Source organism: Allobosea sp. P2_A10, from assembly GCF_056405115.1.
The window spans coordinates 109,677-162,813 of sequence record NZ_JBFUCS010000012.1 but is presented as its reverse complement, the minus strand read 5'-3'; the positions used below and the strand labels follow the sequence as shown (position 1 = coordinate 162,813).

The following is a 53,137-nucleotide window of genomic DNA, read 5'->3' as shown; positions in this document are numbered from 1 at the left end:
TGATCTACGTCACGATGGTCTACGGGCCGATCGCAGCGCTGCTGGTCGAACTCTTCCCGACCCGCATCCGCTACTCCGGCATGTCGTTGCCGTACCACATCGGCAATGGCTGGTTCGGCGGCTTCCTGCCCCCGACCGCCTTCGCCATCGTGGCGGCCAGCGGCAACATCTTCTCGGGCCTCTGGTATCCGATCATCGTGGCGATGATGACCTTCATCGTCGGCCTCCTGCTGCTGCCGGAGACCAAGGATCGCGACATCTTCAAGTCGTAACCTTCCGCGACCGCAGCGCCTGCACAGGCGCCAAGACGAAGCCCCGCCTTTCGAGGCGGGGCTTTTTTCATGCCCGCCGTCCAATCGGTCCGGCTTGCCCTGCGCCCGGCAGGCTGGTAACCGCAACGCGGGTCAGTCCGGGCCGGCGTAGCACAGCGGTAGTGCAGCGGTTTTGTAAACCGAAGGTCGGGAGTTCAATCCTCTCCGCCGGCACCACTGACCCTCTCGTTTTTGGCCGATGCGTGGGATCAGGCCGAGGACCATGACGATCGCGCGCGTTTTATGGCTGGGCCTTGCGGCGGCGCTGGCGCTTGCCACAGCCCTGCTCATGGTGTCGGGCTTCGCCGATATTCCCTGCCAGGACGGAAACTGGAACGCGGGGCTCAAGACCTGCGTGCCGGATGGGAGATGAACCCATGCGCAAGCCGATGCCGCTTGTCGTCGCGATTGGCCTGGGCCTGTCGACGCTGACCAGTTCGGCCCTCGCCGCTGAAAAATGCAGGCTGACGGTCGACGAGCGCGTCCATCTCGATGGACCATGCAACATCGAGCGCTTTCGCGGCGGCGGCTTCTCGATTCACACCCGCCGCGGCGTGCCTTACATCGTCGTTGTCTATGTCGCGCCAAGCGGTGCGGCACGCGGCTACTGGAACGAGGGGCGCAGCGGCTCGCGCAAGGATACCGATCTGGGCGATCTGGAGCGCGATGGCGCCTGCTGGGTCAACGCACGGGCCTCGGTTTGCGCCTGGGCGCGCTGAACGACCGGTCACGGAGCCGGGAGAGCAGTTGCAATGACCAGCCCGGATTGCCGATGACTGGAGCCTATGGCATCACGTTTGCGTAGCGCCGGAGCGGCAAGCGGACGACGATGGACCAGAAACCCGAAGATCTCCTGGCCCTGGCCGAGCGCTGCGAGGCGGCACGGAAGCCCGACCGCGCGCTCGATGCCGACATCTACGAGGCGCTAGGCTTCACCGTCAGGCGCAAGCCGACCAATCTCGTCAGCCGTCGCGCCCCGGTCGGCGGCATCTACCAGCAGGGTTCGCTCTGGAAGGCGCTCGGCACCGTCAGCGGCGATATCGAGGTCGCGGTCGGCCTGCTGCGCCAGCGCGCACCGGACTGGGGCTGGAGCCTGCAATGCATGATCGGTGAGGACAACGCCGCCTTCCAGGCGCTGGTGGCCGAATGCTCGGGCAATGGCGTCGTCGGTTCGCTGGCGCTCTGCGCTGCGATGCTGCGCGCCTTTGCGCGGCATGACGGCGCGATGAAGCGGGCGCGTCCCGTCGCGCGGCGCTGATCACGCAAACTTGACCATACGCAATCACGGCGCGGTTGAACCTGTGGCAGCGCGCCTTAGGTTCGCCGACAGGCTGAAAACAGCCAAGGGGAAAACACAATGACGAACCTCGACATGTCGCGCCGCACCGTTCTCGCCGGCGCTGGCGTTTTTGCCGCCGCCTCCGCACTCGACCTGCCTGCCGGCTTCAGCCCGGCCCATGCCCAAGGAGCTCCCGTGAACCAGGCACCCGGATTCTACCGCTACAAGGTCGGCGACATCACCGTCACCGCGATCAATGACGGCTTCGCCAAGCGCCCGCTCGAAGGCTTCGTCAGGAACGCCGACATCGCCGACGTCAAGAAGGCGATGGCGCAGGCCTTCCTGCCGCCCGACGCCCTCAACATCACCTTCACCACGCTCGCGATCGAAAGCGGCGGCAAACTGACGCTGATCGACACCGGCAATGGTGAACTCGGTGCGCCGACCTCGGGCACCTGGATGGCCAATTTCAAGGCCGCCGGCTTCGACCCCAAGAACGTCTCGACCGTGGTGTTCAGCCATTTCCATGGTGACCACATCAACGGCTTCCGCGCCAAGGACGGCACGGCGTTCTTCCCGAACGCGGAAGTCATGGTACCGGCCGCCGAATGGGCCTTCTGGATGGACGACGCCAAGATGGCGGCGGCTCCTGAAGCCATGAAGGGCGCTTTCGCAGGCGTGCGGCGCGCCTTCGCGCCCGTCGCCAAGGACGTGAAGCAGTTCGAGAGCGGCAAGGAAATCGTACCCGGCCTGACCACGGTCGCGGCGCCCGGCCATACGCCGGGGCACACTGCCTTCGCGCTGGCATCGGGCTCTGGCAAGCTGATGATCATGTCCGACACCACCAACCACCCGGCGCTGTTCGTGCGAAATCCGGAATGGTCGGCCGTGTTCGACATGGACGGCCCGCAGGCGGTGACGACGCGGCGCAAGCTGCTCGACATGGTTTCGGCCGACAAGATGCAGGTCGCGTTCTATCACGCCCCCTTCCCGGCCACCGGCTACATCGCCAAGTCCGGCAATGGCTACGAGATGGTGCCGGTGCAGTGGAGCACGGCGATCTGATCGCTTTTCACACCAAGACGATCGCAAAGGCCGGGGGCGACCCCGGCCTTTTTTATGGATGCTCCGTCTCGCGGCTTTCATGCCGCCCGTGCTAAGCACGGCCTCCCAGTCCGGCCAAGGCCTTCAGGATCCGCGATGACCGAGCGTTTCGGCGCCATCTCCTTCGTCGCCAGCGAGACGCCCGAAGCGCAGGCCGCCCTTGCCAAGCTCGCCGAGCGCTATGGCAATGCCGACCCGGCGGAGGCCGGCGTCATCGTGGCGCTCGGCGGCGACGGGCTGATGCTGCAGACGCTGCACCGCTTCCTGGGGACGGGAACGCCGATCTACGGCATGAATCGCGGCTCGGTAGGTTTCCTGATGAACGAGTTTCGCGAACGCGGGCTGACCAGGAAGCTCGAAGCCGCGCAGCGCAGCGTCGTCCATCCGCTCTCGATGCGCGCCATCGACCAGTCGGGCAGCGAAGTCAGCGCCCGGGCGATCAACGAGGTCTCGCTGCTGCGCCGCTCCTATCAGGCGGCCAAGCTGCGCATCTCGATCGACGGACAGGTCCGCCTGACCGAGCTCGTCGCCGACGGCGTGCTGCTGGCGACGCCGGCGGGCTCGACCGCCTACAACCTGTCCGCCAACGGCCCGATCCTGCCGCTCGACGCGCCGCTGCTGGCGCTGACGCCGATCTCGGCCTTCCGGCCCCGGCGCTGGCGCGGCGCGCTGCTGCCCGACCACGCCAAAGTCACGATCGAAGTGCTGGAGAACGAGAAGCGCCCCGTCAGCGCGGTGGCGGACCACACCCAGATCGAGAACGTCGTCTCGGTCGAGATCGAGATCGACCGCGAGGTCGACCTCGTCATGCTGCACGACCCCGGACATAGCCTGGACGAGCGGATTTTAAGGGAGCAGTTCGGATATTGAGGCCGGCAGGACCACAGCGCAGACCTCACGCCGCCTGCCTGATATCCCCGATTTCGAGCTCGACCAGCAGCGCCGGATCGGCCTCGACCAGCAGCGCCAGCGCCGCGTCATCGGCCAGGCCATCGGCCATGATCCGGGCCTCCTCGCGGGCCGCTTCCGAATCCATCCGGCGCAGCAGCCCCATCAGCGCGTCGGCCTCGGCGCCGTCGAGACTTTCGCAGGCGATCAGCACCTCGCGCAGGATCGCGCGGTCGACGCCGCGGCCTGAACCGCTGCGGTCGAAGCCACGCAGATTCAGCGCCACGATGGCAGCCGTGAAGGCCGGCTGGAGCGAGAGCGGCAACCCGGCCTTGCGATAGAGCGCCTTCAGCCCCGAGCCGCGCCGGTCGCGCAGCAACGCGGCGACCCGCTGCGCAGGAAGGTCCGACAGCGCCACGAAGGCGGCCTCGGCAAGCGCCGGCTCGCCCGAGAGCAGCGAGCGCAGCATCAGCCCCGGCGTCAGGCGGGCATTGGCGCGCAGCACCTCGACGATTGCGGGCGCATCGCTGTCCTGTCCGCCGGCCGCAAGCGCAACCGCGACGCGTTCGGTCGATTCGCGCGCGAGTCTCGCGCTGCGTTCGGGGGTGAGCCAGCCGCAGCCGATGACGAAACTCGAAAGGGCGTCGGAGACCATGGCGGCGATGGTTTGCCGCAGGCCGGCTGGCAGATCGCGCCGTGCGAGCAGCGCCTCGCGCAATGGACCGGAATCGCCGGCGCGCTCGACCATGCGTTCGAGCGAGAAATCGGGGATGTCGGCCGTCGGATTACCGGCCAGCGTGACCAGAGCCTCCTCGCCGCCGACCTCGGCCAGCGCAGCCGCAACGCCAGCTGGCAGATGCGGACGCAAGGCGATCGCGCGCTGCGCCAGAGCGTCTCCGACAGCCGCCGCATCGACCAGATCGGCTTCGCTCAGCACCGGCGAATGGGCGAGCATGAGGGCTGCGACATCGCTCTGCTCGGCGACCATGCACAGGACCAGCGTGCGCGGCGTACGCGGCGAGGACGCCATTTCCTCGGCGATGGCGCGGCGCACCAGCGGCGAGGGATCGTCGATCAGCGAGATCAGGGCGGTTTCGGCCTCGTGCCGGTCCTCGTCCGACATGCCCGAGCGCAGATAGGCGCCAGCAAGCGCGGCAGCGCCGGCCGCACGCGCCTCGGCATTGGCCGTCCGGGCCCAGAGCAGGAAGCGGCGGACGATCACGAGCGCCCCCGCGTCACCATGAAGGAAGAAAGATCGAGCGGAGCGCGGCGCACCTTGGCGGCGGCAGGTTTGCCCGATGCGGCATTGGCCTGCGCGGACGGCTGCGTCAGCTCCAGCGGCCGCGACGGCGGCAGGGGCGCATTGACGGCCTTGGCGGCCGTCGCGGAATTTGCGGCGACAGCCGACGCCGCCAGCGGCTCGGGCGATGCGTCGTTTTGCGTCAGGCGCGGGAAATAGCGCTCGGAGGGATCGAGCGAGGCCAGCCGCGTCGCGCCGCCCGGGCGCGGCGTCGTCCAGAGATTGGCGACGGCCTTCGAGACCGGCTCGCGCGAGCCTTCGGTGGAGAACAGGCCGATCAGCCCCCTGGCGCGGCCCGGCTGCAGCGCGGCGGCGATCTCGGCCGGCTTGTCGATACCCTGACCGGTCGCCTTGGCGGCATCAGCGCCGGCCGTCGTCGCCGCCGCGAGCTGCGTATTGGCATGGCTCGCCGCAAGCACGCCATAGACCTCCTGCGCGGAGCGGGCGCGCCCGCCCTTGTCGTAGAAGATGCCGCGATTGGCGGCCGCTGCGTCGGGAAAATCCCTGGCCGCGCTGCGCCCCGGATCGTTCTGGGCTGCCTGTATCAGGTCGGAAGCGCCGCGCGCGCCGAGCACATGAGCCATGTAGAGCTCACCGGCATGCGGCTGGCGGCCAAGTGCGGAGGCGAGCTGGTCGCGATTCTTCTGGGTAAAGGCGCCGGCCATGACGGCCGAGACCTGCGGATCGGTGCGCAATTGCAGGATCTTTTCGCGCGCCGCCGGGTCGGCGACCGTGAGACGGCCGTCGCTGCCCGAGCTGATCGCGCCGGCGAGATCGGAGAGCCCCTGCTTGGGCCCCTCCTGCTTCACCATCGAAAGCCAGGTCTGCTCGATGAACTGGAACAACCCGGTCGCGCTCGAGGTCTTGGCCTTGGCATCGGGTTCAAGGGACGATTCCCGCTGCGCCGTCTTCAGCAGATAGTCGAAGCCCGCACCTGTCTTCTCCGCACCCTCGCGAATAGCCGAAACCACCGGGTTGGCGGCGGGGGCTGCGCTGGTCTGCGGCGTCGTGAACAGGAACATCGGTGATCTCGGGCGCGAATGGGCCGCCAGACGTCTGCCGCCAGGACGGGACGACGCCTGTGGAGACTGGACCGATTATGGTAAGCGAACCGTTAAGGCGGGGAATCGCCAAGCCGGCTCGCAGGCCGGACAAAGGACTATGGAGAAGCGTCGATGACCGAGATCAGGCGGCACAAGCGCGGCGGCATCTATTTCGAGGATTTCCATGTCGGGACGGTGATCGAGCATGGCCTGACGCGCACGGTCACGCAGATGGACAACATGCTGTTCTCAAACATGACGCTGAACCCGCAACCGCTTCATATCGATGCGCATTTCTGCGCGACGGAGACCGAATGGGGCAAGCCGCTGATGAACTCGCTGTTCACGCTCGGCCTGATGATCGGCATCTCCGTCAACGACACCACGGTCGGGACCACGATCGGCAATCTCGGCATGACCGACGTGACCTTCCCCGCCCCGCTGTTCGAGGGCGACACGATCAACTGCACCACCGAGATCGTCGCCAAGCGCGAATCGCGCTCGCGCCCCGACGCCGGCATCGTCGAGTTCCAGCACAAGGCCTTCAAGCAGGACGGCACGCTGGTGGCGCAGTGCCGCCGCCAGGCCTTCATGCGCCGTCGCACGCCCGGCGGCACGGTGGCCGTCTGATGCGCTCGCTCCTGTTCGTGCCGGGCGATAGCCCCAGAAAACAGCAGAAGGGCCTGGAGAGCGGCGCCGACGCGCTGATCCTCGATCTGGAGGATTCCGTCGCGCTCGACGCCAAGCAGGAGGCCCGCCGCCTCACGCTCGATTTCCTGATGTCGGTGCGACAGCTCGCAAAGCGTCCGCGCCTGATCGTGCGCGTCAACGCGCTCTCGACCGGCCTGACGCCGGCCGATCTCGATGCGGTGATGCAGGGTGCACCCGACGCCCTGATGCTGCCCAAGGCCGAGGGCGGCGTCGATGTCAGCCACCTCGCCGCGCAGATCGCGGTCCGCGAGGCCGAGAACGACCTGCCCGACGGCGCGACGAAGATCATCCCGATCGCCACCGAGACCGGCAAGGGCATCTTCGGCTTAGGCAGCTATGCCGGGGCGAGCCATCGCCTCTCCGCGCTCACCTGGGGCGCCGAGGACCTGTCCGCCGATCTCGGGGCCGAGACCAACCGGCTGACCGACGGCAGCTACGCCGACCCCTACCGCCTCGCCCGATCGTTGACGCTGTTTGCAGCTTCCTCCGCGCAGGTCGACGCGATCGACACTGTCTTCACCAATTTCCGGGACGAGGCCGGCTTCCACGCCGAATGCATCGCGGCGCGACGCGACGGCTTCACCGGCAAGATGGCGATCCACCCGGCGCAGGTCGCCGCCGCCAATGCGGTGTTTTCGCCTGCGCCTGCCGAACTCGCCAAGGCAGAGGCGATCATTGCGCTGTTTGCCGCCAATCCCGGCGTCGGCGTCATCGGGCTTGACGGCGAGATGCTCGACCGGCCCCATCTCGTCAGGGCGCAGCGGCTAAAGGCACGGGCCGAGAAAGCGGGCGGCTGAGGTATTTGACGGTAAGGCATTTCAGCCTTACATTGCCGGCGTCAGCTCGAGATCGCCCCATGGCTACCCTCACCGTCACCTCTAAAGGTCAGGTCACCCTTCGCAAGGACCTGCTGCAACATCTGGGTGTCCAGCCCGGTGACAGATTGACAATCGACAAACTTCCTGACGGCCGGGTCGAGGTGAAGGCCGCGCGACCGGCCGGACCGATCTCGGACATCTTCGACCTGTTCAAGCAAGAGGGTCGCCCGCCCCTGTCGATCGAGGAGATGAACGAGATCGCAGCCCGCGGCTGGACCGGCAGGCGATGAAGATCACAGCCGACACCAATATTCTCGTCAGGGCGATCACAGGCGACGACGAACGACAGAGCGCAATTGCGCAGGCTGAATTACGCCAGGCCAATCTGGTCGCTTTGACTCTTCCAGCCCTTTGCGAGCTGGTTTGGGTATTGTCCCATGGCTACGGGATTGCATCGAAGGAGATCGCGCAAGCACTCGGGCGTCTCATCGACAGCGACAATGTCGTGGTCAATCGTCCCGCGGCGGAAGCCGGATTGAACCAGTTGATCGCCGGCGGCGATTTCGCGGATGGCGTCATCGCCTATGAAGGGCGCTGGCTCGGAGCGGAGGCATTCGTCTCGTTCGACAGGAAGGCTGTAAGGTTGATAGCGGCGCAAGGCGAGAGGGTGCGCCTGCTTGCCTGACCTCGCGCGGCATCAAGCTCTGTCCGCCATGTTCAAGCGGATAGTGTCACAACGGCCCGCTGCACAGGCGCGTAATCTGGTTAAGAGAAACACCGCAGCTGATTCCGATGAATCAGCTTTTCGCCACGCCGTGTCTGTGCCGCGATGCTTGGATCGAATGTCTCAGAGCGTCTGAATACGCCGGCAGGCGCGCATCCCCGAGGACAGGCAGTCCTGCGCCTTGCGCGCCCGGTCGAGCTCGAAGACCAGCCAGACGCCTGCCCCGAGTATCAGCAGGGCGACGATGACCGCCAGCAGGTTGAGGGTCATCTTCCAGTCTTCGTCGGGCTCTTCGGGCTGCCGCAACAGACCTCCTCAGCCCGCGCCGGGCGGGCGGATGATCGAGAACAGATGGTCGACCTCAGCATAGTCGGCATAGCCGCAACGCGCGATCGGATTCGCAGCCGCCGTGTCGAAGCGGCCGTCGCGGACGAATGCGTCGTCCATGAAGATGCCGACGACCTGGCCAAGCACCATCCAGCGCGGCACAAGCTTGCCGTCGAGGTCCCTAAGCTGCTGGACCGAGAGAAGCTTGCATTCGAGCGCCGCGGGGCTACCGGCGACGCGGGGCGGCTTGACGAATTTGGACGCCGCCATCTCCAGCCCGGCGTGGCTGTATTCGCTCTGTCCCGCCGGCAGCGGGGCAGAGGTCAGGTTCATCTGCTGCGCCAGCGCCTTGGTGGCGAGCGAACAGGTGAACTCGCCGGTCTCCTCGACGAAGGAGACGGCGTCCTTCTTCTCCTCCGAGCCGAACATAACGATATGCGGCCGCGACGAAACCGCGTTGAAGAAGCTGTAGGGCGAGAGGTTGATCTCGCCCTTGGCGTTCAGCGCGGTGATCCAACCGATCGGGCGCGGCGTCACGATCGCCTTGAACGGATCATGCGGCAGGCCGTGATCCTGCAATGCCGTCGAATAGATCATGCTCTCAGGCTCCGAAATGGCTGACGATGTCGGCAAGGACCGGACGCTCGCGATCGGCTGGAACGCTTGTCGGCGTGCCCAGATGGATGAAGCCGGCGATCCGCTCCTCCGCCGCCAGACCGAAAGCCGCCAGCACGTCGCGATCGAAGGAGAACCAGTTCGTCAGCCAGCAGCCGCCATAGCCCATCGCCTGGGCCGCGATCAGGATGCTCATGCAGACCGCGCCGGCCGAGAGCTCCTGCTCCCATTCCGGGATTTTCGCATGCGGCTTCGCCGTCGAGACCACTGCGATGATGACGGGCGCCTGCATCAGCCGGTTGCGCTCGAAGGCGATCTTCTCGGCATCGGCAGTCGGATTGCGCGCCTTGAAGCCGTCGGCGACGATATCGCCGGCCTTGGCGCGGGCCGCGCCCGTGATCACGATGAAGCGCCAGGGCGCGAGCTTGCCATGGTCGGGCACCCGCGAGGCGATCGAAAGCAGATCCGAAAGCTGCTGCCCTTCGGGTCCGGGCGCGGTAAGGAATTGCGGCGGCACCGAACGGCGCAGCTTGAGCAGGGCGAGCGTATCGGTCATGAAACATCCGGTAACGAGATGAAGGCCGCAGGAACGGGCGCTCCAGTCGGCATGGCTGCACCTGAACTAGTGGTTCGCCATGATCAGGACAAGCAAGCCTGCTCAGACAGGGACGCAAGGGCGCCGAGGGCTGCAAGCATGTTTCAATTGGATGAATTCCAGCGCGGGGCCGGCCGGGCGGCGCTGGTCGTGGCAGCGGGCCTCGCCTTGTCGCCCGCATCAGGCCTCGCGCAATCGTTCCAGCGCGCACCCGCGCCATCCGAAACGACAGCCCCGACGCTCTCGACCACCCCTGCCCCGCTGACACTGGCGGCGCAGTTCTCGGGTGATCGCAAGCCGATCCGCTCTGGCCTGGTCTGGCGCGTGCTCAGCGAGACCGCCGACGGCTCACCGCCGCGCATCGTGGCACGCTCCAACGATGCCGAGCCGGTGTTCTCGCTGCAGCCCGGCACCTATCTGCTGCATGCGGCCTATGGCTTCGCCAGCGGCACCAAGCGCGTCAATCTCGGGCCTCAGGGCCTGCGCGACCAGATCAGCATCAGCGCCGGCGGCCTGTCGCTGGCGGGCTCGATCGGCGACAGCCCGATCGCCGCCTCGCAAGTCAATTTCTCGGTCTTCGTGCCGTTGCAGGGCAACTCCGAAGGCCGGCTCGTCGTCTCCAACGCCAGGTCCGGCGAGCTGATCCGGCTGCCGGAGGGCACCTATCACGTCGTCTCGACCTATGGCGACTCGAACGCGATCCAGCGCGCCGACGTCAAGGTCGAGTCGGGCAAGGTCACCGACGCGACGCTGCACCACCGCGCCGCGCGCGTGACGCTGAAGCTCGTCGCGTCTCCGGGCGGAGAGGCCTTCGCCGGCACCGCCTTCAGCGTGCTGACGCCCGGCGGCGACGTCATCCGCGAGGCGATCGGCGCGTTCCCGCAGGTCATTCTGGCCGAGGGCGATTATGTGCTGATCGCGCGGCAGGAAGGCCGGGTCTTCTCCCACGACTTCAAGGTCGAGACCGGGCTCGACCGCGACATCGAGGTGCTGGCGCGCTGAGCGCGTCCGACCCCTTCGCGCCGCCTCAGTTGGTCGGCTTGAAGTTTTCGGTCAGCTCCGGCTTTTCGCCGGTCAGCGCGCTGGCGATACCGTCCGCGATCCGGATCGCAAGGCAGCGATAGCTGGCTTCGACCATGTGCAGCCCGTCCATGCCGACGAGCTCCTCCGACGTGAACTGCTTGGAGCGGGCCCAGCTTTTCATCATCGCGTAGCGTGGAAAGACCGACACGCCATGTTCGTCGGCGGTCTTGGCCAGTACGGCCCTATAGCCGTCATAGCGCGGATAGCGATCTTCGCGTGCCAGCCATTGCAGATCCATCATGATCATGTCGATGCCGGCGTTCTGGACCTTGCGGATGCCCTTGCGCAGGATCTTGGCGAGCTTCTCCTCGCCGACATCGCGGATCGCATCGTTGACCACGGTCTGCCAGATCACGATCGAGGGCTTCTCCTCGATGACATCGGCTTCCATGCGCAGCAGCATGTCATAGGCCGACTGCCCGCCGACCCCCTTGTTGACGACATTGATCTCGGTGCCCGGCAAGCGACGCCGGAGCTCGTTGGCCAGCACGGCCGGATAGCTCCTGTCGTCGGTACTTGCGCCGGAACCCGCGGTGGTCGAGGAGCCGAGCGCCACGATCGTGAGTGTTCCGCTCTCCTGGACCGCCTTTTTGGCGGCCGGCAGGATCGGCGCGAAAGGCTGCTGCGCAGCGCCGAAACGGCAGCGGACGTCGTTCTTGCCGGCAAGCGTCATCGATCCGGCGAAAGCAGGCGCGGCCAGCAAAAGCAGCGATGTCAGGATTGCAGCGCCGAATCGCCCTGCACCGGAGACAGCTCTCTCGGCGCGCGACGAGGCGTGAGCGACTGATACCACGACAGGAAAATCCCCAGAGCAGTCAGGATAGTAACGCCGCCGAGGCAAACGAGCAACTGCACGCCCGGCGCAAAGGATGTCTCAGTCAGGATGATCTGCCCGGCGACCGACAGCACGACGCCGACGGCGAAAATATCGAGAGAATGACGGCCCATCCCAGCGAGAAGCCGCGCGCCCGGCAGCGACAGCATCGCTGCCCCCGCAGGCAGGAAGCGGATCGCCAGCCAGCCCAGCGAAACCACATGGACGACGCGGATCCAGGCGAGGTTGGTCTTGTCCGTGCCGAGCTGGATGGTGTCGATCCAGTCGTTCAACATGGCGATCCCGAACGGGTTGCCAGACGAGGTCTTCACCAGAACCGCAAACAGGAGAAAGAGGATCGCCGCCGCATCGAGCCAGCGCAGGCGTGGCGCGGCGATGCCAAGCTGCGCGCAGCGGCCGATGACAATGCCGATGGCAAACAGCAACTGCCAGGCGAAAGGATTGAAAAACCAGCCGGAAGAGCCGGTGTTCGGCAGATTCAGGCCGGCCAACACCGCGCCCTGCCAGAGCGCGACCGACGCGGCCAGCGTTAGCAGCGGGCTGATCCGGACTGCCCAGTAGAGCAGCGGGAAACAGCCGAGCAAGGCGATGTAGAGCGGCAGGATGTCGAGATAATTGGGCTGATAGCGCAGCGTCAGCGCGTCGAACAATGCGTTCCGCGTGTCGCTCAACAGCGGCTGAATGTTGATCGCCTCGATATAGAGCGCGTTCTGCGTCTGCGTCACCGCCACCGCCACGAGTCCGCAGACGATGACGAAGACCGCGATATGCGCGACGTAGATCTTCCAGAGCCGCCGCGCGAGACGGCCGATGCCGGCGACGAAACCGTGCTTCTCGATCGCGACGCCATAAGCAAGGGTCGCGGAAATGCCGGCCAGCAATACGAAGACATCCGCAGCGTCGGAAAAGCCGAAATTATGCGGCATGAAGCCGGCCACGACATTGCCGGGCATGTGGTTGATGAAGATGACGAGCAGCGCCAGCCCACGCACGATGTCGATGCGCGCGTCGCGGGCGGCCCGGCCATGGACCGTCGGGCTGACAGACTGTCCGAAAGCCAGAAAACGTCCGAGGGACAGCGCCTGAGACAAAAGGAACACTTTCACGGGCCAAACGGAACGGCGAGCGGGACGTCGATTTCGGTTCCTGCCGCAGCGGGCAATCCGAACATGAACGGTTCCTATCGCGTTCGTTCATCTGGCGTTCATATAGCAGCGAAAGTAAGGCAAGGCATCCCGGGCCGCGATCACAACCGCGTGGTCAATAGAGCCGAAGGGTGTGACGAAACGGCGGCGTTCGCGCGACGAGCGCGAGATCAGTAGGGTGGCTCGGCGTGAACGAGCTTCCCGTCGATCAGAAGGCGCTTGATCGCGGCCTCGCCCGAAGCGGAGACCGCCGCCACGATTTCGATGCGCTTGCGCTCGGTGCGCTCGATCGCCAGACCCGTGCCTTGCGGCACATAATAGCTCTCCAGCCCGTAGCGGACACCGAGCCGGGTCCGCCCTTTCTCGCAATCGGTCTCGCCGGCTGCGTTCAGCGCACAGGCGCCCGTCGTCGTGACGCGCCCGGCAATGACGATGTCGGAGCTACTCGTCGCTGGCCTGTTCCTGTGCACCGCCTTGACCCTGGCGAAGCCCTCGCCATCGGGAACGAGGCTGACATGGATGGCGTCGCCTTTGGCGAACATCCGGTCGCCCTCCACGGCGCTGCCGTCGATCGTGCCGATCTCGTAGCCGAGCACGACATAGTCGCCGCGGAACAGGTCGCGCGGATCGACCGGCGCGGTCTTCAGCCTGATCTCGGCGCCGGAGCGCAGGATGCTGGCCCGGCTCTCGACCAGCGCCAATAGCGCGCCGCACAGGATCAGCATGGCCGCAAGAGCACGCCACAGCACCGGTACGCGCAAGATGAATCGGTCGAGCGAAAGCGCACCCATCATCCCGCCTCCGCCGGTTTGGCAAAGCGCGCCACCAGCCGCCGCGCGCCGCCAGCCAACGCCAGCAGGGCCGCTCCCGCCACCAGGAAAAACAGCGACTGGTCGAGCAGCGTGCCGATCGTCTGCCAGAGCAGGATCAGGATCGCGATGCCAAACAGCCCCGAGCCAGCCAGCGTCAGCCGACGGATGCCGCCGGCCGCGCCGGCAACGACGAGCGCGATCGCGATCAGCAGGATCAGACCGGCCACGACGACCTTGCCCGGCAGCCTGACCACGCCGCCGCTCCAGAACACCACCGGTATGAACAGCGACATCAGCAGCGCGGCCGCCAGCGGCCAGGCGAAGCGCCGGTCCCGCGCCAGCGCCGCAAATACGCCCACGGCCGGCAGCGCGGCGGCATAGGCGAGATAGACCGGCCAACTCGCCGTGCCGGCGCGCGATTCGCCGGCGTCGAGAATGCGGATCAGCTCGACATCGAGCCCGATCATCAGACCGATCAGCCCCCAGGGCAGGAAGGCCGTCAGCAGCATCGGCAAACCCCGGTCCAGCGCGATCGCTCCCAGCGTCACGAACACGACGGAAAGGCCTATGCCATAGGCGAGAAGTCCGTAGTCGAAGCGGCCGTTCAGCCAGTCGCCCGGTATGCAGCCGAGCCAGCAGGCCAGCGCCAGCACCGCGACATGATGGACGAAGCGACTCCGTCGCCCGAGCGCAAGCCAGAAGGCCGGTGCGTAGAGGACGAAGAAGAACAGATGCGGCGCGCCCTGCTGCTCCATCCAGCGCCCGACGCTCCAGCTCGTCAGCGCAGCAAAAGCAATGATCAGCGCTCCGTCCGAGCGCAGCAGGATGGCGACGGCAAGGGCGCCGAGCGCGATCAGCATCGCTCCACCCGGCCAGTCCGTCGGCAGATGGTACATCTGCCCGATGAGCGCGATTCCGGCCGCGAAGATCAGCGTGCCGCAGGTCGCTGCCGCATCGGAGCCAAGCTCGGAGGCACGCGCCTGCAGCCGCGCCGAAATCGCCAGCGCCGCAACGAGGCTGACGAGAATCATGCCGAGCTTCATCAGCCGCGGCATCTCCTCCCAGTTTGCAGCGACGAAGGCAGCAACGCTGGAGGCGATCAGCAGCCCGCCGAACATGCCCAGCAACGCCGGCAGCCGGAAGCCGCCGTCCTTGCCGAGCGAACGGCGGATAGCAGCCGCGCTGTCGGGCGTCACCAGCCCTTCGCTGGTCCACCGGACGAGATCGACTTCCAGCCGCTTGCGATAGGATCCGGTCAGCATGGGCGGCAATCTGGCATGTCGTCGTCGGGCTTGGCTAGTCGATCACCGCGCCGTCATTCCCGACAAGCCGCGAAGCGGCGCTGATCCGGAATCCATCATAAAGCATTGTGCCCTGCTATGGATTCCGGGTCTCCGCTTCGCTGCGCCCGGAATGACGCGTTGTGATGTCAGCCGGCTCGCGCCGCCTTAAGCCGCTTCAGGTCCGGCGGTGTCGCCTCGTCGACCAGCGCCGCCAGCATCTCCGCCAGCGACATCACCGTCTGCGCCTGGCTGCCGAGACGGCGCACCGTCACGGTCTTCTCCTCGGCCTCGCGTTTGCCGACCGCCAGGATAACCGGGACCTTGGCCAGCGAATGCTCGCGCACCTTGTAGCTGATCTTCTCGTTGCGAAGATCGGCGCGCGCCCGCAGGCCCGCATTCATGCAGGCGATCGTGACCTGTTCGGCATAGGCGTCGGCCTCCGAGGTGATCGGGCAGACCAGGATCTGCTCGGGCGCGAGCCAGAGCGGGAAATGGCCGGCGAAGTTCTCGATCAGGATGCCGGTGAAGCGCTCGAGCGAGCCGCAGATCGCCCGGTGGACCATGCTCGGCGTTTTCTTCTCGCCGTCCGAGCCGATATAAAAGGCGCCGAAACGTTCCGGCAGGTTGAAGTCGACCTGCGTCGTGCCACATTGCCAGTCGCGGCCGATCGCGTCGCGCAGGACATATTCGAACTTCGGCCCGTAGAACGCGCCCTCGCCCGGATTGATCGCGGTCTTGATCCTGCCGCCGGATTCGGTTGCGATCTGGTCGAGGACCTTCGTCATGACATCTTCGGCGTGGTCCCACATCGCGTCCGTCCCAACCCGCTTCTCCGGCCGGGTCGAGAGCTTGATGACGAGATCGTCGGTAAAGCCGAAATCGGCATACACCGAAAGGATCAGCTCGTTGATCTTCAGGCACTCGGCCGCCAGATCCTGCTCGCCGCAGAAAATATGCGCGTCGTCCTGCGTGAAGCCGCGCACGCGCATCAGCCCGTGCAGCGCGCCCGACGGCTCGTAGCGATGCACCGCGCCGAATTCGGCAAGCCGGATCGGCAGATCGCGATAGCTCTTCAGCCCATGCTTGAAGATCTGGACATGGCCGGGGCAGTTCATCGGTTTCAGCGCGAAGACCTTCTGGTCGCGCATCGGGTCGTTGGGGTTCTCGAAGGCCGAGGCCGACTTCACCGCGAACATGTTGTCCTGGTACCAGCCCCAATGGCCCGAGGTCTCCCAGAGCGACTTGTCGAGGATCTGCGGCGCGTTGACCTCCTCGTAATCGGCTGCCAGCCGGCGTCGCATATAGGCGATGATCTCCTGGAACAGCCGCCAGCCCTTGGAGTGCCAGAACACGACGCCGGGCCCCTCCTCCTGGAAGTGGAACAGGTTCATCTCGCGGCCGATCTTGCGATGGTCGCGCTTCTCGGCCTCCTCGATCTGCGTCAGATGCGCGTCGAGTTCTTCCTGTTTGGCGAAGGCGGTGCCGTAGATGCGCGTCAGCATGGCGTTGTCGCTGTTGCCGCGCCAATAGGCGCCCGCGACCTTCATCAGCTTGAAGGCGTTGCCGACCTTGCCGACCGAGGTCATGTGCGGCCCGCGGCACAGATCGATCCAGTCTCCCTGCGCATACATCTTCAGCGTCTGGTCTTCGGGGATCGCGTCGACCAGCTCGACCTTGTAGGCCTCGCCCTTGTCGCGGAAGAAAGCCTTCGCCTTGTCGCGGCTCCACTCGTCCTTGGTGAACGGCGCGTCGCGCGCGATGATCTCGCGCATCTTCTTTTCGATGACCGGCAGGTCTTCGGGCGTGAACGGTTCGTTGCGGGCGAAATCGTAGAAGAAGCCGCCCTCGATCACCGGCCCGATCGTCACCTGCGTACCCGGCCAGAGTGCCTGCACGGCCTCGGCGAGGACGTGGGCGCAGTCGTGCCGGATCAGTTCGAGCGCGCGCGGGTCCTCCCGCGTCAGAAACTCGATCCTCGAATCCTTCTCGATCGCATCGCCGAGGTCGACGACGACGCCGTCGAGCGCCATCGCGACGGTGCGCTTCAGCAGAGAGGGGGAAATGCCGCCTGCGATCGCCTTGCCGGTGATGCCGGCCGGGAACTCGCGGCTTGCGCCGTCTGGAAATGTCAGGGAGATCGTCATGGCCTGTAAAAGTCCTGCTCACTCGGGGATACGAACCCCGTAAGTCAAGGCCGGCTACGGATGCGGTTTGACGACTCCCTCGCCCGCAGCCGGTTGCGCGTCGGAGCCGCTGGCCGTCCAGTCTCCCTCGGGAGGCGGCGCGTTGACGCCGCGCCAGCGGCCATAGCGCCACGGGCTATACCACGTCGCCCGCAGTGGCAATTCCTCGCAGACGAGATCGATGCCGCTGGTGCCGCGCGGATTGCAGCGGCAGATCCGCGCGAACCCGACCCAGCCGCCGCGCCACAGCCCGTAACGCTGGATCGCCTCGTCGGTATAAGCCGAACAGCTCGGCCAATGCCGGCACTGGCGGCCGACCAGCATGGACAGGCTGAGCTGATAGCCCCGGATCAGCCAGTGCGCGCCAAGGCGCGGCCCACGCTTCAGGCTGGCTGCTTTTGCAAAAAGACGTGACAAGGCGCGATTCGATGCCATTTCATCGCGCTCGTCACCCGAGCCGAGATTCGCCATGCTTGCCCCCGCTCCGCAACCGATGTCCTTCCGACGTGCAGCCGCCTCCCTGGCGGTTGCGGCAGCCCTGCTGTGCGCCGCGTCGCCGGCATCGGCGCAGCAGCGCAACAACCTGCTCTGGCTCGAACCCGGCAAGCTCGACATCGCCAAGATCATCGGCCTGCCGCCGGCGCAGAACTCGCCGGAGAACAAGGCCGAATTCGAGCAGGTGCTGAAGATCAGCTCCACCCGTACGCCCGAGCGCGAAAAGGCCGCCATTGCCGACCAGTACCAGACCCTGTCGCGTTTTCTTGAAGGCGTCAGCAATACCTACGTCGACAACACTCACCGCGAAATGCGTTTGCTGTTCAAGGAAGCCCAAGTCGAGTCGGCGATCGTGCTGCTCGGCGTGCGCCGCCTGACCAGCCGGCAGCGGCCGTTCACGGTCTGGAACAAGGTCAGGATCAAGCCCTGCCCCGGCGGCCGACCCGACGGCACGTCCTTTCCGTCCGGCCATGCCGCGACCGCCGCGCTCTATGCCGAACTGCTGTCGACGGTCGTGCCCGAACTTGCCGACAAATTCGAGGAGCGGGTCAAGAGCTATGACGAGAGCCGCCTCGTCTGCGGCTTCCACTACCCGAGCGATCTCGTCGCCGGCGACAAGGCCGGGCGCGCCGTCGCCAAGGCGCTGCTGGCCGAACGCGCCTTCCGCTCGCGTTTCGACGAGACCAGGGCAGAGATCAGGCTGGCCTTCGGGCTGAAATGACTCACTCCGCCGCCTGCTGGCGGCGGGCCTCGATCTGGCCGATGGCGTCGACCACGGCGTCGAAGGTCAGCATGGTCGAGGCGTGACGCGCCTTGTAGTCGCGCACCGGCACGAGCACCGAGAGATCGCTCCACTTCCCGTCCGGCGGCTCGGCGTTGTCCTTGAGGATGGCGCGGGCCTGCTCGCGCACCAGACGCAGTTCGTCGGCGGTGGCGCCCACGACATGGCGCGCCATGATCGAGGACGAGGCCTGCCCGAGCGCGCAGGCCTTCACGTCATGGCCGAAGGCGGTGACGACATCGCCCTCCATGCTGACATCGACCGTCACGGTCGAGCCGCAAAGTCGCGAATGGGCCTTGGCCGTCGCGTCGGGCGCAGGCAGGCGCTCCAGCAGCGGGATGTTGGCTGCGAGTTCGAGAATGCGCTTGTTGTAAACATCGCTCAGCATGTCGTGATCTCCGCCGGGTCTGGAGTGACCGGCGCCGCGACCCAATATAGGGTCGATCGTTGTCCGGCGGGAGAGCATCTCCGCAAAGCGCCGGCGACGGGAAACTTGTCGCACCCCTGTGCGCCGATTGGTCCAGCGCCATATCGGTTGCGTAGGATGCATAACCGTAACGGGAGGCGCCACATGAACCCTGTGGTTAAGTCCTTGTCCGTCGAGCGGGCGCTCAGCCCCTCTGCAGACAAGTTTCTGATCAAGCAGCCGACGCAGGAGGAAGCCGAGGCAGCCGTGCGCACGCTCATCTTATGGGCCGGCGACGATCCATCACGCGAAGGCCTGACCGATACGCCGCGGCGCGTGACCAAGGCCTTCAAGGAATTCTACAAGGGCTATGACGAGGACGCGCACGCCGTGCTCGACCGCGTCTTCGAGGAGGTCGAGGGCTATCAGGACATGGTCCTGGTGCGCGACATCCCGTTCTATTCGCACTGCGAGCATCACATGGTGCCCTTCGTCGGCAAGGCCCATATCGGCTACTACCCGTCCAAAGGCGTGGTCGGCCTCTCCAAGCTCGCGCGTATCGTCGACGTCTACGCCCGCCGCCTGCAGACGCAGGAGACGATGACGGCGCAGATCGCCCAGATCATCGACAAGGTGCTGAAACCGCGCGGCGTCGCCGTGCTGATCGAGGCCGAGCATATGTGCATGTCGATGCGCGGCGTGCAGAAGCAGGGCTCCTCGACCATGACCACGCAATATACCGGCGTGTTCAAGGACCCGACCGAGCAGGTCCGCTTCTTCACCATGGTGAAGTCGCCGGGGCTTTAAGCCGGATGGGACGCGCGCGCCGTCACTCCGGACAAGCCGCGAAAGCGGCGCCGATCCGGAATCCATCGTAAGGCACCACAGCGCTCGACGATGGATTCCGGATCTCCGCTTCGCTGCGCCCGGAATGACGGAGCGGTTCCGCCAGAAACCGGCGCGCGCTATACGGCAATGAAGCTGCACAGCGCTTTGGAGCACCATGTCCCACTTCCCCGCCGCCCCGGACAAAAACACGCTGGAAGAAGGCGTCGTGCTTGCCCCGCGCTTCGACGCCAACGGCCTCGTCACCTGCGTGACCACCGACGCAGCCACCGGTGAATTGCTGATGGTTGCGCACATGAACGCGGAGGCTTTGCAGCGCTCGCTCGAGACCGGCGAAGCCTGGTACTGGTCGCGCTCGCGCCGGGAACTCTGGCACAAGGGCGCGACGTCGGGGCAGATCCAGACCATCGTCGAGATGCGCGTCGATTGCGACCAGGACGCGATCTGGCTCAAGGTCAATGTCGCGGGAGACGGCGGCTGCTGCCACACCGGCCGGCATTCCTGCTTCTACCGGGTCAAGCCGCTGCGCGCCGACGCCTCGCTGCCGCTGGCGCCGGGCTGATCCGGCGGCGCTGGCGTTCCTTTCGTCGGGCTTTCATGTTTCCGTCAAAAGCCGCCGATAATCGCAAGGCCCGGATGGGCTGATTCACGATTCCCTCATCCCCCACTGCGATCCTGACGCTCCCGAGGAGGGTCGGGACCATGCTCTGGGATGACATCGCCAGGCGAGCCTTTGGACTGGGCGGAGGTGGAGCCACGATGAACGATATGACGGTCGAGAGGCCGCCGGGGCGTAGCCGGCCGAAGATCGGACTCGCGCTCGGCGGCGGCGCGGCGCGCGGCTGGGCCCATATCGGCGTGCTGCAGGCGCTCACCCAGGCCGGCTACGGCCCCGACGTCATTGCTGGAACCTCGATCGGCGCAGTTGTGGGCGGCTGCTTTGCCGCGGGCAAACTGCCGGAACTCACGACCTTCGCACGCAGCCTGACCAAGCGCCGCGTCGTCGGGCTGATGGATTTCCATATTGGCGGGGCCGGCCTGATCGCCGGCGGCCGGCTGAAGCGCCTGCTCGAACGCGATCTCGCCGGCATCCGCATCGAGGCGCTGCCGCAGCGTTTCGTCGCGATTGCGACCGAACTGGGCACCGGCCATGAAATCTGGCTGACGCATGGCCCGCTGGTCGAGGCGCTGGGCGCGTCCTACGCGCTGCCTGGCGTGTTCGACCCGGTCAAGCTCGGCGGCCGCTGGCTGATGGACGGCGCGCTGGTCAACCCGGTCCCCGTCACGGCCTGCCGTGCCATGGGCGCCGATCTGGTGATCTGTGTGAACCTGAACAGCGACCTCGCCGGACGCGGCACCATCATCCAGAGTCACGCAGCAGAGCCCGACCCCGAAACGCCGCCCGAAGCCGCCGTCCAGCCGGGTTCTCGCTGGCTCGGCGGCATCAGCGGGGCGGCGCGGCGTATGCGCGGGCTGGTGACGCGGTCAGTCGAGGATCGTCCCGGCCTTGCCGGCGTGATGGTCGATGCCTTCAACATCACGCAGGATCGCATCTCGCGCTCGCGCCTTGCCGGCGATCCGCCCGACGTGATGATCGGCCCCCGGCTGGGCAAGGTCGGGCTGTTCGATTTCCACCGGGCCGAGGAGGCGATGGAACTCGGCCGCGTCGCGACCGAGCGCGCACTCGACGAGATCGTGACCATGGTCGGCGGCAGCAGCGTCGCGACCCACTGACGTCAGGACGGCCGCTCAGGCCATCGCAATGTAGTCCCGCATCGCCCGGCTTTCGGCCTCGATCTCGGCGACCCGATGCTTCACCACGTCACCGATCGAGACGATGCCGGCGATCCGGCCGTTCTCGACGATCGGGACATGACGGAAGCGACCCGAGGTCATCATTTCCATCAGCTCGTCGATGCTGGTCTGCGGTCGGCAGGTCACGACCTTGGCGGTCATGGCGCGCGAAACCGGGCTGTCGAGCGCGGCGGGCCCGTCTGCTCCAAGAGCACGGATGATGTCGCGCTCCGAAAGGATACCGACCAGGGCGCCGTCCGCTCCCGTCACCACGACGGCGCCGATGCGGCGTTCGCTGAGGATGCGGGTGGCTTCACCAAGCGTCCGGTGCGGTTGCACCGAGATCACGTCATGGCCCTTGTCACCGAGAAGCTGCGCGACATTCATGGATGCGTTCCTCCTGTCAGTCGGCGCCGTTGACCGGCGCACGGGTTCGAGCGGGACAGGAGCCCGGCCGCTGACGGAGTGAATCGCCGGGTATGGCCGTCCCAATCCTTCGCAATACCGCGAGTGTGGGCGAAGACCGTGGCGCAGGCAAGGCTTTCGGAGGCGCCGGCCTCAGCCGCGCAATGCGCCGCGGTCGAACAGCGGAAACAGCAGCAGCCCGGCGAGAAAGCCGCCGATATGGGCCTCCCAGGCAATGCTGGTCTCCTCGCCGAAGATCGGCACCAGTCCGGAACCGAACAGGATATTGGTGACGAACCAGATCGCGATGAACAGCAGCGCCCGCGAATTCCGCCAGATCTGGCCGATGCGCTCGGCGGGGATAGCCCTGACGACGGCGTCGTCCCCGAGCGAACCGAAGCGCAAGCCCGGCGAGAAGACGAACCGGATGGCGGCGGCGGTCGCGCCCGATATCGCAGCCGAAGCTCCCACAAGCGGCAGCACGTCGAGCTCGCGCGACCACCAGTGCAGCAATGCGCCGGCAATGGTTGAAAGCCCCATCAGGCTGAGGAAGCGGCTCGTCCCGAGCCGGCGCGCGACCGGACTGCCGAATGCCGCGAGCCAGACGACGTTCGAGATCAGATGCACCCAGGAGCCGTGCAGCAACCCGTAGCTCACCAGAGTCCAGAGCCGCGGCCCTCCATCGATCAGGAACAGCCGCGCCAGCTGCATCCGGTCGGCGAGATCCTGCCCGACCTGCGATTGGGCCAGCCCCGTCAGCACGTCGTCGAGCCGGTCGGGCGAGAGCCACAGGCTGAGACGCGCCGGCACGAAGGCGAGCCAGGAGATCAGCGCGTAGTCGTCATAGGGCGAGAGCAGCGAACGCCCGGCCTGGATCAGCGCGAGCAGCGCGATCAGCCAGAGCACGACGGCCGGGAGATTGAGGACGGGCTCGCGCGGGGGTGGCGAACCGGAACCGAAGTTTGGGTCTGACATGGGCTTCAACCCTTGCCGATGCCGCCGCCCGAGGCAAGCGGAGCAGCACCGGTCAGGCCTGCGACAGAATCGTGGCGGAACGAAAAAGGGAGAGCCCCCAGGCTCTCCCTTTCTCAGGCTGCGGCCGGTGCGCGCTTAAAGGCGTCGCATCGCGGTCACGTCCCCCTCGCCCAGTCGGAGGCGGGCTGCTCGCGCCCACCGAAATCACTCGCATTTATCATGCATTGTAAGGGGTTATCCACAATCTCAAGCTTTCGTTAACCTTAACCGATCGTTTCGCCTCCCTGCCCCGCTCCGGCGTGGCAAGACGGCACGCTGTCTGCGTCCTCGTTCCCCGAGAGGGCAAGAACGTTCCAGCTCCTGACGCTTGTGGCCCATCGCGGGACGCATGCCGGCATGGAGACGGACGACAGCCGGCACTGGATGCAGCGATGAAGAACACGAGCACCCGACTTGTCTACGAGTATTGGGACACGCTGCGCGGCGAGCGCGCGGCGCCCGAACGGGGCGAGATCGAGCCCGGCGCGCTGCGTCATGCGCTCGCCGACACCTTCGTGCTGGAAAACGAGCCGATCGGCCCGGTCTTCCGGCTGGCCGGCACGCGGCTTTGCGCGCTTGTCGGCAGCGAATTGCGCGGGCGCGCATTCACGGCCCTGTGGCCCGATGTCGAATCGCAGGGCGACATGCGCCGCCTCGTCCAGACCGTGATGGACGAGACCGCCGGCGCCGTCGCCGGGCTCTCGGGCGAAACCCAGAGCGGCGCGCCGGTCTATCTCGAACTGCTCCTGCTGCCGCTGCGTTATCGCGGCCGCACCCATGCCCGCCTGCTCGGGGCGCTGTCACCGGCGGTGACGCCCGAGTGGCTCGGCCTCGACATGCTGCAGTCGATGCAGATGATCTCGCTGCGGATGCTCTGGCCAAGCCCACCGGCCCGCGCCGTGCCGGCGCCGCCGCAGCGCGCGACACCACCGAAATTCATGGTGCTTCCGGGTGGGCGGGCCTGAAATCTAACCACCCGTTAACCAGCGCGCCGATAGGATCGCTCGAAATCAGGCAGATCCTTGATGTTGAGCGCGCTGCAAACGCCCCGTACCGCCGCCCGTCCTGCCGAACGCAGGCGGCACTACCGTATGAAGGTGGTGCTGCTCGGGCGTTACATGCTGCCCAACCGCATGGAATACCCCTGCCAGTCGATCGACATCTCGCCGGGCGGCCTGCACATCGCGGCGCCCGCAAAGGCCGCACCTGGCGACCGCGTCATCGTCTATCTGGAGCATCTCGGCCGCATCGAGGGCGTCGCCGTGCGCACCACGATGGAAGGCTTCGCGATGACGATCACCGCGACCAGCCGCAAGCGCGAGAAATTCACCGCGCAATTGACCTGGCTCGCCAACCGCGAGGAACTCGGCCTGCCCGAGGACCGTCGCCATGAGCGCATCGTTCCGCGCAATCCGCGATCCGTCCTGACCATGAACGACGGCGCCGAGCATGTCGTGCGCGTGATCGACATCTCGCTTTCGGGCGCGGCGTTCTCGACCGACCTCGACCTCCCGATGGGCACCCCGCTCAGGATCGGCACGACGCCGGCCAAGATCGTGCGCCGGTTCGACGGCGGCTTTGCTGCCGAATTCCGCTTCCCGCTCTCGGCTGACCTGCTCGACGAGAATCTCGAGCTCTGAAGCAGCGCCGCTGCGCGGCCTGTCCTGCTACACCTCCCGATCAGCACAGATCCCGCTGCTTGCGGAACCGCGCTTGCGCTCCGGTTTCGTCACGCCGCACCCGTGATTAAAAATCACTGAACGCAGCCGTTAGGCTTGTTAACATCGAATTCTCCGAGCGTTTAGCCTGAAAGATGATCCATCGCCCGAACGGCGAATTACATAGAATTGCTCGTATCTGTTTCAAATGAAATCCATCGGCACTGCGCATGGTCTGCCCCAGGGACACGAAAGGGGACGACATGACGAAAAACTACCTCAACTTCACCGGACCTGTATTGGCGCTTGGCCTGACGCTCGCCGGCGCGACCGGGGCGAACGCCCAGCAAAGCGCCGGCATCCCCGTCGCCAGCCTGCCGATCGCCGCTTCCGGCGAGGCGCGCGCGCCTTATGCCTGGAACGATTTCTGCCGGCGCACCCCGTCGGAATGCCGCATCGATCTGCGTGAGGCGGACCGCGTCGAGATGACGCCGAAGCTTTGGAAGACGATCGTCGCCATCAACGGCCGGACCAATCGCGAGATCGAGCCGGTGACCGACGAGGAGCATTGGGGCGTCGTCGATCGCTGGGACATCCCCGAGGACGGCAGGGGCGACTGCGAGGACTACGCGCTGCTGAAGCGCAAGCGCCTGGCCGAGGCCGGCATTCCGCGCCGCGCTTTGCTGATGACGGTCGTCATCGACGAGGAGAACGCCGGCCATGCGGTGCTGATGATCCGCACCGACCGGGGGGACTACATCCTCGACAACAAGCGCAACGCGGTCCTGCCCTGGAACCAGACCGGTTACGTCTACGTCAAGCGCGAGTCGCAGATGCAGGTCGGCTGGACCTCGCTCGGCGGCGCCCAGAACCCGACGGTCGCCTCGGTGCGCTGATCGCGAAAAGCTTGCGCGGCCGCCCGAAGGCGCAGCCGCGCCATGACCAGGGGATTCGCTGACCCGGCCGAAGGCCGCAGCGATTCTCCACAAAGGACGGCGAGGCTCGGTCACGTCCCCACCCCACCCGTCCCCCAGGCCGGGTTTCGCCATAGGGCCGGCTCCCTTCCCCGGGGAGTCGGCCCGTCTTTTTGCGTTCTACTCAGTCCAGCCGCTTCAGCCCCGCATGGAATTGCCGCCAGCGCGCGACGTAAGCCTTCGCCGAAGCGGTGATGCCGGCGGCGGCCGCCTGGTCCAGCGTGCGGATGGCGCGCGCCGGCGAGCCGACGATCAGCGAATTGTCGGGAAATTCCTTGCCCTCGGTCACCAGCGCATTGGCCCCGACGAGGGAGTTGGCGCCGATCCTCGCCCCGTTCAGCACGGTCGCGCCCATGCCGATCAGGCTGTTGTCGCCAATGATGCAGCCATGCAGGATGGCGCGATGGCCGATGGTGCAGCCGACCCCGACTTTCAGGGGAAAGCCCATGTCGGTGTGCAGGACGCAGCCTTCCTGGATGTTGCTGCCTTGCCCGATCTCGATCCACTCATTGTCGCCGCGCATCACCGCGCCAAACCAGATGCCGACATCGGCGGCGATCCGGATCCGGCCGACAAGATGGGCATCGGGCGCAAGCCACCACGAGCCCTCCGGCGGCGTCTCCGGCACGGTTCCATCGAGCGAGTAGAGCGGCATGGCGGCGTCCTTCCTGAGCGTCTGCCTCAGGAATGCAGGCTGCGCCGCGAACCCGTCAAGCGCCGAGCATCTGCAGCAGGTCGAACAGCACGCGGCCCGAGGCCATGCTCCACAGCGAGGCGATCATGCTCGCCAGCATCACGAAGACGAACGGCCGGCCCTCGATCCGCCGCCCGCGGACGGTGTTGCGCACGATCAGGAATGGCGCGCTGAAGACGACGACGGGGACGCTCGCGACGGCGGCGAGCCCGCCGCCCTGCAGCAATTTGAAATCGGCGCGTTGCGCCGTGAACAGTTCGAACGCGCTCGCCAGCAGCCCGGCGAAGGTGAACCCGATGGCGAGATACTGGATCGCCTCATACGCGACGGGATCGATCGACACAGGGCGGGCTCCACACTCAACTGCCGCCCACCCTGCCGTATGGTTTACGAGGTGTGAAGAAAACTCCTAAGCGATGGTTAACCGCCCGGACCGCCAGCCTGCCGGACAGGCAACGGATCACAGGCTCAGGGCTTGCCCGGCTCAATCATGGTTTACGGCGCGTTAAGCGCGCTCTGCTTGACTGTGGCGACCTCCGCTGAAGGCGCAAATCCGTGACCGCTTCGATCCCGCAAGAGAACTCCGCGCAACTGGCCGCAGACATCGCGGTGATGATCCGCTCGCGCCTGAAGCGAAGGCCGCAGCCTTTGCCGCCGCGCGCCGACCGGGCGCTCGGCAAGGCGGCTCTGGCGATCCTGCTCGCGGGGCTCGCTGCCACGGGGGCTGCGCTCTACGCCAGCCGCAAGGGCGCCGAGGCGACCGCGACGCTGCAGCCGGCCCGGATCGGCGACGTCGCTCTGATGGTCCCGCAAAATCTGACCGGAGCCGAGGCCGACGACACCTCGCGGCTCGTCGGCATGGTGCGCCTCAGGCTGGATTGGCCGAGCTTCGGCCCGGCGCAGGCGCAGAACCGCAACCGGCTGCTGGTGACGCTGAGCCCGCCCGACAAGGTCAACGAGCCGGCGACGCAACTCGCCGTCTATGCCCGCTTCCTGACGCCGACAGTCTGGTCCAATCCCGGCGGCCTCGTCGTGCGCGGCTTCCGCAAGGGCTCGCCCTATGAGGGCGACGAACTCTATGTCTCGGTGCCCGACGGACGCGGCTTCGCGGCGCGCTGCCCGCTTGATTCAGCGGCGACGGTCAATCTGGACGAATTGTGCCGGGTCACGTTCCGCCATCGCGGCGTCGACGTGAACATCCGCTTTCCGCGCGGCGTCATCGCCGATTGGGAGTTGATGCTCGGCGGCGTCCGCCGCACCATCGACGGCATGCTGCGCTGATCTCGGGCCTGTACCGGGCCGGGCATTTCGCCAGGGCGAGCCGGCTGGCGTGACCGGCGAGAACCGGAGCGCAGCGGACTTTTGTCCGTGAGCACCGGAAGCGCGGGCGGCCGCGTCAGACGGCCTCCGGAGTAGCATTCCCGATGTGGCGGGCTCAGTCTTCCAGATCGACGTCGAGGATCGCCATGGTGAAATTGAACGAGCGGTCGCCGTCCTCATCATCGACATGGATGATGCCGATGAACTCGTCGGCGAGGTACACCTCGGCCGAATCGTTCTTCTTCATACGGGCGCGCACGCTGATCGTGTGATTGGCGAAGGTGCGGCGCAGATAGCCTTCGAGCTTGGCGAGTTCGGTCTTGTCCACGGTGTCGGTCCTTATCGGTTGGCGGGACGGATGCCATGGCAAGGCCGGGAGGGCAAGCCGGAAGGCCGCACCGGCCTTGGCGACAGGGCCGCTCGACCGCAGCCCCACGCCGCCCCTGCATGATGACGAGACCCTGACGGACTGGCGCGGAGATGCGTTACTCTGCGCGAAGTTCCGCCTGCGATGGATCGCGCGATGAAGCCCTGGCTGCCCCCTGCCCTTGCCTATATTTCCTCCTGGCTCGACTTCCAGCTGCGCCTCCACGACCAGCCCGGCTGCGCGATCGCCATCGCCGACGGGCCGGAAATCGTGTTCGAGGCCGCTTTCGGCATGGCCGACATCGCGACGGGAGAGGCGCTGACGCCGCGCCACGGCTTCCGCATCGCCTCCCATTCCAAGAGCTTCACCTCGGCCGGCATCCTGCGGCTGGTCGAGGCCGGCCGCCTTCGGCTCGACGATCAGGTCGGCGGTTTCGTGCCGGGCCTGCATCCCGAGATCGCGGTCGTGACACTGGGCCAGCTTCTGTCCAACAGCGCCGGCCTGACCCGTGACGGCCCCGACAATGGCCAGTTCTTCGACCGCAAGCCCTATTGCGACAAGGCCGAACTCCTCGCCGACCTCGCCATGCCGCCGATCCTGCCCGCGTCGCAGCGCCTGAAATACTCCAATCACGGCTTCGGGCTGCTCGGCCTCGTTATCGAGGCCGTGACCGGAGAACCCTATGCCGACTGGATCGCCAGCGAGGTCGTGGCCAATATCGGATTGTCCGAAACGAGGCCCGACATCACGCTCTGGTCGGGTCCGATGGCGAAAGGCCACAGCCCCAAACTGCCTCTCGGTCGGCGCGTCGTGATTCCCGGCGACAATCCATGTCACGCCATGGCCTCGGCAGCGGGTTTCGTCGCCACGGCCGCCGATCTCGCGCGCTTCTTCGCCCAGCTTTCGCCGAAGGCAGAGCGCAGCATCCTGTCGCCGCTCAGCCGCCGCGAGATGACCCGCCGCCTCTGGCCCGATGATGAGAGCAGCCTTGGCCGCCACTACGGTCTCGGCACGATCTCCGGCGGCGAAGGAGATTGGAGCTGGTTTGGCCATTCCGGCGGTTTCCAGGGTTTCATCACCCGCACCGGCGTCCTGCCGGAGCACGGCATCACGATCTCCGTCCTGACCAACGCGATCGACGGCCTCGCCCATCCCTGGATCGAGGGCGTGGCCCATATCCTCAAGCGCTTCTGCGAACTCGGCGCGCCGACACCGACCACTCAAGGATGGAACGGCCGCTGGTGGTCGATCTGGAACTGCGGCGATCTCGTTCCCTTCGAAAACAAGGTGCTGATCGCCAACCCCGCGCTGTTCCAGCCTTTTTCCGATGCCGGCGAAATCACGATCGAAGCAGCCGATCTCGGCCGCATCGCGAAAGCCTCGAGCTTCAACAGCCCTGGCGAAACGGCGCGGCTGGTGCGCGACGCCGGCGGCGCGGTCGCGGAGGTCTGGCTCGGCGGTGCACGGCTGGTGAGCGAAACGGCGCTGCGGGAAGAGATGCTGGAGCGCTACGGCGGGAACGCCGGGGCCTGAATCGACGCCGTTTTGCGCGACCCGCTCAAAACAAAAACCCCGGCTCGCGCCGGGGTTTTGTCAGTGCGGTATCGCCGCGAAGTCCTGAAGATTACTTCAGGCTGCCGGCGATCGCGGTGAAGGTCGAGATCAGCTTATCGCCGACCGAAGTCATTGCCGTGATGGCGGCGACGGCGACGAGTGAAGCGATCAGGCCGTATTCGATGGCGGTCGCGCCGGATTCATTCTTGACGAAGCGAGCGAACAGGTTCTTCATGAAATTACTCCCCCTCAACTAAGCGATGTCTTTGGTCAACGCCGGATTGGCGCCGGTGACCAGGGGAGAATACAATCGCTGGCTTTCCGATGAATTAAAACGATCGCGGGAATTGCGGCATAAACGCCACTTTAGATGGCATGGCAAAGCGTCCCTTAACGCCGGTGCACAGCAATCCCGCCTCCGCGCCTCATGCTTGCCCGCGCATGAAATGCAGCTTGCGGAACCGGCTCCGGAACGCCGTCACATCCCGCGCCACGGCGTCGGCCGGCCTCGAACCGCTCAGGCCCTCGGCGATGTAGCCGGCAAGCTCGGGCATGTCGGCGGGCGTCATGCCGAAGCGCACGATCTCGGGCGTGCCGAGCCTCAACCCGTTGACGTCCCCAGAAACCGCCGGCAGCGGCAGGCCGATTCCGCAGGTCAGCAGGTTGATCGCGCGCAGCTTCTTCGCCGCCGCCTGCCCGCCGCCATAGGCATGGGCCTCGATCGCGAACTGATGCGAGGTGGTGATGCCGCGATCGCGGGCAAAGACCGGCACCTGCCGCTCGACCAGCGCCTCGCCGAGCGCCTTGGCCGTCAGCGCCATCATCTGTGCATAGTCACGACCGTACGCCTTCCAGTCGAGCAGCGTGATCGCGAGCGAAGCCGATTTCGCCGCATCGAAATTGGCGGTCATGCCGGGATAGGCGATCGCGTCGAGGCGTCTGGCGATATCCGCGTCGTTGGTGGCGATCAGACCCGAAGGCGGGCCGCCCAGGCTCTTATAGGTGCTCATCGTCATCAGATGGGCGCCTTCTTCCAAAGGTTGCTGCCAGCCATGGCCGGCGATCATGCCGGACATATGCGCGGCGTCGAACAGCACGAGCGCGCCGATCTCGTCGGCAATCGCCCGGATTTCGCGGATCGGATGGGCGAACAGGTTGAGGCTGCCCCCGATCGAGATCAGCTTGGGCCGCAGCCGCAGCGCATCCTCGCGCAGGCGCTTGAGATCGACGGTGTAGCCGGTCGCGTCGACCGGGGCCGGATGGGTGACGATGCCGTAGAGCCCGGCTGCGCCCGCGCCATGATGCGTGACATGGCCGCCGATCTCGCCAGGCGGCGCGATGATGCAGTCGCCGGCCTTGGCCGCGACCATGAAGGCGTAGAGATTGGCGATGGCGCCGGACGGCACCCGGATCTCGGCATATTTCGCGCCGAAGACCTCGGCTGCAAGTTCGGCTGCGATGACTTCGATCTGCTCGATCGCCTCCAGCCCCATCTCGTATTTGTCGCCGGGATAGCCCAGCGAGGGCCGCGCGCCGAGCCCTGCCGAGAGCACCGCCTCGGCCTCGGGGTTCATCACATTGGTCGCTGGGTTGAGGTTGATGCAGTCGCGCTCGTGGATCTCGCGGTTCTGCGTGGTCAGCGCGGCGATGCGGGCCGCGATCTCGTCGAGCGGCTGCCCCGCCGTCTGGGCCGCGATGCGCAGCACATAGTCCTCGCTCTCCTGCGGAACCCAGTCGCGCCTGCCCAGAGCCGTCATGACCATCCCCTCGAAACCGACACGGCCAAGCCGCGGAATGAAAGCGATATGAGCGATTTGCGCAGCCTCGCGCAAACGAGTTATCGTCGCTGGAAGGCAGAGAAAATCTCAGCCTGAGGATTGCTCGCACATGCCCGTGAAGCCGCCGCGCCCGCGCCTGCCCTCGCTCAACGCGCTGCGAGCCTTCGAGGTCGCGGCGCGCCATGAGAGCTTCACGCAATCGGCCGAGGAACTCGGCGTCACGCCGGGCGCGGTTACTCAGCAGATCAGGCAGCTGGAAGCCTGGCTCGGCTTCCCGCTGTTTCGCCGCCTGGCCCAGGGCGTGGAGCTGACGCAAGGCGCGCGCGACATCCTGCCGAAGCTGACGCGCGGCTTCGACATGCTGGGACAGGCGGTGCAGGAGTTGCGCGCCGGCCATGACGGCCGGGCGCTGACCATCGCCGCCCTGCCCTGCATCGCGCAGCTCTGGCTCTCGCCGCGCCTGTCGGCGCTTCAGCAGGCCTTTCCCGGCCTGCAGATCTCGGTCGCGGCGATGGAGCAGCCGCCCGATCCCCGCCGCGAGCCCCATGATCTGGCGCTGTTCTACCTGCCGACGGATGCCGCGCCGCCGGCCGCGCAATCGCTTGGTCATGACGCGATCCTGCCGGTCTGCGCGCCGGCACTGGCGAGCAGAATCGCCAGCGTCTATGACCTCACCCAGACGACGTTGCTGCACGATGCCGTCTGGCGCGACGACTGGCGGCGCTGGCTCGCCTTCGCGGAGGGACCGGCGGCGATCGACCCGTCGCGGGGCCCGTCCTTCTCGCTCTACAGTCTGGCGCTCGACGCCGCGCTGTCAGGCTCCGGCGTGATGATGGGGCGCCTCAGCCTGATCGGACCCTACCTGGCCGATGGCCGGCTGGTCGCGCCCTTCGCGCAGGCAATGCAGACGGGCGACGCGCTCATGCTGGTCCCGGGCACGCAGGCAAAAGCCCATGGCAACCGGGACGAGATCGCGCGCTGCCTTGTCGAGGGGCAGCCGCGGCCGGCTCAGATATCCCCGCCGCAATCGCCGGCGAGTATCTGATCCATCGAGCGCGAGGGCTCGGCACAACCCGCCTCGCCGACGACCTTGGCCGGCACGCCTGCCACCGTCTTGTTGCGCGGCACGGCCGTCAGCACGACCGAGCCCGCCGCGACCCGGGCGCATTGGCCGATTTCGATATTGCCTAGGATTTTTGCGCCCGCGCCGATCAGCACGCCCTTGCGGATCTTCGGGTGGCGATCGCCGCCCTGCTTGCCGGTGCCGCCGAGCGTCACGTCCTGCAGCATCGAGACATCGTCCTCGATCACCGTGGTCTCGCCGACGACGAGGCCGGTTGCATGGTCGAGGAACACGCCCTTGCCGATCCGCGCGGCCGGGTTGATGTCGGTCTGGAACACCTCGGAGGAGCGGCTTTGCAGGTAGAGCGCGAAATCGCGCCGGCCCTGCAGATGCAGCCAATGCGCGAGGCGGTGGGCCTGCAGCGCATGGAAGCCCTTGAAGAACAGCACGGGCTCCAGAACGCGGTAGCAGGCGGGATCGCGGTCGAGCACTGCCAGCACATCGGCGCGCATGCCAAGCCCGATCTCCGGATCGGCGGCGAGCGCCTCTTCAAAGGCCTGCGCGATCAGATCGGTCGAGACCGCCGGATGTCCCAGCCGCGTCGCGACACGATGGCTGACAGCCGCTTCGAAGCCGGGCTGGTTCAGGACCGAGGACAGGATGAGCCCGCTCAGCGACGGCTCGGCTGCGCTTGCGGCTTCCGCCTCCCGCCTGAGCCGCGCCCAGACTGGATCGACCCGGTCGAGCCCGGTCGAGAGGTCGCGAATATCCGTGACGGAGCGCCCTGACGGCATGTTCGTTCTCCGATGAAAGCCTTCGGTGAAAGCTGTCTCTAGCACGCGTCGCAGGCGATCCGCCAAACGCGAAGTCGCGAGCCCTTGAGATCGGCACGGCGCGCGCCTGAATCAAGAGCGCAGCATAACGCTTCAAGCGGCTGGAAAACCTGTAGTTTCCAATCGAAGCCCTGCGAAGGCGTCAAAGCCTCGCCAGAAAATCCAGCACGGCCTGCTTGTGGGTCTTGTCGCCGACAGCGAGGTTGTGGTCGCGCCCCTCGATGTCGAAGGCCTCCGCGCCGGGGATCAATCTCGCCAGTTCCGGGCCCGAGCCGGCGACATCGTCCTTCGTCCCGACGCTGACCAGGGTTGGCAAGGCGATCGTCGCGACCTGCCCTGCGCTCAGCGTCTGGCGCGAGCCGCGAATGCAGGCGGCGAGCGCCCTGAGATCGCTTTTGGTCGCATCGGCGAAGGCGCGGAACATGCGCTGCATCGGGTCGGTCAGCACGTCGAGCGACGGCGCCTCCATCGCATCCGCGATGCCCAGCGGCAGGCCGACGCCCTCGACGAGATGGATGCCGAGCCCGCCGAGCAGCAGCGCCCGCAGCCGGTCGGGATGCGCCAGCGCCAGATGAGCCGAAATGCGCGCACCCATCGAATAGCCCATCACCGCCGCTTGGCCGATATCGAGATGGTCCATTAGCGCCCGCACGTCCTCGGCCATGATCTGCGAGGAATACGCGGCGGGCTCGTAGAGCTTCTCGCTTTGGCCATGGCCGCGATTGTCGAGCGCGACGACGCGGTAGCCGGCATGGGTCAGCGTCTTCGTCCATTGGGTATTGACCCAGTTGACCGCATGGCTGGAGCCGAAGCCGTGCACGAGCATCACGGTCTCGCCGCGCGGCGCATCGCCGGTCGGCGCGAGGTCGATATAGGCGAGGCTGACGCCGTCGGAGGAAAAGCTTTGCATGGTCGGCAACCGTCAAGGCGATGAGACTGGCCTCTCACCTGCCATGCGGAAGCCGGTTTGGGTAGCGGCCAGGGTCGGCCTTGCCTATGAAGGCAGGAATGAGCCAGCCCGACCCACCCCCACCTCGCGCCTCATCCGGCGGCCGCATCGATCTCATCGACCTCGCGCGCGGCATCGCTCTGCTGGCGATGTTCGTCTTCCACTTCGCCTACGACCTGTCGAATTTCGGTCTGGTCGATTTCGACGTGCAGGCCGAGCCGGGCTGGCGCTGGTTTGCGCGCACGATCGCCGCCTCCTTCCTGACGCTGGTCGGGATCAGCCTGGTGCTGGCGACGCGCAATGGCCTGAACATCGCGGCCTACCTGAAGCGGCTCGCCATGGTCGCGGGCGCGGCTGCCGTTGTCACCATCGGCACCTGGTTCGCTATGCGCGACAACTTCATCTTCTTCGGCATCCTGCATCATGTCGCGCTGGCAAGCGTCATCGCCCTGCCCTTCCTGCGGCTGCCGACTCTGGCGCTCGCCCTTGCGGCGATCATGGTCTTCGCCGCTCCAGTGCTGCTGGCCGATTCGGTCGAACCCATCCCATTGGTCTGGCTCGGCCTGACGCCGATGCCGTTTCCGAGCGCCGATTTCGTGCCGGTGCTGCCCTGGTTCGGCTGGGTGCTGAGCGGGATGACGCTGGCGCGGCTGGGACTGCCGGGATTTGCGGCGTCATTCGCGAATTGGCGCGCACGCAGCTGGCCTGCGCGAATCATCGTGCTCGGCGGCCGCAACAGCCTTCTTGTCTATCTCGTGCATCAGCCGGTCTTCATCGGCCTGATCATGCTGGCGACGCAAGGTTTCGTGCTGCGTCAGCCCGAGGAGCGACCCTTCATGCTGTCCTGCCAGCGCGGCTGCGCCGGCGGCAGTCTCGGCGCCGATGCCTGCGAAAAGCTCTGCGCCTGCACCGTCGACAGCCTCAAGGCCGAAAATCTCTGGTGCAAGGTGCTGGATAACGCATTGAACGAAGCAGAACGCGCCCGCACCGCGGCCCTCGCGCAGGCCTGCCTGCGCCCGCAGGCGCCACGCCCCTGAGGCAATCGCGCACTGGCGCGAGGTCTCGTGGCGGGGTAGCTTGCGGCCGCATCACATTCTCAGCACCATTTGCGCAGAGCGACGATCATGGCCGATACGGGCATTCCCCATTTCCACAACGATCCCGGCGTCGCCGTCGTCCATGTCGGCGCGCATGAGTTCATGTGCATCGGGGCCAAGCCGCCTTTCGACCACCCTCATGTCTTTCTCGATATGGGCTCGGATCACGAGATCGTTTGTCCGTATTGCTCGACACTGTTCAAATATGATGCCTCGTTGAAGGGGGGGGCGTGCATTCCGCCGGAATGCGCTCATCACGAAACGGCAAAGGCAGCCTGACCATGACGATAATCCGCACCGCAGCCCTGATCGCCTTGCTTGCGACCCCGCTTCTGGCCGGCTGCCAGGGCTATCAAAGCGCCCGAGTCGGCGGCCTGGCCGAGCCCAACGGCCGGTCCTGGGCCTTGCTCGGCTCGCCCCGCCCCGACACCCCGCCCGACCGCGACGCCCGCAAGGACTGATGCCGGGCGCCACCACGCCTGACATATCCATCCGAACCCGATAGCCCGTGCCTGCACCACATATTCTGATCGCAGGCGCGGGTATTGGCGGCCTCACAGCAGCCATTGCGTTGGCGCGGCGCGGCATCGCCGTGACCGTCGCGGAAAAACGCACAGGCTTCGGCGAGAGCGGCGCAGGCATCCAGATCTCGCCCAATGCTGGCCGCGTGCTCGACGGGCTCGACCTCGTTCTGCCGATCAAGCGGGCCTCGGTGAGCGTCGAGCGCGTCGCGATCAGGCGCTGGCGCGATGGCGCGGCCCTGGCCGAAGTACCGATGATCACAGGCGACGCGACGACGCCGTTTCGCGTGCTCAAGCGCGCCGATTTGCACATGCTGCTTCTGGACGCCGCCCGGGCGCTGCCCAATCTCCGCCTGATGGTTGGGCGCAGCCTTCAGGAGGTAGATCAGTCCGCCGACGGCGTGACGGCCACGCTGCTCAGCGACGGCGGCCAAACCGAGACCGTCGAGGCGCTCGCCGTCATCGGCGCGGACGGGCTCTGGTCGCGACTGCGCGAGCTGACCAGCGACCGCGCCCGGCCTGCTTTCACCGGCTTCGAGGCCTGGCGCGCGCTCGTGCCGACTGGAGGCGCAAGGCAGGCCGCCGAGGTTACGCTGCATCTCGGCGCAGGCCGCCATGCCGTGCACTACCCCGTCGCGGCCGGGCGCGAGACCAACCTCGTCATCATCTGCGAAGCGAAGGAGGCGCGCGAAGGCTGGTCGCGCGAAGGCGACGCACAGCTGCTTGCCAGTCGGATATCCGACGCCGCGCCCGCCTTGAGGCAACTCGCAGGTGGTGCCCCGTCCTGGCAGGTCTGGTCGCTGTTCGACAGGTCGCCCGCCGCGATGGCGCAAGGCCGCATCGCGCTGCTCGGCGACGCAGCCCACCCGGTCCTGCCGTTCTTGGCGCAGGGCGCGGCGCTGGCGATCGAGGATGCAGCCGTGCTGGCGCGCCTGCTCACGACGCATCTGGAGCGGGACGGACCCAATGGCGTGCCCGAGGCGCTGGCTCACTATGCCCGGGCAAGGGCCGGGCGCGTTTCGCGCGTCCAGGCGACGAGCCGCGAGAATGGCCGCACCTATCACCTGCGCCAACCCTGGAGCCTGGCGCGCAACCTCGTGATGCGGCGGCTTGGCCCCGACGGCATGCGCCATCGACTTGACTGGCTCTATGACTGGCGCGACGACGCCTGACATCCGGGAGCCAAATTTCGCCAGCCCATCGCGGCAGCGCGATTTTTGCCGCGGCGGCGCCTATCTCGCCTTCGCCGCAATTGCTTCCTACGTTGTGCATCTCGATCAACCGGACGAAAGCGACATGATCCGCGTCAATCTTCATCGGCTTGGAACGCGCGGCGCGGGAACGCCACGCTGGGCTGCATGGCTGGCCATGGCGGCGAGCCTCGTCGTCGGCGTGACGCTGTTCCTGCTCGCCGCCAGCCTCGCGCTGATCCTGATCCCGGTCATCATGGTTGCCGGCGCGATCGCGATGTGGCGGCTGAAGAGCAGGCTGAAGGCGGCGGGCTTCGGCCAGCAAAGCCCGTTCGCGCGCCAGGAACGGCAGCCGGGTCAGGCTGAGATCATCGACGCTGAGTATCGGATCATCGAGCAAGGCGAGCCGCCGCGCCGCTGACCTGAGCCGTCAGCCCGGCAGCCGCGTCAGGATCACGGCCGCGACGGCGCAGGCCGCAAGCGTCGGGATCATCCCGACCTTGAAGCGCAGCATCGCAACCATGGCCGCGCCTGAGAGCAGGGCTGCGCGCCAGTCGAGCGAAGCCAGCACCGGCCAGTCCGGCGAGAGCCCAAACAGGCTGACGGCCCGAACCTGCCTGAACAGCACATGCAGCCCGAACCAGAGCGCCAGATTCATGATCACGCCGACGACGGCCGCCGTGATCGTGCTCAACGCTGCCGACAGCGCCCTGTTGCCGCGCAAGGCCTCGACATAAGGGCCGCCAAGGAAAATCCAGAGGAAGCACGGCGCGAAGGTCGCCCACAGCGTCAATAGCGCGCCCAGACCGCCCGCGAGCAGAGGCGGCAGCGCGCCTGGCGCGCGATAGCCCGCGAGGAATCCGGTGAACTGCAGCACCAGGATCAGCGGCCCCGGCGTCGTCTCGGCGAGCCCCAGCCCATCCACCATCTCGCCGGCCCGCAGCCAGCCATACGTCTCGACGGCGGCTTGGGCTACATAGGCCAGCACCGCATAGGCCCCCCCGAAAGTGACCACCGCCATGGTGCTGAAGAACGTCGCGATCTGGGTCCAGACGCTGCCCGCCCCCATCATCAGCCAGAGCAGCAGCACCGGCCCAAGCCAGAGCGGCAACCAGATGACAAGTGTCCGCAGAGCCCGCGCGGCCGACGGCCGGACATGCTCCATCTCGCCGCGCGCGAACATCTGGTCGACGATACCCACGACATCGGGTCCCGACGCGCCATGGCCCGCGCCCGCGCCGAAGAGATCGGGCCGGGCGCGATGGCCGAGCCAGCCGATCACTCCGGCCGCCAGGATGATCAGCGGGAACGGCGCCTTGAACAGGAAGATCGCGATGAAGGCCGCGATCGCGAGTACGACCATTGCGCGGTTCTTCAGCGCGCGTCGGCTGATCCGCAGGCCGGCCTCGATCACGACCGCGAGCACCGCCGCCTTGACGCCGAAGAAGACGCCGTCGACGAGCGGCACCTCGCGATAGAGCACGTAGAGAATGCTCAGGCTCAGCATCACGAAAGCGCCGGGCAGGATGAACAGGAGCCCGGCGATCAGGCCACCGAGCGCGCGGTGCATCAGCCAGCCGATATAGACGGCAAGCTGCTGCGCTTCGGGGCCCGGCAGCAGCATGCAGTAGTTCAGCGCATGCAGAAAGCGCTGCTCCCCGATCCAGCGCCGCTCCTCGACCAGTTCCTTGTGCATCAGCGCGATCTGCCCAGCCGGCCCGCCGAAGGAGAGCAGACCGATCCTGGCCCAGACCCGCGTGGCCTCCGCCAGCGTCGGAACGTTGGCGGAGGATGGCGCAGGCTCGTCATTGATTGCGATGGTCATAACGCCGCCCTCAAGCCCTGACCGGCCCGGCGGGCCAGTTGTGACTTTCCTCGCTGGCGTCGCGGCACCAGCGATAGAACGCGTCGTAGAGCAGAATGCCGGCATCGAGCTGTTCGAGATCGTCCCTGAACATTCGCGACAGCCCCAGCGACGCCGCGAGAAAGCCCGCCGCCTGCGGCGCGAGATCGAGCGCTGCCGTGTCGGCCGCGCGCACGATCGTCGCCAGCCTGTCGAGCGCCGGCAATGCCAGCCCGAACTCCTCGATCATGACGTCGAAGGTGCAGCGCTCGGCCCGGTGGCTCCAGAACACGCCGTCGATGTCGAACGGCGTCGCTCCGAAACGATCGGCCACGTCCACGACCTCCGCGGCGGCGACGAACAGGAACACGGCCTTGGGATCGACAAAGCGCCGAATCAGCCATGGGCAGGCGATGCGATCGACCTTCGGCCGCGCCCGCGTCACCCACAAGGTGCGGCCGGCGGCGTCGCGCGGCGGCAGCTTGCCGGTCGAAACCAGCGCTCCGCCGGCATCGCGCCAGGCCTCGAAACCGCCTTCCAGGTTCTCGGCCGCGACACCCTCATGCCGCAGCCAGGCGGCGACGCCCTCGCTCAGCTTCTGACCGCGCTGGCAAACGACGACGATGCGCTGGCCGGCATATCCGCCGGCCCATTCGGCGACGTCCTTGTGGGACCGGTGGTCGGCATTTGGCAGAATGCGCGGATCGCGCGCAACGTCGTCGGGAATGCGGACATCGACGATGGTCGGCGCATTCGGCAAGCCGACGAGCCGCGACAACTGCGCAGCGGTGATCTGTGTGCTGGAAGACATGGGCGTCCATCCTGAAACGAGGAAACTGGACGCGATCCTTGGGCCGAGGCCTCACGGGGTYGTCGCGGTGAACCCCTTGCAGGGTTTAGATCATGCCGGGTTGCGCAGCGTCAACGGTCTTGCGCACGGTCAGTCGATACGGCTGACCAGCACCTTGTCGATGCGCCGCCCGTCGAGATCGACCACCTCGAAGCGCCAATGGCCCTTCTCGAAGAACTCGCCGACATTGGGCAGGCGGTTCATCTCGGCCAGAATGAAGCCGGCCACCGTCTGGTAGTCGGCGTCCTTGGGCGTGTGGATGCCGAGTTCATGCGAAAACTCGTCGACCTGCATCCAGCCCGCGACGAGCCAGGAGCCGTCGGCGCGCGTCACGATCGGCGGCTCGCTCTCCTCTTCCTCCTGGAACGCGCCGATGATCGCCTCGAGCACGTCGCCTGGCGTGATGATGCCCTCGAAATGGCCGTACTCGTCGAAGACCAGCGCCATATGCACCTTTGAGGCGCGGATATCGCGCAGGATCCGCAGTGCATTGGCGGTGTCCATCACCACGGGCGCCTCGTCCACGAGATCGCGCAGATCATGCGCCCCCCCGTCCGACAGCCGGTCGATCATGTCCTTAACGACGCAGACGCCGACGATCGAGTCGGGCTCGCCATCCTGAACCGGCAGCCGCGAGCGGCGCGTCGCGCGCAGCTGCGCGCGGATCTCGTCGGCGCTGTCGGTCAGATCGATGACCTCGACCTCGCGGCGCGGCGTCATCAGCGCCCGGGCCGAACGGTCGGCGAGCCGCATCACGCCGGAGATCATCTCGCGCTCGTCGCGCTCCAGCACACCGGCATTTTCCGCCTCGGCGATGATGGTGCGGACCTCTTCTTCCGTCACGGTCTCCTCCGGCTCGCCCTTCTGGCCGAGCAGGCTGAGCACCGCCCTGCCCGACAGGTCGAGCAGGAAGACCAGCGGCGCGCCGATTTTCGACAGGAACAGCATGGCGGGCGCGACGCGTGAGGCGACGCGTTCAGGGTCGCGCAACGCGATCTGCTTGGGCACGAGTTCGCCCAGGATCAGCGACAGATAGGTGATCGCAACCACGACGAGACCGACGCCGAAACCATCGGACATGGCGCGGGAAAGCCCCTGCGCCTCGAGCCATTCCGACAGTCTCGCACCCAGCGTAGCGCCCGAAAAAGCGCCCGACAGCACGCCGACCAACGTGATGCCGATCTGAACGGTCGAGAGGAAGCGGCCCGGATTCTCGGCGAGACGAATCGCGATCGACGCGCCCCGATTGCCTTGATCGCTGAGAACCTTGAGTCTGGCGGAGCGGGACGACACGACGGCGAGTTCGGACATGGACAGCAGACCGTTGATCACGGTCAGGGCCACGACGATCAGTATTTCGGTTAACAAAACCAGCCCGCGCCATGCGATGCCGCACTCGTCAGCGGCCCGCTTCAAAATCCCTTATAGCGTATCATCCCCGCGTGGCGATGGGTCGCGGCAAAGATTATCGCGTTGACGAACGATGGATCGGACGGACATGGCGGACAAGGCAAGCACTCCCTGGCAGCCGGGCGCGGACTGGAAGCAGCCGGGCGACACCCGCCTGTTTGCGCCCGCAACGCAGCGCAACCGCGACGCCATCCTCACCGTTCTGCGCGACCTGCTGCCCGCCAGCGGTCTCGTGCTCGAGATCGCCAGCGGCTCGGGCGAGCACATCGTGCATTTTGCCGCAGCCCTCCCCGGCCTGACCTTTCAGCCAAGCGATCCCTCGCCAGAGGCGCTGGCGAGCATCGCCGCCTGGGCCGAAGCCAGCGGCGCCGGCAATATCCGGCAGCCCTTGTTGCTCGATGCGCTCAGCCCGGACTGGCCGGTGGCACAGGCCGACGCCATCTTGTGCATCAACATGATCCACATTGCGCCATGGGCCGCGACGCAAGGGCTGCTCCGCCACGCCGGCCGCATTCTGGGCAGCGGTGCGCCGCTCTACCTCTACGGCCCCTACCGCCGGCCCGGACGCCCGCTCGAACCCGGCAACGAAACCTTCGACGCCAGCCTGAAATCGCGCGATCCCGACTGGGGGCTGCGCGACGTCGAGGAGGTGGCGGCGCTGGCGGCGGCAGAAGGCTTCGGCCCGCCGGAGATCACCGAAATGCCGGCCAACAATCTGAGCGTGGTGTTGCGCAAGCGCTGAAGTCGCATCGCTTCACGTGACCAAGGTTCGCGACATCTCCCGGTATAATTTCAGTCTCCGGGAAAAAGGACGGCTTCATAGTCCTGCGCGCCATGGAGAACGTGGAGAACCTCGACGGCGTCTGCGGCGATGCGATAAAAAATCAGATAGTTGCCATGGACGCGGCGTCGCACGCGGGATGTTTCCCAGTCGGGCAACAGTGGAAATGCTCGTGGCGTCGCTCCAATCCGCAGGCAGCGTTCATAGAGTTCCGCGACGAAGGTTTCCGCGCGGGCCGGACTATCCTGCCGGATGGTTTGGCCGATGCGGATCAGGTCAGCGAGCGCAGCCTCGGTGACAACAACCCGCACTATTGCGTGCCGTCCTCTGACAGCTTCAGCTCCGCGCGCAAGCGTCGGAAAGCTTCATCGATCGGCATGGTGCGCCCGGATTCCGCGTCGGCGATGCCACGGGCAAGCGCTGCGTCGAGCGCCTTCAGTTTGGCCGCGCGTTCGCTTTCCTTCAGATAGCGCTCGCGCACGAGGTCGCGGACATATTCGCTATTGGATGCAAACGCCCCCCTCTTGGCCTCGTCACGAACGAACTGTTCGAGTTCCGGGGTGAGCGTCAGCGTCATTTGGCCTTGTGGCTTCATGACAGACCTCCTTGATCTTCTGAAGTGTTCCACAACCTCAGAGAAGTGCAAAACACTTTCGAGATTTCACCTCGGACAAGCCAAGCCGTCGCCAGGCTGACAGCGGATCCCGGCAAACCGCCTGCTGGATATACTGAGTTCCGAAACATCTGGTGCGGACGGCGGGGATCGAACCCGCACAGCCTTTCGGGCCGAGAGATTTTAAGTCTCTTGCGTCTACCAGTTTCGCCACGTCCGCCTGCAGGCAGGGGTAGCGGGCGCATGCCTCAGGTGCAAGCGCCTCAGCGCCGATGGGCGGGCTTGTACCATTCGACGCCGTCGGGATCGACGTAAAGGCCTGGCGCCACATCCGAGCCGATGCGCTTTTGCTCCATCGGCACGCGCACCGTGTCGTCGCGGTCGCCGCGCTTGATATAGGGGCCGGCGTGCTGGACGTCGTGGTGGCCGCGGCCGCCGCCGCGTGCGTTGCTTGCAAGGCCTGCGACTGCGGCCCGGCCGGCGACCTTGTCCTGCAATTCCGTCACCGGCCGTCCGGCGAAAGCGATGCGGGCCGAGCCCTCGACCGCCGGAACCGCCCGCAGGCTCGCTCCCGCGCCGGTGATGCGCACCCCGGTGAAGCGCGGCACATAGCTCGCAGCCCCACCGCGCCCGAAGCTGTCCCAGCCGCCCGTCGAGACCATCTGCGCGCCGCAGCGCTTGTGGCCGCGCTCGCAGAGCGCACGCGAGGCATAGCGCGGCGCCTTCTGCTCGAATTCGGCGCGGGCGTTGCGATAGGCGAATTCGCATTGTTCCGGCGTCAGCAGCGCCGCCTCGATGCACTCGTCGCGGCGCTCATAGACCGGCCCCGTCGTCTGCGCCGCGAGATCGCCGGGAGCGACGAGGGACAGGGCGGGCGCCAGCGTCGCGACGCGCAGCATCGCCAGCAACGAGGAGGCAGGGATCATGATCATCGCGCGCACCATAACCATGATTGTGGCGTCACAGCAGCGAACGGCGCGACGCCGCAAGCGTTCTCGTCGCGCCATAATCGATCTTGCCGCTGCCCAGCACAGGGATCGACGCGGTCACCAGGATCGCGCGCGGCACCCAGAGTTCGGGGAAACCCTGGCGCTTCGCCTCGGCCTGCAGCGCCGCGCGGTCGGCGTCGGGCTTTTCCGTGACCAGAACGAGCTGCTCGCCCTTGCGCGCATCGGGCAGCGCCACGACGACATGGTTCTGTCCCGGCCACAGCCCTGAGACCATCGATTCGACCGCCGCCAGCGAGACCATCTCGCCGCCGAGCTTGGCGAAGCGTTTGGCCCGGCCCTTGATCACAACGAAACCGTCATCGAGCGTGACGATGTCGCCGGTGTCGTGCCAGCCGCCCTCCGGCGGCACGATCTCGCCTTGATGCTCGGCGCTGAGATAGCCCGCCATCACATTGGGCCCGCGCACGCAGAGCTTGCCGCCCTCGGTGATGCCCTCGACCGGATCGAGCCGCGCTTCGATGCCGGGCAGAAGCCGTCCGACGCTGCCCTCCCGCGTCGCCACCGGCGTGTTGCAGGCGAGCACCGGCGAGCATTCGGTGCAGCCATAGCCTTCGAGGATCGTGGTGCCGTAGGGCTCCCACATCTTGCGGGTATCGGCCTTCACCCGCTCGGCCCCGGCGACGACATATCGCACGCTCTTCAGGTCGCCGGCATCGGCGGCGCGCGCATAGCCCTGCAGGAACGTGTCGGTCGCGAACAGGAAGGTGCAGCCCATCTCGCCGATCAGTTTCGGCACCTGCTTGTAGTGCAGCGGGCTCGGATAGAGCACGACCTTCATGCCGTGCAGCAGCGGCATCAGCAGCCCCGCCGTCAGTCCGAAGGAATGGAACGCCGGCAGCGGGTTCATGACGATGTCGCGCTCGGACAGGAAGCCGGCGGCGAGCGCGAAGATCTGGCGGGCGTTGGAGACGAGATTGGCGTGGCTGAGCACCACGCCCTTGGGCTTGCCCTCGGTGCCGGAAGTGAACAGCACCACGGCCGCATCGTCGGGCTTGGCTTCATAGGCGCGGTGCGCCAGCCCCGGCGCGAGGCTTAAAAGCGCGCCATAGGCCTTGTCGAGGCTGGTGATCTGGCGACGAACGTCTTCGAGGAAAATCACCTTCCGGCCCTCGCCGAGCGCGGCCAGCTCGTCGTCGAGCTTGGCCTGGTCGACAAAGCGGCGCGAGGTGACGATGGTCTTGAGTCCGGCGAGTTCGGCGGCCGCCTTCAGATTCTTGACCCCGGCCGTGAAGTTCAGCAGCGCCGGCACGCGCCCGAAGGCGGTCAGCCCAAACAGCGTCACCACCATGCCCTGGACATTGGGGAGGAGCATGCCGACGCGCTCGGCAGGCGTCGTCACGCCGGCGAGCTTGCGGCCGAGCACGAGCGCGCCGAGCACGAGGCGGCCAAAACTGATCGGCTGGCGCTCGGGATCCTCCAGCGCGATACGCGCCTTGCCATGGCGGGCGCTCGCCTCCAGCAGCGCCCGAAACAGCGTGATGCGGGCAGCAGCGGGGTCGAAGTCTTGCGTGTCGTTGGCGGCGTCGGCCATGTTTGGCTCGGCTCCCGGCTGGCGGTTTCCTCGTGTGTCTACCTAAGAGCTTTGGCGATGGTTGCAATCAAAACGGCTTTCCTGTCTCCAGAAAACACCGTCATTCCGGGCGCAGCGCAGCCGAGACCCGGAATCCATCATAAGGCGCGACAGCGTCCTATGATGGATTCCGGGTCGGCACCGCTGCGCGGCTTGTCCGGAATGACGGTGGAAAGGCGGAACAGTCGTTCGAGAGCCTACCCGAACGCGCCGATCTCGTGCTGGATGGCGCCCGAAATCTCGCGCAGCAGCGAAAAGCACTCGCGCATCGGCGCGACGACGTCGCGATGCAGCGCCTCATAGGTGCCCTCCGCGCGCGGCCCCGGCGGTTCGCCGAAATCCAGCCCGATCGTCGGATCGGGACTGAGCGGGAAGATTTCAGCCAGCAAGGCGAGCGACGCCGGGATGTCGAGCCGCAGGATGCGCTCCATCAGCGCCTCGCGCGTCAGCCCGGCATGGGGCCTGAAATCAGGGATATGCGTGGCCGAAAACCAGATCTTGTGCATCACCGCCAGCCGCAGCGCATGCAGCGCCACGAGCCGGACCGGCATCTCCGGCGTCTCGCCTGCCGCGCCCTTCAGCTTCATCCAGTCGGAGGCGAGCCGCCAGAACAGCCGCCGCAGCGCGGGCGCGAGTTGCAGCCGACCGAGCGCCTCGGCGACCGCAAGCAATTCCTCGCGCCGCCCTTCCCGCACCGTCCGTCGCGCCCGGTCGAACCAGTTGCCGGGATCGAGCGTGTCGAGATAGGCGCGCAGCACGTCGAGATCGCTCCAGGCCATGGCGTGCTCGGCGAGACTGTAGGCGCGCGCGAAACGCTCCGAGCGTTGCCTCATGGCGCGAAACAGGTCGGGCGAGCGCGCCGCCGCCTGACCGATGCCGTGCATGCTGTTGGCAAGCCAGCCGAGCTGCTGCAGGATCGCGTTGTTGGGGATGGCGCGCAGCTCGCGCGGATGGCGAATGCGCGTCGGCCCGCCGGCATCGCTCTGACGCGCCGCCGGGCGCGAGCCGGTCTTGTCGAGGAGCKATGGGCCGAAGGTGCCGATCAGCGCGGCATAGCCGGGATCGTCGACGAGCGTGGTCATCTCCTCACGCACCGTCTGGAAGAACTCCGAGGCGAAATCCGGCTCGTCGTAGATCGGGTCGGCAGGCCTGCTTTCGCCTGTGTCGAAGACCGCCTCGGCGATCCGCCCGATCGTCGCGCTGGCCAGTTTCGGCGTGCCGAACAGGAGATAGCCGTCGCTGCCCTGGAAGCTGGTCTCACGCACGGTGGCGATGCCGGCCTTGGCGAAGGCTGATTTCGCGAAGGCGGGCTCCAGATAGGCCAGCCGGTCGGCGAGGCTGGCGGGATGGGCGCCGCGCCCCGCCGATTCGCCATGGGTGTCGAAGATCACGAGCTCGATATCGGTCAGGCCATAGCGCGCCAGCAATTCGCAGATGCGGATGCGCAGCCGCTCGACCCAGAACGAGGCCGCGATCTGGCCGATATAGCGCCCGGAATCGGAATAGCCGAACTGGATGCAGAGCCGGCCATGCTGCTTGAGATAGGCGCGCCAATGCGGGCTGCGCAGCGCCTCGTCGATGATGCGCGGCCCCTGCTCCAGCGCGTCCGAGGTCTCGAAAAGCGGCGAGATCTCGACCTTGTCGGCGATGCCGAAGCGGCTTGCGAGCCAAAGCGCGCTGAGCAGCGTGTAGCCGGTCTCCGTCTCCGCCACGAGAAAACGCACGGCCTTGGTGCCGTCGAGATGCTTCACGATCTGGGCGATCGTCATCATCATCCGGGTCGCCGACGCCCGCTCGGCCGCCAGAGCGCCGAAATCGACCGGCGTCGCCTCGACCTTGCCGAGCAGGGCGTTGACTGCGCTGAGAAAGGCGCGCCGCTGCGCCGGCAGGCTCGGCTCCTCGTCGAGCGGGATGACGCCGCGCATCGCATTGTGGAGCTGCGAGGCGTTGAGCCTGAAATGCGGCAGCGCGATCGAGACGCCATGCGCGGCGCAGCCGGCCCGCACGAGAGCGAGCGCCATCGTCGTCTCGTCGTCAGTCGATGCTGGAACCGCCGCGTCGAGCGCCGCGATCAGGCCCGACGCCTCAGGCAGCGCCGCCTCGCGTTCGTGGACCAGCGCCAGCGCGAAGGCCTGCAGCGCGGCGAGCGCCGGCTGCGTACCGATCGGCGGCGCGAGCGCAAGCTGGCGCTCGATCGCGGCCAGCGCGCCGGACACCATCGCCCGCACCAAGGCAGTCGCCGCGACCTCCGGCAGCTTCTCCAGAATGCGGACGAACTGGCCGCGCTTCGATTCCAGTCGGTAGCGCAGCGTGTCCCACCAGCCGATGTCGGTGCGCCCATCCGTATCGCAGCCGACCCAGGAAGCGAGGATCAGCGGTCGCGGCGACAGCTCGGTCCAGCGCTCCGGCCAACGCGCCCGCGCCGCGGTCAGGATCGCCGCGTTCAGCCGGTCGAGCGCGTCACGGGCATGGCGCACCGAAAACCGGGCCTGCTCGAACTCGTCCTGCAGCGTGATCGCCCCGTCCGGACGGAACGAGAGATCTCCGGCCTCGATCACGGCCGCGCCCGAGGCATCGCCGGACGCAAGATCGGCGAGCGCATGCGCGAGCTTGCGGGTCATGCCGAAGGTCGGATGCGCGGTGTAGACGGCGGCAAAGCGCACCCGCTCGACGCTGGCGCGAAAGCTCTCGAAGGGTTCGGGTGTCGCTTCGGCGGCCCCGGCAATCGTCGCCGCGACTGCAGCCAGCGCGGCCTCGCCATCGCCGTCCAGCCCGACATAGCGCGCGGTGCGGGCGGCGCGCGCCACCAGCGCCTCGCGGCCGAGATGACGCACCAAACCGAGCGAATCGGTCAGCGTCAGCTCGCCGCGATCCATCCGCCGCGTCAGCCAGAGCGTCACGCGCAGGACGGGATTTCCGAACGGATCCTCACGCGAATCGGCGCGCGCTTGGATGATCGCGGCGCGAAGTTCGTCGGCCAATGCAGTTAGCCCGCCAGGCGCCTCGATCGCGTCGCTCATGCTCGGTCTCCCCTCAGGCCGGGAGCAGGCAAGTTTCGGACCTCGAATGAAAGCGGCTGCTCAGGCGACGCGTATCTGGTCCTGCGCCAACGGCGAGAGCCAGTCGACGGCCTGCGCCGCCGGAACCGCACTGGAGAACAGGAAGCCCTGCCCAAGCTCGCAACCCAGCCCCTTGAGACCCTCTAGCTGCGCGATGGTCTCTATCCCCTCCGCGACGATGTCCATCCCGAGACTCGCTCCCAGTCGCAGCATGGTCTCCAGGATCGCGCGATCCTGCGCCGAGCTCAGGAAGCGCTTCACGAAGGACCTGTCGATCTTGATGACGTCGACCGGATAGCTGCGCAGATGCACCAACGAGGCGTAGCCGGTGCCGAAATCGTCGAGCGCGACACGCATGCCGGCGTGCTTCAGCTTCTCCAGCATGCGCTTGACCGGGCTGGACTCGTTATCGAGGAAGACGCCCTCGGTGACCTCGATCTCGATCATCTCCGGGCGCAAATTGTGGTCCGCGACGCGCTGAATCAGCTGGTCGGCGAAGCGCTGGTCGTTGAGTTGCGAGGCGCTGAGATTGATCGCGATGCTGCCGAAATCCAGGCCGGCGCGATGCCAGAGTCCCGCCTGCCGGACCGCCTGCTCGACGACCCATTGGCCCAGCCGCGCCGAAAGCTCTGGATCGGCGAAAGCGGCCTGGAAGGCGCCGGCCGCCACCACCGCGCCGTCGGGCATGCGGCGGCGCAGCAGGGCCTCGAAGCCGTAGAGGCCGCGGTCGGCGAGCCTGAGCTTGGGCTGATAGTGCAGTTCGAGAGCGCCATCGACGAGCGCCCTGGCGACGTCCCGGATCGTCTCGAAACGCTGGTCGCCCTCGCTCTTCATCTGCGGGTCGAACAGGCGGAAGGTGTTCTTGCCCTTGGCCTTGGCGGCGTAGAGCGCGATATCGGCCTGGCCGAACAGCTCGGTGGAACCTCCCTCCCCCTCGGCCCGCGGGATCGCGATGCCGACGGAGACGCCGAGCTGGAAGGAATGTTCGCGCCAGCCGATCGGCTGGCGCATTTCGGCAAGGACATTCTGGGCCAAAACCTCCGCCTCGTCCCGGCCGAGCCCGCTCTGCATCAGGATCGCGAATTCGTCGCCGCCGATCCGCGCCACCAGCCGCGCCCCGGCCGCGACCTTGCTCAGGCGCAGCGCGACCTGCTTCAGCCCCTCGTCGCCGACCGCATGGCCGAAGATGTCGTTGACCTGCTTGAAGCCGTCGAGATCGATCAGCAGCAACGGCCCGGCTTCGCTCTCGCCGAGCCTCGACAGGGTTTGCTGGAACAGGCTGCGATTGGCGAGCCCGGTCATGACATCGACCTCCGCCAGATAGCGCGTGCGCTCCCAAAGCGCCTTCTCCTCGGTGATGTCCTGCTTCATTCCGAAGATGCGGACGGCGACGCCGTTCTCGCTTTCGACATCGGCCGTCAGCCGCATCCAGCGTTCGTTGCCGAGCGCGGTGGTGATCCGCGCATCGAGCGTGAAGCCGCCCTGCTCGCGGATCGCCTTGCTGCGCGCCGCCTGCATGGCTTCGCGCGAATCGGGCGCATACATCGCGACCGTCTGCGCCCGGTCGAGCTTTGAGCCGCGCGGCAGTTCGAACAGATCGTAGACCGCGTCGGTCCAGCGCAGCGAATCGGCCCGCAACAGGTCGCATTCCCAGACGCCGATCTTGGCCGCGGCCGAGGCGCGGGCGAATATCTTCTGGCTGTGCGCCAGCGCAGCCTCGCGCTCGCGCAACAGCTCCGACTTGGCCGCCAGTTCGCGCTTCAGCGCCTCGACCTGTGCGGTCAGGCAGGCCACCTCGCCGTCTCGCTGCGCCGAGACGGCGTCCGGCGCGCGCCACGCTTCGGGTTTCGCATGCTCCAGGGACGGCAGGGAACGATCGCGCAAGGCTAGGCTCTTTCGGCTGAGAATCGGCTCAGGCCGTCATGCTAGTGCGCGTCGGATTAATCCTTTGTTAGCTGCAACGAGGCTGCCTGGCCGCCGCTCGGGGCGACGGCCGGCCAAGCCCTCATCCGCGCTTGGGGCTGTCGAGCCCCCGCTGCACCGCCGGCCGCGCCAGCCCGCGCTCGAGCCAGGCCGGAACGTTCTTCAGGCTTGCATAGTCGATGAGTTCGCCCGCGCCGTAGAAGCCGACGAGATTGCGGACCCAGCCGATCAGCGCGATGTCGGCGATGCTGTAATCGTCGCCCATGATCCAGTGCCGGCCTTCGAGCCGGGTTTCCAGCACGCCGAGCAGGCGCTTGCTCTCGGCGGCGTAGCGGTCGCGCGGACGCTTGTCCTCGTAGTCCTTGCCGGCGAATTTATGGAAGAAGCCGAGCTGGCCGAACATCGGCCCGACCGCCGCCATCTGGAACATCACCCACTGGATCGTCTCGTAACGCTCAGCCGGATCCTTCGACATCAGCTTGCCGGTCTTCTCGGCGAGGTAGACGAGAATGGCGCCCGACTCGAACAGGCCGAGCGGCTTTCCGCCGGGACCGTCGGGATCGATGATCGCCGGAATCTTGCCATTGGGATTCAGCGACAGGAATTCCGGACCCCAGGTCTCGTTCTTGCCGATGTCGATCAGATGCGGCTCATAGGGCAATCCAAGCTCCTCCAGCGCGATCGAGACCTTCACGCCATTGGGCGTCGGCAACGAATAGAGCTGGATGCGGTCGGGATGCCGGGCCGGCCAGCGGGTCGTGATCGGAAAGGCGGAGAGGTCGGTCATAGGCAGGCCCTCATGGCGGAAGCGGCAACGCCTGGACATGGCGCGGTCAGCGGAAGCTAGGCGCTGCGCGGCTCCGCACAAGACTGCATCGCTGCAAGGCTGGCCATGCATCCGGTCATGCGCGCGGCGAAGGCCCGCCCTATGAGCCCAACCCTTGCCGCCAAGCCGCCCGTTCCGGCATAGCCGGAGCGACGACTGGCGGCGCGCCGCGATTGCATCGAGGCCGACCGCGTGACCCAGATGACGCCGACGACCACCGACACGGCGGATGCACCCGGCACGGCGCGGCGCCGCACGCTGATGGGTCTCGCCTGCGGTCTGGCCACGAGCCTGATCTGGGGCGTGCAGGCGGTGGTTTCGCGCCAGTCCGTCGCCGATGGCCTGACCGCCGCCGACGTCACCATCCTGCGCTTCACTGTCGCCGCGCTGATTCTGCTGCCGCTCGCCTTGCGGCGCATGCGGCCTTTTCCCGTGGGAACGCTCGGCTGGCGGCGCGCGATCGTGATGACCGCGCTCGTCGGCGCGCCCTATGCGCTTGTGCTGGTCGCGGGCTCGGCCTTCGCGCCTGCGCTGCATACCGCGATCATCGCGCCCGGGATGATCCCCGTCTTCACCGCGATTCTGGCCTATGCGCTGACGGGCGAGCGGGCGAGCCCCGCCCGGCTGGTCGGGCTGGCGATGGTGCTGGCCGGCATCGCCGCCTTCTCATGGCAGGCGCTGAGCCACGCGCAGGCGCAGGACAGGGCCTGGATCGGCGACCTGTTCTTCGTCGCCAATGCGGTGATGTGGTCGCTCTTCGGGTTGCTGGCGCGGCGCTGGGGGGCGGATGCCATCGACGTGACGGTCGCGACCTGCCTGCTTTCGCTCGTGGTGCTGCCGATCTTCGCGCTGACCATGCCGATCGGGCTCGGCAGCGCAACATGGACCGCAATCGCGCTGCAGGCCGGTTATCAGGGCGCGCTGGTCGGCGTCGGCGCGCTGTTTCTCTACACCCGGGCGGTGGCCCTGCTGGGCGCGGCGCGGGCGACGTTGTTCCTGCCGCTGAACCCGGTAATCACGGCGCTCGCCGGCGCGACGCTGCTGGGCGAAGTTCCGTCCGTTGTGGAAGTCGCCGGGATGGCGTTCGTGATTGTGGGGATGAGCGTGGCGTTGCGGGCGCGCAGCCTGGCCCCGGCAGCCTAGCCCTTGTGGTCCTTGGCGATGGGCTCGACGTAAGCCAGCCCCATGTCCCAGGGGAAATAGATCCAGGTGTCCTGGCTGACCTCGGTGACGAAGGTGTCGACGGTGGGAACGCCGGCCGGCTTGGCGTAGACCGTGGCGAAATGGGCATTGGGGAGCATTTCGCGCACCACGCGCGCGGTCTTGCCGGTGTCGGTCAGGTCGTCGACGACCAGCACGCCCTTTCCCTTGCCGTCGCCGATCGCCTTGATCGAGGGCGCGACGTCCTTCAGCACCTTGAGCTCGGACTGGTTCCTGTAGTCGTGATAGCTCGCGACGCACACCGTCTCGATCAGCCGCAGGCCGAGTTCGCGGCAGATGATCGCGGCCGGCACCAGCCCGCCCCGCGTGATGCAGACGATCGCCTCGAACGGACCCGCCCCCGACAGCCGCCAGGCGAGCGCGCGCGCATCGCGGTGGAACTGGTCCCAGGAGACGGGGAAGGCCTTGTTGGACGGGGTCTCGGCCATGACGGGGCTCCGGACTTGCTGGCGGCGCGCCTTGCGCTCCCGCCATCGCAAACCCTATCGCCGGGGCTCTGACAAGAGCCCCGGCCGCGCCATCCCCAAGCAGCCGGCCAGATTTCGCCGCGTCAGAACTCGGACCAGCCTTCGGCCTTGCCGCCGGTGGCGGCGAGACGCGGCCGCGCATGCGCGATCGGGGCCGGGGCCGCAGCGCGCCTGAGCTGCGGCGCGGCCTGCCTGACCGCGCCCGAAACACGAGCCGTAAAGCCCGCTCCGGCCTCCAGCGTGAAGGCCGCTACCATGGCGCTGAGCTCCTCGGTGTCGCCGCGCAGATCATTGGCGACCTTGGCACTCTGGTCGGCCAGCAGCGAGTTCTGCTGGGTCATCTCGTCCATATGCGCGACGGTGCGCGCCATTTCGTCGATGCCGTTGGACTGCTCGGCGCTTGCCTGTGAAATCTCGTTCACAGTCGAGGCGACCTTCGAGGCCGCCGAGACGATCTCGCGCAAGGTCGTGCCGGCTTCCTTGACCAGTTGGACGCCGGTCTGGATCTGCTGGGTCGAGTTGGCGATGAGAGCCTTCACGCCATTGGCGGATTCGCTGCAGCGCGCGGCAAGCGCACGCACCTCGGAAGCGACGACCGCGAAGCCGCGCCCGGCATCGCCGGCCCGCGCCGCCTCGACCGCCGCGTTGAGCGCGAGCAGATTGGTCTGGAAGGCGATCTCGTCGATCATCGCGATGATCTCGGAAATGCTGGACGAGGCCTTCTCGATGCGCTCCATCGCGCCGACGGCTTCCGAAACGATCTCGCCGC

Annotated in this window: 61 protein-coding genes, 2 tRNA genes and 1 pseudogene (2 of these 64 only partly in view); 29 read left to right on the top strand and 35 right to left on the bottom strand. The window is 66.9% G+C overall.

The features are described from left to right. The 7 genes from AC1DZY_RS17975 to AC1DZY_RS17945 form a co-directional block, all read left to right on the top strand. Positions 1–272, top strand: the final stretch of a protein-coding gene (locus tag AC1DZY_RS17975) for an MFS transporter (protein WP_476821503.1). It extends 1,342 nt beyond the left edge of the window; only the last 272 of its 1,614 coding nucleotides appear in the window; its start codon lies beyond the left edge, outside the window; the stop codon is at positions 270–272. A 141-nt stretch (positions 273–413) separates the two neighbouring features. After that, positions 414–488, top strand: a tRNA-Thr gene (locus AC1DZY_RS17970). Between the two features lie 46 nt (positions 489–534). After that, positions 535–684 carry a hypothetical protein gene (locus AC1DZY_RS17965; protein ID WP_476821502.1) on the top strand — a complete coding sequence of 50 codons (150 nt, stop codon included), beginning with the start codon at positions 535–537 and terminating at the stop codon, positions 682–684. Between the two features lie 4 nt (positions 685–688). Then, a complete protein-coding gene (locus AC1DZY_RS17960) occupies positions 689–1,030 on the top strand; it encodes a hypothetical protein (protein ID WP_476821501.1) in 342 nt (113 codons plus the stop codon). Between the two features lie 110 nt (positions 1,031–1,140). Then, positions 1,141–1,569, top strand: a complete 429-nt coding sequence (locus AC1DZY_RS17955) for a hypothetical protein (RefSeq protein ID WP_476821500.1) — start codon at positions 1,141–1,143, stop codon at positions 1,567–1,569. 99 nt (positions 1,570–1,668) lie between these two features. Next, positions 1,669–2,655, top strand: coding sequence for an MBL fold metallo-hydrolase (locus AC1DZY_RS17950; protein WP_476821499.1), 987 nt, complete (start codon positions 1,669–1,671; stop codon positions 2,653–2,655). Between the two features lie 135 nt (positions 2,656–2,790). Then, positions 2,791–3,564, top strand: a complete 774-nt coding sequence (locus AC1DZY_RS17945; protein WP_476821498.1) for an NAD kinase — start codon at positions 2,791–2,793, stop codon at positions 3,562–3,564. Between the two features lie 25 nt (positions 3,565–3,589). Here the strand turns inward: AC1DZY_RS17945 and AC1DZY_RS17940 are convergent, their stop codons facing one another. Beyond that, positions 3,590–4,804 (bottom strand): DUF2336 domain-containing protein, encoded by a 1,215-nt coding sequence (locus tag AC1DZY_RS17940; protein ID WP_476821497.1) that lies wholly within the window; start codon positions 4,802–4,804, stop codon positions 3,590–3,592. Further along, on the bottom strand, positions 4,801–5,904 hold the full coding sequence (locus AC1DZY_RS17935) for a transglycosylase SLT domain-containing protein (protein ID WP_476821496.1): 1,104 nt from the start codon (positions 5,902–5,904) through the stop codon (positions 4,801–4,803). Before AC1DZY_RS17935 ends, AC1DZY_RS17940 begins: the two co-directional genes overlap by 4 nt. Positions 5,905–6,057: 153 nt before the next feature. Here AC1DZY_RS17935 and AC1DZY_RS17930 point away from each other — a divergent pair, with 153 nt between their 5' ends. The 4 genes from AC1DZY_RS17930 to AC1DZY_RS17915 are packed head-to-tail and all read left to right on the top strand — an operon-like array spanning position 6,058 to position 8,139. Then, complete coding sequence (locus tag AC1DZY_RS17930; protein WP_476821495.1) at positions 6,058–6,555, top strand: MaoC family dehydratase; 498 nt, start codon at positions 6,058–6,060, stop codon at positions 6,553–6,555. Further along, positions 6,555–7,433, top strand: coding sequence for an HpcH/HpaI aldolase/citrate lyase family protein (locus tag AC1DZY_RS17925; protein ID WP_476821494.1), 879 nt, complete (start codon positions 6,555–6,557; stop codon positions 7,431–7,433). Before AC1DZY_RS17930 ends, AC1DZY_RS17925 begins: the two co-directional genes overlap by 1 nt. Positions 7,434–7,492: 59 nt before the next feature. After that, positions 7,493–7,744 carry an AbrB/MazE/SpoVT family DNA-binding domain-containing protein gene (locus AC1DZY_RS17920; RefSeq protein WP_476821493.1) on the top strand — a complete coding sequence of 84 codons (252 nt, stop codon included), beginning with the start codon at positions 7,493–7,495 and terminating at the stop codon, positions 7,742–7,744. After that, entirely contained in the window at positions 7,741–8,139 is a 399-nt protein-coding gene (locus AC1DZY_RS17915) for a type II toxin-antitoxin system VapC family toxin (protein WP_476821492.1), read from the top strand. The genes AC1DZY_RS17920 and AC1DZY_RS17915 overlap by 4 nt, the downstream gene beginning before the upstream one ends. A gap of 162 nt (positions 8,140–8,301) precedes the next feature. Here the strand turns inward: AC1DZY_RS17915 and AC1DZY_RS17910 are convergent, their stop codons facing one another. From AC1DZY_RS17910 to AC1DZY_RS17900, 3 genes are read right to left on the bottom strand one after another with little or no spacing between them, the layout of a single operon-like run. After that, a complete protein-coding gene (locus AC1DZY_RS17910; RefSeq protein ID WP_476821491.1) occupies positions 8,302–8,484 on the bottom strand; it encodes a hypothetical protein in 183 nt (60 codons plus the stop codon). Between the two features lie 9 nt (positions 8,485–8,493). Next, positions 8,494–9,102: a flavin reductase family protein gene (locus AC1DZY_RS17905; RefSeq protein ID WP_476821490.1), complete on the bottom strand. Its 609-nt coding sequence runs from the start codon at positions 9,100–9,102 to the stop codon at positions 8,494–8,496. Between the two features lie 4 nt (positions 9,103–9,106). Next, positions 9,107–9,676, bottom strand: coding sequence for a nitroreductase family protein (locus AC1DZY_RS17900; RefSeq protein ID WP_476821489.1), 570 nt, complete (start codon positions 9,674–9,676; stop codon positions 9,107–9,109). A gap of 138 nt (positions 9,677–9,814) precedes the next feature. Here AC1DZY_RS17900 and AC1DZY_RS17895 point away from each other — a divergent pair, with 138 nt between their 5' ends. Further along, entirely contained in the window at positions 9,815–10,717 is a 903-nt protein-coding gene (locus tag AC1DZY_RS17895) for a hypothetical protein (RefSeq protein ID WP_476821488.1), read from the top strand. Between the two features lie 25 nt (positions 10,718–10,742). Here AC1DZY_RS17895 and AC1DZY_RS17890 read toward each other — a convergent pair whose 3' ends face one another. The 6 genes from AC1DZY_RS17890 to yidD form a co-directional block, all read right to left on the bottom strand. Further along, positions 10,743–11,471, bottom strand: coding sequence for an SGNH/GDSL hydrolase family protein (locus AC1DZY_RS17890; protein WP_476821487.1), 729 nt, complete (start codon positions 11,469–11,471; stop codon positions 10,743–10,745). Between the two features lie 41 nt (positions 11,472–11,512). Further along, complete coding sequence (locus AC1DZY_RS17885; protein WP_476821486.1) at positions 11,513–12,733, bottom strand: OpgC family protein; 1,221 nt, start codon at positions 12,731–12,733, stop codon at positions 11,513–11,515. A gap of 215 nt (positions 12,734–12,948) precedes the next feature. Continuing rightward, positions 12,949–13,572 carry a GDYXXLXY domain-containing protein gene (locus AC1DZY_RS17880; RefSeq protein WP_476821485.1) on the bottom strand — a complete coding sequence of 208 codons (624 nt, stop codon included), beginning with the start codon at positions 13,570–13,572 and terminating at the stop codon, positions 12,949–12,951. Beyond that, complete coding sequence (locus AC1DZY_RS17875; RefSeq protein ID WP_476821484.1) at positions 13,569–14,852, bottom strand: DUF2157 domain-containing protein; 1,284 nt, start codon at positions 14,850–14,852, stop codon at positions 13,569–13,571. The genes AC1DZY_RS17880 and AC1DZY_RS17875 overlap by 4 nt, the downstream gene beginning before the upstream one ends. A 167-nt stretch (positions 14,853–15,019) precedes the next feature. Continuing rightward, the gene (gene thrS / locus AC1DZY_RS17870; protein WP_476821483.1) at positions 15,020–17,017 is read right to left on the bottom strand and encodes a threonine--tRNA ligase; all 1,998 of its coding nucleotides are present in this window, start codon (positions 17,015–17,017) and stop codon (positions 15,020–15,022) included. A 54-nt stretch (positions 17,018–17,071) separates the two neighbouring features. Further along, complete coding sequence (yidD, locus tag AC1DZY_RS17865; RefSeq protein WP_476821530.1) at positions 17,072–17,491, bottom strand: membrane protein insertion efficiency factor YidD; 420 nt, start codon at positions 17,489–17,491, stop codon at positions 17,072–17,074. Positions 17,492–17,525: 34 nt separating this feature from the next. Between yidD and AC1DZY_RS17860 the strand changes: the two genes are divergently transcribed. Next, positions 17,526–18,272: a phosphatase PAP2 family protein gene (locus AC1DZY_RS17860; RefSeq protein ID WP_476821482.1), complete on the top strand. Its 747-nt coding sequence runs from the start codon at positions 17,526–17,528 to the stop codon at positions 18,270–18,272. Position 18,273: 1 nt separating this feature from the next. Here AC1DZY_RS17860 and AC1DZY_RS17855 read toward each other — a convergent pair whose 3' ends face one another. Continuing rightward, entirely contained in the window at positions 18,274–18,720 is a 447-nt protein-coding gene (locus tag AC1DZY_RS17855) for an iron-sulfur cluster assembly scaffold protein (protein ID WP_476821481.1), read from the bottom strand. Positions 18,721–18,903: 183 nt separating this feature from the next. Between AC1DZY_RS17855 and folE the strand changes: the two genes are divergently transcribed. From folE to AC1DZY_RS17840, 3 genes are all read left to right on the top strand, one after another. Further along, on the top strand, positions 18,904–19,545 hold the full coding sequence (folE, locus tag AC1DZY_RS17850) for a GTP cyclohydrolase I FolE (RefSeq protein WP_476821480.1): 642 nt from the start codon (positions 18,904–18,906) through the stop codon (positions 19,543–19,545). Between the two features lie 196 nt (positions 19,546–19,741). After that, positions 19,742–20,146 carry a phosphoribosyl-AMP cyclohydrolase gene (gene hisI, locus AC1DZY_RS17845; protein WP_476821479.1) on the top strand — a complete coding sequence of 135 codons (405 nt, stop codon included), beginning with the start codon at positions 19,742–19,744 and terminating at the stop codon, positions 20,144–20,146. Between the two features lie 197 nt (positions 20,147–20,343). Further along, on the top strand, positions 20,344–21,318 hold the full coding sequence (locus AC1DZY_RS17840; protein WP_476821478.1) for a patatin-like phospholipase family protein: 975 nt from the start codon (positions 20,344–20,346) through the stop codon (positions 21,316–21,318). Positions 21,319–21,333: 15 nt separating this feature from the next. Here AC1DZY_RS17840 and AC1DZY_RS17835 read toward each other — a convergent pair whose 3' ends face one another. Together AC1DZY_RS17835 and AC1DZY_RS17830 are read right to left on the bottom strand one after the other, a co-directional pair. Beyond that, the gene (locus AC1DZY_RS17835; protein WP_476821477.1) at positions 21,334–21,765 is read right to left on the bottom strand and encodes a CBS domain-containing protein; all 432 of its coding nucleotides are present in this window, start codon (positions 21,763–21,765) and stop codon (positions 21,334–21,336) included. A 171-nt stretch (positions 21,766–21,936) separates the two neighbouring features. Then, complete coding sequence (locus AC1DZY_RS17830; RefSeq protein ID WP_476821476.1) at positions 21,937–22,758, bottom strand: rhomboid family intramembrane serine protease; 822 nt, start codon at positions 22,756–22,758, stop codon at positions 21,937–21,939. Between the two features lie 431 nt (positions 22,759–23,189). Between AC1DZY_RS17830 and AC1DZY_RS17825 the strand changes: the two genes are divergently transcribed. From AC1DZY_RS17825 to AC1DZY_RS17815, 3 genes are all read left to right on the top strand, one after another. Next, on the top strand, positions 23,190–23,762 hold the full coding sequence (locus AC1DZY_RS17825; RefSeq protein ID WP_476821475.1) for a PAS domain-containing protein: 573 nt from the start codon (positions 23,190–23,192) through the stop codon (positions 23,760–23,762). A gap of 60 nt (positions 23,763–23,822) precedes the next feature. Beyond that, on the top strand, positions 23,823–24,437 hold the full coding sequence (locus AC1DZY_RS17820) for a PilZ domain-containing protein (protein ID WP_476821474.1): 615 nt from the start codon (positions 23,823–23,825) through the stop codon (positions 24,435–24,437). Positions 24,438–24,718: 281 nt separating this feature from the next. After that, complete coding sequence (locus AC1DZY_RS17815) at positions 24,719–25,351, top strand: transglutaminase-like cysteine peptidase (protein WP_476821473.1); 633 nt, start codon at positions 24,719–24,721, stop codon at positions 25,349–25,351. Positions 25,352–25,553: 202 nt separating this feature from the next. On the opposite strand, the gene AC1DZY_RS17810 is transcribed toward AC1DZY_RS17815, so the two are convergent. The 3 genes and pseudogenes from AC1DZY_RS17810 to AC1DZY_RS17800 form a co-directional block, all read right to left on the bottom strand. Beyond that, the gene (locus AC1DZY_RS17810) at positions 25,554–26,084 is read right to left on the bottom strand and encodes a gamma carbonic anhydrase family protein (protein ID WP_476821472.1); all 531 of its coding nucleotides are present in this window, start codon (positions 26,082–26,084) and stop codon (positions 25,554–25,556) included. Between the two features lie 55 nt (positions 26,085–26,139). Continuing rightward, positions 26,140–26,466 (bottom strand): DUF6949 family protein, encoded by a 327-nt coding sequence (locus AC1DZY_RS17805; RefSeq protein ID WP_476821471.1) that lies wholly within the window; start codon positions 26,464–26,466, stop codon positions 26,140–26,142. 66 nt (positions 26,467–26,532) lie between these two features. Next, a pseudogene (locus AC1DZY_RS17800) lies at positions 26,533–26,580 on the bottom strand (hypothetical protein); the annotation flags it as partial. A gap of 98 nt (positions 26,581–26,678) precedes the next feature. On the opposite strand from AC1DZY_RS17800, the gene AC1DZY_RS17795 reads away from it, so the two are divergent. Then, positions 26,679–27,404: a hypothetical protein gene (locus AC1DZY_RS17795; protein ID WP_476821470.1), complete on the top strand. Its 726-nt coding sequence runs from the start codon at positions 26,679–26,681 to the stop codon at positions 27,402–27,404. A 154-nt stretch (positions 27,405–27,558) separates the two neighbouring features. Here AC1DZY_RS17795 and AC1DZY_RS17790 read toward each other — a convergent pair whose 3' ends face one another. Further along, complete coding sequence (locus AC1DZY_RS17790) at positions 27,559–27,771, bottom strand: DUF3126 family protein (protein ID WP_476821469.1); 213 nt, start codon at positions 27,769–27,771, stop codon at positions 27,559–27,561. Between the two features lie 195 nt (positions 27,772–27,966). Between AC1DZY_RS17790 and AC1DZY_RS17785 the strand changes: the two genes are divergently transcribed. Next, entirely contained in the window at positions 27,967–29,343 is a 1,377-nt protein-coding gene (locus tag AC1DZY_RS17785; RefSeq protein ID WP_476821468.1) for a serine hydrolase domain-containing protein, read from the top strand. 91 nt (positions 29,344–29,434) lie between these two features. Here the strand turns inward: AC1DZY_RS17785 and AC1DZY_RS17780 are convergent, their stop codons facing one another. Beyond that, the gene (locus AC1DZY_RS17780; RefSeq protein WP_476821467.1) at positions 29,435–29,599 is read right to left on the bottom strand and encodes a Flp family type IVb pilin; all 165 of its coding nucleotides are present in this window, start codon (positions 29,597–29,599) and stop codon (positions 29,435–29,437) included. 190 nt (positions 29,600–29,789) lie between these two features. Next, a complete protein-coding gene (locus AC1DZY_RS17775) occupies positions 29,790–31,121 on the bottom strand; it encodes a beta-eliminating lyase-related protein (RefSeq protein ID WP_476821466.1) in 1,332 nt (443 codons plus the stop codon). 130 nt (positions 31,122–31,251) lie between these two features. Between AC1DZY_RS17775 and AC1DZY_RS17770 the strand changes: the two genes are divergently transcribed. Further along, on the top strand, positions 31,252–32,187 hold the full coding sequence (locus tag AC1DZY_RS17770; protein WP_476821465.1) for a LysR substrate-binding domain-containing protein: 936 nt from the start codon (positions 31,252–31,254) through the stop codon (positions 32,185–32,187). On the opposite strand, the gene cysE is transcribed toward AC1DZY_RS17770, so the two are convergent. Next, positions 32,151–32,999 carry a serine O-acetyltransferase gene (cysE, locus tag AC1DZY_RS17765; protein ID WP_476821464.1) on the bottom strand — a complete coding sequence of 283 codons (849 nt, stop codon included), beginning with the start codon at positions 32,997–32,999 and terminating at the stop codon, positions 32,151–32,153. The two genes, AC1DZY_RS17770 and cysE, sit on opposite strands and share 37 nt — an antisense overlap. A 181-nt stretch (positions 33,000–33,180) precedes the next feature. Continuing rightward, positions 33,181–33,948, bottom strand: coding sequence for an alpha/beta fold hydrolase (locus AC1DZY_RS17760; RefSeq protein WP_476821463.1), 768 nt, complete (start codon positions 33,946–33,948; stop codon positions 33,181–33,183). A 98-nt stretch (positions 33,949–34,046) separates the two neighbouring features. Here AC1DZY_RS17760 and AC1DZY_RS17755 point away from each other — a divergent pair, with 98 nt between their 5' ends. The 5 genes from AC1DZY_RS17755 to AC1DZY_RS17735 all read left to right on the top strand — a co-directional run bounded on the left by AC1DZY_RS17755 (position 34,047) and on the right by AC1DZY_RS17735 (position 37,216). Further along, entirely contained in the window at positions 34,047–35,024 is a 978-nt protein-coding gene (locus AC1DZY_RS17755) for a heparan-alpha-glucosaminide N-acetyltransferase (protein WP_476821462.1), read from the top strand. An 87-nt stretch (positions 35,025–35,111) separates the two neighbouring features. Then, complete coding sequence (locus AC1DZY_RS17750) at positions 35,112–35,363, top strand: zinc-finger domain-containing protein (RefSeq protein WP_476821461.1); 252 nt, start codon at positions 35,112–35,114, stop codon at positions 35,361–35,363. A 2-nt stretch (positions 35,364–35,365) separates the two neighbouring features. After that, complete coding sequence (locus AC1DZY_RS17745) at positions 35,366–35,545, top strand: hypothetical protein (RefSeq protein ID WP_476821460.1); 180 nt, start codon at positions 35,366–35,368, stop codon at positions 35,543–35,545. A gap of 47 nt (positions 35,546–35,592) precedes the next feature. Further along, positions 35,593–36,777, top strand: a complete 1,185-nt coding sequence (locus tag AC1DZY_RS17740; protein WP_476821459.1) for an FAD-dependent monooxygenase — start codon at positions 35,593–35,595, stop codon at positions 36,775–36,777. 124 nt (positions 36,778–36,901) lie between these two features. Next, positions 36,902–37,216 carry a hypothetical protein gene (locus tag AC1DZY_RS17735; RefSeq protein WP_476821458.1) on the top strand — a complete coding sequence of 105 codons (315 nt, stop codon included), beginning with the start codon at positions 36,902–36,904 and terminating at the stop codon, positions 37,214–37,216. Positions 37,217–37,225: 9 nt separating this feature from the next. Here AC1DZY_RS17735 and chrA read toward each other — a convergent pair whose 3' ends face one another. From chrA to AC1DZY_RS17720, 3 genes are all read right to left on the bottom strand, one after another. Next, positions 37,226–38,620, bottom strand: a complete 1,395-nt coding sequence (chrA, locus tag AC1DZY_RS17730; RefSeq protein ID WP_476821457.1) for a chromate efflux transporter — start codon at positions 38,618–38,620, stop codon at positions 37,226–37,228. 10 nt (positions 38,621–38,630) lie between these two features. Beyond that, positions 38,631–39,449: a chromate resistance protein ChrB domain-containing protein gene (locus AC1DZY_RS17725; protein ID WP_476821456.1), complete on the bottom strand. Its 819-nt coding sequence runs from the start codon at positions 39,447–39,449 to the stop codon at positions 38,631–38,633. Positions 39,450–39,578: 129 nt separating this feature from the next. Next, complete coding sequence (locus AC1DZY_RS17720) at positions 39,579–40,841, bottom strand: hemolysin family protein (RefSeq protein ID WP_476821529.1); 1,263 nt, start codon at positions 40,839–40,841, stop codon at positions 39,579–39,581. Between the two features lie 145 nt (positions 40,842–40,986). Between AC1DZY_RS17720 and AC1DZY_RS17715 the strand changes: the two genes are divergently transcribed. Continuing rightward, entirely contained in the window at positions 40,987–41,640 is a 654-nt protein-coding gene (locus AC1DZY_RS17715) for a DUF938 domain-containing protein (RefSeq protein WP_476821455.1), read from the top strand. A gap of 50 nt (positions 41,641–41,690) precedes the next feature. On the opposite strand, the gene AC1DZY_RS17710 is transcribed toward AC1DZY_RS17715, so the two are convergent. The 8 genes from AC1DZY_RS17710 to AC1DZY_RS17675 all read right to left on the bottom strand — a co-directional run bounded on the left by AC1DZY_RS17710 (position 41,691) and on the right by AC1DZY_RS17675 (position 50,641). After that, on the bottom strand, positions 41,691–41,990 hold the full coding sequence (locus tag AC1DZY_RS17710) for a type II toxin-antitoxin system RelE/ParE family toxin (protein WP_476821454.1): 300 nt from the start codon (positions 41,988–41,990) through the stop codon (positions 41,691–41,693). Then, on the bottom strand, positions 41,990–42,274 hold the full coding sequence (locus AC1DZY_RS17705) for a type II toxin-antitoxin system ParD family antitoxin (protein ID WP_476821453.1): 285 nt from the start codon (positions 42,272–42,274) through the stop codon (positions 41,990–41,992). The genes AC1DZY_RS17710 and AC1DZY_RS17705 overlap by 1 nt, the downstream gene beginning before the upstream one ends. 150 nt (positions 42,275–42,424) lie before the next feature. Then, positions 42,425–42,512: transfer RNA gene (locus AC1DZY_RS17700), tRNA-Leu, on the bottom strand. A 43-nt stretch (positions 42,513–42,555) separates the two neighbouring features. Continuing rightward, positions 42,556–43,224, bottom strand: coding sequence for a DUF1190 domain-containing protein (locus tag AC1DZY_RS17695; RefSeq protein ID WP_476821452.1), 669 nt, complete (start codon positions 43,222–43,224; stop codon positions 42,556–42,558). A gap of 28 nt (positions 43,225–43,252) precedes the next feature. After that, the gene (locus AC1DZY_RS17690; RefSeq protein WP_476821451.1) at positions 43,253–44,833 is read right to left on the bottom strand and encodes an AMP-binding protein; all 1,581 of its coding nucleotides are present in this window, start codon (positions 44,831–44,833) and stop codon (positions 43,253–43,255) included. A gap of 236 nt (positions 44,834–45,069) precedes the next feature. Further along, a complete protein-coding gene (locus AC1DZY_RS17685; RefSeq protein WP_476821450.1) occupies positions 45,070–47,892 on the bottom strand; it encodes a phosphoenolpyruvate carboxylase in 2,823 nt (940 codons plus the stop codon). 60 nt (positions 47,893–47,952) lie between these two features. Then, positions 47,953–49,815, bottom strand: a complete 1,863-nt coding sequence (locus AC1DZY_RS17680; RefSeq protein WP_476821449.1) for a putative bifunctional diguanylate cyclase/phosphodiesterase — start codon at positions 49,813–49,815, stop codon at positions 47,953–47,955. A 121-nt stretch (positions 49,816–49,936) separates the two neighbouring features. Next, the gene (locus AC1DZY_RS17675) at positions 49,937–50,641 is read right to left on the bottom strand and encodes a glutathione S-transferase N-terminal domain-containing protein (protein ID WP_476821448.1); all 705 of its coding nucleotides are present in this window, start codon (positions 50,639–50,641) and stop codon (positions 49,937–49,939) included. Positions 50,642–50,881: 240 nt separating this feature from the next. Between AC1DZY_RS17675 and AC1DZY_RS17670 the strand changes: the two genes are divergently transcribed. Further along, positions 50,882–51,823 (top strand): DMT family transporter, encoded by a 942-nt coding sequence (locus tag AC1DZY_RS17670; protein ID WP_476821528.1) that lies wholly within the window; start codon positions 50,882–50,884, stop codon positions 51,821–51,823. On the opposite strand, the gene gpt is transcribed toward AC1DZY_RS17670, so the two are convergent. Next, positions 51,820–52,329, bottom strand: coding sequence for a xanthine phosphoribosyltransferase (gpt, locus tag AC1DZY_RS17665; RefSeq protein WP_476821447.1), 510 nt, complete (start codon positions 52,327–52,329; stop codon positions 51,820–51,822). The two genes, AC1DZY_RS17670 and gpt, sit on opposite strands and share 4 nt — an antisense overlap. A 122-nt stretch (positions 52,330–52,451) precedes the next feature. Further along, positions 52,452–53,137, bottom strand: partial view of a methyl-accepting chemotaxis protein gene (locus AC1DZY_RS17660; protein ID WP_476821446.1) — the 3' portion only. The gene runs 1,132 nt beyond the window's last position; 686 of the gene's 1,818 nt are visible here — the last part of the coding sequence; its start codon lies beyond the right edge, outside the window; its stop codon occupies positions 52,452–52,454.

What these genes read in the sequence shown, in the direction of transcription:
- AC1DZY_RS17930 (WP_476821495.1), top strand. Translation starts at nt 6,058, where the DNA reads ATGACCGAGATCAGGCGGCACAAGCGCGGCGGCATCTATTTCGAGGAT.
- AC1DZY_RS17900 (WP_476821489.1), bottom strand. Translation starts at nt 9,676, where the DNA reads ATGACCGATACGCTCGCCCTGCTCAAGCTGCGCCGTTCGGTGCCGCCG.
- hisI (WP_476821479.1), top strand. Translation starts at nt 19,742, where the DNA reads ATGTCCCACTTCCCCGCCGCCCCGGACAAAAACACGCTGGAAGAAGGC.
- AC1DZY_RS17745 (WP_476821460.1), top strand. Translation starts at nt 35,366, where the DNA reads ATGACGATAATCCGCACCGCAGCCCTGATCGCCTTGCTTGCGACCCCG.
- AC1DZY_RS17760 (WP_476821463.1), bottom strand. Translation starts at nt 33,948, where the DNA reads ATGCAAAGCTTTTCCTCCGACGGCGTCAGCCTCGCCTATATCGACCTC.
- AC1DZY_RS17860 (WP_476821482.1), top strand. Translation starts at nt 17,526, where the DNA reads ATGCTTGCCCCCGCTCCGCAACCGATGTCCTTCCGACGTGCAGCCGCC.
- AC1DZY_RS17905 (WP_476821490.1), bottom strand. Translation starts at nt 9,102, where the DNA reads ATGATCTATTCGACGGCATTGCAGGATCACGGCCTGCCGCATGATCCG.
- AC1DZY_RS17880 (WP_476821485.1), bottom strand. Translation starts at nt 13,572, where the DNA reads ATGATGGGTGCGCTTTCGCTCGACCGATTCATCTTGCGCGTACCGGTG.
- AC1DZY_RS17725 (WP_476821456.1), bottom strand. Translation starts at nt 39,449, where the DNA reads ATGTCTTCCAGCACACAGATCACCGCTGCGCAGTTGTCGCGGCTCGTC.
- AC1DZY_RS17690 (WP_476821451.1), bottom strand. Translation starts at nt 44,833, where the DNA reads ATGGCCGACGCCGCCAACGACACGCAAGACTTCGACCCCGCTGCTGCC.
- AC1DZY_RS17935 (WP_476821496.1), bottom strand. Translation starts at nt 5,904, where the DNA reads ATGTTCCTGTTCACGACGCCGCAGACCAGCGCAGCCCCCGCCGCCAAC.
- AC1DZY_RS17925 (WP_476821494.1), top strand. Translation starts at nt 6,555, where the DNA reads ATGCGCTCGCTCCTGTTCGTGCCGGGCGATAGCCCCAGAAAACAGCAG.
- AC1DZY_RS17950 (WP_476821499.1), top strand. Translation starts at nt 1,669, where the DNA reads ATGACGAACCTCGACATGTCGCGCCGCACCGTTCTCGCCGGCGCTGGC.
- AC1DZY_RS17855 (WP_476821481.1), bottom strand. Translation starts at nt 18,720, where the DNA reads ATGCTGAGCGATGTTTACAACAAGCGCATTCTCGAACTCGCAGCCAAC.
- AC1DZY_RS17715 (WP_476821455.1), top strand. Translation starts at nt 40,987, where the DNA reads ATGGCGGACAAGGCAAGCACTCCCTGGCAGCCGGGCGCGGACTGGAAG.
- AC1DZY_RS17920 (WP_476821493.1), top strand. Translation starts at nt 7,493, where the DNA reads ATGGCTACCCTCACCGTCACCTCTAAAGGTCAGGTCACCCTTCGCAAG.
- AC1DZY_RS17825 (WP_476821475.1), top strand. Translation starts at nt 23,190, where the DNA reads ATGAAGAACACGAGCACCCGACTTGTCTACGAGTATTGGGACACGCTG.
- AC1DZY_RS17945 (WP_476821498.1), top strand. Translation starts at nt 2,791, where the DNA reads ATGACCGAGCGTTTCGGCGCCATCTCCTTCGTCGCCAGCGAGACGCCC.
- AC1DZY_RS17750 (WP_476821461.1), top strand. Translation starts at nt 35,112, where the DNA reads ATGGCCGATACGGGCATTCCCCATTTCCACAACGATCCCGGCGTCGCC.
- cysE (WP_476821464.1), bottom strand. Translation starts at nt 32,999, where the DNA reads ATGCCGTCAGGGCGCTCCGTCACGGATATTCGCGACCTCTCGACCGGG.
- AC1DZY_RS17735 (WP_476821458.1), top strand. Translation starts at nt 36,902, where the DNA reads ATGATCCGCGTCAATCTTCATCGGCTTGGAACGCGCGGCGCGGGAACG.
- AC1DZY_RS17840 (WP_476821478.1), top strand. Translation starts at nt 20,344, where the DNA reads ATGAACGATATGACGGTCGAGAGGCCGCCGGGGCGTAGCCGGCCGAAG.
- AC1DZY_RS17775 (WP_476821466.1), bottom strand. Translation starts at nt 31,121, where the DNA reads ATGACGGCTCTGGGCAGGCGCGACTGGGTTCCGCAGGAGAGCGAGGAC.
- yidD (WP_476821530.1), bottom strand. Translation starts at nt 17,491, where the DNA reads ATGGCATCGAATCGCGCCTTGTCACGTCTTTTTGCAAAAGCAGCCAGC.
- AC1DZY_RS17895 (WP_476821488.1), top strand. Translation starts at nt 9,815, where the DNA reads ATGTTTCAATTGGATGAATTCCAGCGCGGGGCCGGCCGGGCGGCGCTG.
- chrA (WP_476821457.1), bottom strand. Translation starts at nt 38,620, where the DNA reads ATGACCATCGCAATCAATGACGAGCCTGCGCCATCCTCCGCCAACGTT.
- AC1DZY_RS17755 (WP_476821462.1), top strand. Translation starts at nt 34,047, where the DNA reads ATGAGCCAGCCCGACCCACCCCCACCTCGCGCCTCATCCGGCGGCCGC.
- AC1DZY_RS17785 (WP_476821468.1), top strand. Translation starts at nt 27,967, where the DNA reads ATGAAGCCCTGGCTGCCCCCTGCCCTTGCCTATATTTCCTCCTGGCTC.
- AC1DZY_RS17820 (WP_476821474.1), top strand. Translation starts at nt 23,823, where the DNA reads ATGTTGAGCGCGCTGCAAACGCCCCGTACCGCCGCCCGTCCTGCCGAA.
- AC1DZY_RS17960 (WP_476821501.1), top strand. Translation starts at nt 689, where the DNA reads ATGCGCAAGCCGATGCCGCTTGTCGTCGCGATTGGCCTGGGCCTGTCG.
- thrS (WP_476821483.1), bottom strand. Translation starts at nt 17,017, where the DNA reads ATGACGATCTCCCTGACATTTCCAGACGGCGCAAGCCGCGAGTTCCCG.
- AC1DZY_RS17695 (WP_476821452.1), bottom strand. Translation starts at nt 43,224, where the DNA reads ATGATCATGATCCCTGCCTCCTCGTTGCTGGCGATGCTGCGCGTCGCG.
- AC1DZY_RS17810 (WP_476821472.1), bottom strand. Translation starts at nt 26,084, where the DNA reads ATGCCGCTCTACTCGCTCGATGGAACCGTGCCGGAGACGCCGCCGGAG.
- gpt (WP_476821447.1), bottom strand. Translation starts at nt 52,329, where the DNA reads ATGGCCGAGACCCCGTCCAACAAGGCCTTCCCCGTCTCCTGGGACCAG.
- AC1DZY_RS17955 (WP_476821500.1), top strand. Translation starts at nt 1,141, where the DNA reads ATGGACCAGAAACCCGAAGATCTCCTGGCCCTGGCCGAGCGCTGCGAG.
- AC1DZY_RS17670 (WP_476821528.1), top strand. Translation starts at nt 50,882, where the DNA reads ATGACGCCGACGACCACCGACACGGCGGATGCACCCGGCACGGCGCGG.
- AC1DZY_RS17875 (WP_476821484.1), bottom strand. Translation starts at nt 14,852, where the DNA reads ATGCTGACCGGATCCTATCGCAAGCGGCTGGAAGTCGATCTCGTCCGG.
- AC1DZY_RS17780 (WP_476821467.1), bottom strand. Translation starts at nt 29,599, where the DNA reads ATGAAGAACCTGTTCGCTCGCTTCGTCAAGAATGAATCCGGCGCGACC.
- folE (WP_476821480.1), top strand. Translation starts at nt 18,904, where the DNA reads ATGAACCCTGTGGTTAAGTCCTTGTCCGTCGAGCGGGCGCTCAGCCCC.
- AC1DZY_RS17770 (WP_476821465.1), top strand. Translation starts at nt 31,252, where the DNA reads ATGCCCGTGAAGCCGCCGCGCCCGCGCCTGCCCTCGCTCAACGCGCTG.
- AC1DZY_RS17830 (WP_476821476.1), bottom strand. Translation starts at nt 22,758, where the DNA reads ATGTCAGACCCAAACTTCGGTTCCGGTTCGCCACCCCCGCGCGAGCCC.
- AC1DZY_RS17890 (WP_476821487.1), bottom strand. Translation starts at nt 11,471, where the DNA reads ATGACGCTTGCCGGCAAGAACGACGTCCGCTGCCGTTTCGGCGCTGCG.
- AC1DZY_RS17835 (WP_476821477.1), bottom strand. Translation starts at nt 21,765, where the DNA reads ATGAATGTCGCGCAGCTTCTCGGTGACAAGGGCCATGACGTGATCTCG.
- AC1DZY_RS17815 (WP_476821473.1), top strand. Translation starts at nt 24,719, where the DNA reads ATGACGAAAAACTACCTCAACTTCACCGGACCTGTATTGGCGCTTGGC.
- AC1DZY_RS17965 (WP_476821502.1), top strand. Translation starts at nt 535, where the DNA reads ATGACGATCGCGCGCGTTTTATGGCTGGGCCTTGCGGCGGCGCTGGCG.
- AC1DZY_RS17705 (WP_476821453.1), bottom strand. Translation starts at nt 42,274, where the DNA reads ATGAAGCCACAAGGCCAAATGACGCTGACGCTCACCCCGGAACTCGAA.
- AC1DZY_RS17915 (WP_476821492.1), top strand. Translation starts at nt 7,741, where the DNA reads ATGAAGATCACAGCCGACACCAATATTCTCGTCAGGGCGATCACAGGC.
- AC1DZY_RS17675 (WP_476821448.1), bottom strand. Translation starts at nt 50,641, where the DNA reads ATGACCGACCTCTCCGCCTTTCCGATCACGACCCGCTGGCCGGCCCGG.